General features: G+C 69.1%; 55 protein-coding genes and 1 riboswitch (1 of these 56 cut by a window edge). Of the genes, 26 read left to right on the top strand and 29 right to left on the bottom strand.

Annotation, left to right across the window (positions count from 1 at the left end):
* The 3 genes in view from leuS to holA are tightly spaced (at most 6 nt apart) and all read left to right on the top strand, a layout consistent with a single transcriptional unit that may run on beyond the window.
* Positions 1 to 2,425 carry the 3' portion of a leucine--tRNA ligase gene (gene leuS, locus ACW172_RS06500; protein WP_492034363.1) on the top strand. Its footprint begins 152 nt before the window's first position, so 2,425 of the gene's 2,577 nt are visible here — the last part of the coding sequence; its start codon lies beyond the left edge, outside the window; it ends in the stop codon at positions 2,423 to 2,425.
* Complete coding sequence (gene lptE, locus ACW172_RS06495; RefSeq protein ID WP_492034362.1) at positions 2,425 to 2,907, top strand: LPS assembly lipoprotein LptE; 483 nt, start codon at positions 2,425 to 2,427, stop codon at positions 2,905 to 2,907. The genes leuS and lptE overlap by 1 nt, the downstream gene beginning before the upstream one ends.
* A 6-nt stretch (positions 2,908 to 2,913) precedes the next feature.
* Positions 2,914 to 3,966 (top strand): DNA polymerase III subunit delta, encoded by a 1,053-nt coding sequence (holA, locus tag ACW172_RS06490; RefSeq protein WP_492034361.1) that lies wholly within the window; start codon positions 2,914 to 2,916, stop codon positions 3,964 to 3,966.
* A gap of 3 nt (positions 3,967 to 3,969) precedes the next feature.
* On the opposite strand, the gene ACW172_RS06485 is transcribed toward holA, so the two are convergent.
* Genes ACW172_RS06485 through trxA form a run of 5 tightly spaced genes read right to left on the bottom strand, consistent with a single transcriptional unit; the run spans position 3,970 to position 8,543 of the window.
* Positions 3,970 to 4,164, bottom strand: a complete 195-nt coding sequence (locus ACW172_RS06485; protein WP_492034360.1) for a Trm112 family protein — start codon at positions 4,162 to 4,164, stop codon at positions 3,970 to 3,972.
* Between the two features lie 39 nt (positions 4,165 to 4,203).
* Entirely contained in the window at positions 4,204 to 5,715 is a 1,512-nt protein-coding gene (locus tag ACW172_RS06480; RefSeq protein ID WP_492034359.1) for a S41 family peptidase, read from the bottom strand.
* A gap of 39 nt (positions 5,716 to 5,754) precedes the next feature.
* Positions 5,755 to 6,915 (bottom strand): helix-turn-helix domain-containing protein, encoded by a 1,161-nt coding sequence (locus ACW172_RS06475; RefSeq protein ID WP_492034358.1) that lies wholly within the window; start codon positions 6,913 to 6,915, stop codon positions 5,755 to 5,757.
* A 44-nt stretch (positions 6,916 to 6,959) separates the two neighbouring features.
* Positions 6,960 to 7,616, bottom strand: coding sequence for an LON peptidase substrate-binding domain-containing protein (locus ACW172_RS06470; RefSeq protein WP_492034357.1), 657 nt, complete (start codon positions 7,614 to 7,616; stop codon positions 6,960 to 6,962).
* Positions 7,617 to 7,631: 15 nt separating this feature from the next.
* Positions 7,632 to 8,543, bottom strand: a complete 912-nt coding sequence (trxA, locus tag ACW172_RS06465; RefSeq protein ID WP_492034356.1) for a thioredoxin — start codon at positions 8,541 to 8,543, stop codon at positions 7,632 to 7,634.
* Between the two features lie 207 nt (positions 8,544 to 8,750).
* Between trxA and ACW172_RS06460 the strand changes: the two genes are divergently transcribed.
* Positions 8,751 to 9,416, top strand: coding sequence for a hypothetical protein (locus ACW172_RS06460; RefSeq protein ID WP_492034355.1), 666 nt, complete (start codon positions 8,751 to 8,753; stop codon positions 9,414 to 9,416).
* Positions 9,417 to 9,601: 185 nt separating this feature from the next.
* Here the strand turns inward: ACW172_RS06460 and pyrF are convergent, their stop codons facing one another.
* Positions 9,602 to 10,324 (bottom strand): orotidine-5'-phosphate decarboxylase, encoded by a 723-nt coding sequence (gene pyrF, locus ACW172_RS06455; protein ID WP_492034948.1) that lies wholly within the window; start codon positions 10,322 to 10,324, stop codon positions 9,602 to 9,604.
* Positions 10,325 to 10,446: 122 nt separating this feature from the next.
* Here pyrF and ACW172_RS06450 point away from each other — a divergent pair, with 122 nt between their 5' ends.
* Positions 10,447 to 11,142, top strand: a complete 696-nt coding sequence (locus ACW172_RS06450) for a MarC family protein (protein ID WP_492034354.1) — start codon at positions 10,447 to 10,449, stop codon at positions 11,140 to 11,142.
* 308 nt (positions 11,143 to 11,450) lie between these two features.
* Here ACW172_RS06450 and ACW172_RS06445 read toward each other — a convergent pair whose 3' ends face one another.
* On the bottom strand, positions 11,451 to 12,248 hold the full coding sequence (locus tag ACW172_RS06445; protein WP_492034353.1) for an SDR family NAD(P)-dependent oxidoreductase: 798 nt from the start codon (positions 12,246 to 12,248) through the stop codon (positions 11,451 to 11,453).
* A gap of 23 nt (positions 12,249 to 12,271) precedes the next feature.
* Positions 12,272 to 12,742 carry an Rrf2 family transcriptional regulator gene (locus tag ACW172_RS06440; protein ID WP_492034352.1) on the bottom strand — a complete coding sequence of 157 codons (471 nt, stop codon included), beginning with the start codon at positions 12,740 to 12,742 and terminating at the stop codon, positions 12,272 to 12,274.
* Between the two features lie 179 nt (positions 12,743 to 12,921).
* On the opposite strand from ACW172_RS06440, the gene ACW172_RS06435 reads away from it, so the two are divergent.
* From ACW172_RS06435 to ACW172_RS06420, 4 genes are read left to right on the top strand one after another with little or no spacing between them, the layout of a single operon-like run.
* Entirely contained in the window at positions 12,922 to 14,916 is a 1,995-nt protein-coding gene (locus ACW172_RS06435; protein ID WP_492034351.1) for a potassium transporter Kup, read from the top strand.
* Positions 14,917 to 14,963: 47 nt separating this feature from the next.
* Complete coding sequence (locus ACW172_RS06430) at positions 14,964 to 16,313, top strand: RsmB/NOP family class I SAM-dependent RNA methyltransferase (protein ID WP_492034350.1); 1,350 nt, start codon at positions 14,964 to 14,966, stop codon at positions 16,311 to 16,313.
* A 53-nt stretch (positions 16,314 to 16,366) separates the two neighbouring features.
* Positions 16,367 to 17,038 carry a ribulose-phosphate 3-epimerase gene (gene rpe / locus ACW172_RS06425; RefSeq protein WP_492034349.1) on the top strand — a complete coding sequence of 224 codons (672 nt, stop codon included), beginning with the start codon at positions 16,367 to 16,369 and terminating at the stop codon, positions 17,036 to 17,038.
* The gene (locus ACW172_RS06420; RefSeq protein WP_492034348.1) at positions 17,035 to 18,876 is read left to right on the top strand and encodes a heparinase II/III family protein; all 1,842 of its coding nucleotides are present in this window, start codon (positions 17,035 to 17,037) and stop codon (positions 18,874 to 18,876) included. The genes rpe and ACW172_RS06420 overlap by 4 nt, the downstream gene beginning before the upstream one ends.
* A gap of 13 nt (positions 18,877 to 18,889) precedes the next feature.
* On the opposite strand, the gene ACW172_RS06415 is transcribed toward ACW172_RS06420, so the two are convergent.
* A complete protein-coding gene (locus ACW172_RS06415; RefSeq protein ID WP_492034347.1) occupies positions 18,890 to 19,735 on the bottom strand; it encodes a hypothetical protein in 846 nt (281 codons plus the stop codon).
* A 134-nt stretch (positions 19,736 to 19,869) separates the two neighbouring features.
* On the opposite strand from ACW172_RS06415, the gene purH reads away from it, so the two are divergent.
* Positions 19,870 to 21,474: a bifunctional phosphoribosylaminoimidazolecarboxamide formyltransferase/IMP cyclohydrolase gene (purH, locus tag ACW172_RS06410; RefSeq protein ID WP_492034346.1), complete on the top strand. Its 1,605-nt coding sequence runs from the start codon at positions 19,870 to 19,872 to the stop codon at positions 21,472 to 21,474.
* Positions 21,475 to 21,631: 157 nt separating this feature from the next.
* Here the strand turns inward: purH and ACW172_RS06405 are convergent, their stop codons facing one another.
* Positions 21,632 to 22,987, bottom strand: coding sequence for a peptidoglycan DD-metalloendopeptidase family protein (locus tag ACW172_RS06405; protein WP_492034345.1), 1,356 nt, complete (start codon positions 22,985 to 22,987; stop codon positions 21,632 to 21,634).
* 427 nt (positions 22,988 to 23,414) lie between these two features.
* Between ACW172_RS06405 and ACW172_RS06400 the strand changes: the two genes are divergently transcribed.
* Positions 23,415 to 23,705 carry a hypothetical protein gene (locus ACW172_RS06400; protein WP_492034344.1) on the top strand — a complete coding sequence of 97 codons (291 nt, stop codon included), beginning with the start codon at positions 23,415 to 23,417 and terminating at the stop codon, positions 23,703 to 23,705.
* Between the two features lie 7 nt (positions 23,706 to 23,712).
* Here the strand turns inward: ACW172_RS06400 and ACW172_RS06395 are convergent, their stop codons facing one another.
* A complete protein-coding gene (locus tag ACW172_RS06395; protein WP_492034343.1) occupies positions 23,713 to 24,867 on the bottom strand; it encodes a DNA cytosine methyltransferase in 1,155 nt (384 codons plus the stop codon).
* A gap of 106 nt (positions 24,868 to 24,973) precedes the next feature.
* On the opposite strand from ACW172_RS06395, the gene ACW172_RS06390 reads away from it, so the two are divergent.
* Positions 24,974 to 25,417: a COG3650 family protein gene (locus ACW172_RS06390; protein WP_492034342.1), complete on the top strand. Its 444-nt coding sequence runs from the start codon at positions 24,974 to 24,976 to the stop codon at positions 25,415 to 25,417.
* A 10-nt stretch (positions 25,418 to 25,427) separates the two neighbouring features.
* Here ACW172_RS06390 and ACW172_RS06385 read toward each other — a convergent pair whose 3' ends face one another.
* Positions 25,428 to 25,862: a hypothetical protein gene (locus ACW172_RS06385; protein WP_492034341.1), complete on the bottom strand. Its 435-nt coding sequence runs from the start codon at positions 25,860 to 25,862 to the stop codon at positions 25,428 to 25,430.
* Between the two features lie 163 nt (positions 25,863 to 26,025).
* Between ACW172_RS06385 and ACW172_RS06380 the strand changes: the two genes are divergently transcribed.
* The 3 genes from ACW172_RS06380 (at position 26,026) to ACW172_RS06370 (ending at position 28,668) form a co-directional block, all read left to right on the top strand.
* Complete coding sequence (locus tag ACW172_RS06380; RefSeq protein ID WP_492034947.1) at positions 26,026 to 27,081, top strand: acyltransferase family protein; 1,056 nt, start codon at positions 26,026 to 26,028, stop codon at positions 27,079 to 27,081.
* Positions 27,082 to 27,153: 72 nt separating this feature from the next.
* Positions 27,154 to 27,684: a CHAP domain-containing protein gene (locus ACW172_RS06375; RefSeq protein ID WP_492034340.1), complete on the top strand. Its 531-nt coding sequence runs from the start codon at positions 27,154 to 27,156 to the stop codon at positions 27,682 to 27,684.
* A gap of 21 nt (positions 27,685 to 27,705) precedes the next feature.
* Complete coding sequence (locus ACW172_RS06370; protein WP_492034339.1) at positions 27,706 to 28,668, top strand: magnesium transporter CorA family protein; 963 nt, start codon at positions 27,706 to 27,708, stop codon at positions 28,666 to 28,668.
* Positions 28,669 to 28,683: 15 nt separating this feature from the next.
* On the opposite strand, the gene ACW172_RS06365 is transcribed toward ACW172_RS06370, so the two are convergent.
* Together ACW172_RS06365 and ACW172_RS06360 are read right to left on the bottom strand one after the other, a co-directional pair.
* On the bottom strand, positions 28,684 to 29,691 hold the full coding sequence (locus ACW172_RS06365; RefSeq protein ID WP_492034338.1) for a lipid A-modifier LpxR family protein: 1,008 nt from the start codon (positions 29,689 to 29,691) through the stop codon (positions 28,684 to 28,686).
* 199 nt (positions 29,692 to 29,890) lie between these two features.
* A complete protein-coding gene (locus tag ACW172_RS06360) occupies positions 29,891 to 31,783 on the bottom strand; it encodes a ribonucleoside-diphosphate reductase subunit alpha (protein ID WP_492034337.1) in 1,893 nt (630 codons plus the stop codon).
* A 329-nt stretch (positions 31,784 to 32,112) separates the two neighbouring features.
* Between ACW172_RS06360 and ACW172_RS06355 the strand changes: the two genes are divergently transcribed.
* The gene (locus tag ACW172_RS06355; RefSeq protein WP_492034336.1) at positions 32,113 to 32,877 is read left to right on the top strand and encodes a phosphatase PAP2 family protein; all 765 of its coding nucleotides are present in this window, start codon (positions 32,113 to 32,115) and stop codon (positions 32,875 to 32,877) included.
* Here the strand turns inward: ACW172_RS06355 and ACW172_RS06350 are convergent.
* Complete coding sequence (locus ACW172_RS06350) at positions 32,861 to 33,208, bottom strand: hypothetical protein (RefSeq protein WP_492034335.1); 348 nt, start codon at positions 33,206 to 33,208, stop codon at positions 32,861 to 32,863. The genes ACW172_RS06355 and ACW172_RS06350 overlap by 17 nt on opposite strands.
* Positions 33,209 to 33,507: 299 nt before the next feature.
* Here ACW172_RS06350 and ACW172_RS06345 point away from each other — a divergent pair, with 299 nt between their 5' ends.
* The 3 genes from ACW172_RS06345 (at position 33,508) to ACW172_RS06335 (ending at position 35,703) form a co-directional block, all read left to right on the top strand.
* Complete coding sequence (locus ACW172_RS06345; protein WP_492034334.1) at positions 33,508 to 33,990, top strand: hypothetical protein; 483 nt, start codon at positions 33,508 to 33,510, stop codon at positions 33,988 to 33,990.
* Between the two features lie 84 nt (positions 33,991 to 34,074).
* A riboswitch (yybP-ykoY riboswitch) is annotated at positions 34,075 to 34,250 on the top strand.
* A 78-nt stretch (positions 34,251 to 34,328) separates the two neighbouring features.
* Complete coding sequence (locus tag ACW172_RS06340) at positions 34,329 to 34,898, top strand: TMEM165/GDT1 family protein (protein WP_492034333.1); 570 nt, start codon at positions 34,329 to 34,331, stop codon at positions 34,896 to 34,898.
* A gap of 1 nt (position 34,899) precedes the next feature.
* Positions 34,900 to 35,703, top strand: coding sequence for an ABC transporter ATP-binding protein (locus tag ACW172_RS06335; protein WP_492034332.1), 804 nt, complete (start codon positions 34,900 to 34,902; stop codon positions 35,701 to 35,703).
* Here ACW172_RS06335 and ACW172_RS06330 read toward each other — a convergent pair.
* Entirely contained in the window at positions 35,700 to 35,885 is a 186-nt protein-coding gene (locus ACW172_RS06330) for a hypothetical protein (protein ID WP_492034331.1), read from the bottom strand. The two genes, ACW172_RS06335 and ACW172_RS06330, sit on opposite strands and share 4 nt — an antisense overlap.
* Before the next feature lie 211 nt (positions 35,886 to 36,096).
* Here ACW172_RS06330 and ACW172_RS06325 point away from each other — a divergent pair, with 211 nt between their 5' ends.
* The 3 genes from ACW172_RS06325 (at position 36,097) to ACW172_RS06315 (ending at position 39,930) form a co-directional block, all read left to right on the top strand.
* Positions 36,097 to 37,065 carry a class 1 fructose-bisphosphatase gene (locus ACW172_RS06325; RefSeq protein WP_492034330.1) on the top strand — a complete coding sequence of 323 codons (969 nt, stop codon included), beginning with the start codon at positions 36,097 to 36,099 and terminating at the stop codon, positions 37,063 to 37,065.
* 109 nt (positions 37,066 to 37,174) lie between these two features.
* The gene (locus tag ACW172_RS06320) at positions 37,175 to 39,331 is read left to right on the top strand and encodes a response regulator (protein WP_492034329.1); all 2,157 of its coding nucleotides are present in this window, start codon (positions 37,175 to 37,177) and stop codon (positions 39,329 to 39,331) included.
* Positions 39,331 to 39,930, top strand: a complete 600-nt coding sequence (locus ACW172_RS06315) for a hypothetical protein (RefSeq protein ID WP_492034328.1) — start codon at positions 39,331 to 39,333, stop codon at positions 39,928 to 39,930. The genes ACW172_RS06320 and ACW172_RS06315 overlap by 1 nt, the downstream gene beginning before the upstream one ends.
* Here the strand turns inward: ACW172_RS06315 and ACW172_RS06310 are convergent.
* The gene (locus tag ACW172_RS06310; RefSeq protein ID WP_492034327.1) at positions 39,927 to 40,610 is read right to left on the bottom strand and encodes a glutathione S-transferase family protein; all 684 of its coding nucleotides are present in this window, start codon (positions 40,608 to 40,610) and stop codon (positions 39,927 to 39,929) included. The two genes, ACW172_RS06315 and ACW172_RS06310, sit on opposite strands and share 4 nt — an antisense overlap.
* 169 nt (positions 40,611 to 40,779) lie before the next feature.
* Here ACW172_RS06310 and ACW172_RS06305 point away from each other — a divergent pair, with 169 nt between their 5' ends.
* The 3 genes from ACW172_RS06305 to ACW172_RS06295 all read left to right on the top strand — a co-directional run bounded on the left by ACW172_RS06305 (position 40,780) and on the right by ACW172_RS06295 (position 43,806).
* The gene (locus ACW172_RS06305) at positions 40,780 to 41,319 is read left to right on the top strand and encodes a hypothetical protein (protein ID WP_492034326.1); all 540 of its coding nucleotides are present in this window, start codon (positions 40,780 to 40,782) and stop codon (positions 41,317 to 41,319) included.
* 241 nt (positions 41,320 to 41,560) lie between these two features.
* Entirely contained in the window at positions 41,561 to 42,607 is a 1,047-nt protein-coding gene (locus ACW172_RS06300; protein WP_492034325.1) for a ribonucleotide-diphosphate reductase subunit beta, read from the top strand.
* Positions 42,608 to 42,780: 173 nt separating this feature from the next.
* Positions 42,781 to 43,806: an oxidoreductase gene (locus ACW172_RS06295; RefSeq protein ID WP_492034324.1), complete on the top strand. Its 1,026-nt coding sequence runs from the start codon at positions 42,781 to 42,783 to the stop codon at positions 43,804 to 43,806.
* A gap of 6 nt (positions 43,807 to 43,812) precedes the next feature.
* Here the strand turns inward: ACW172_RS06295 and ACW172_RS06290 are convergent, their stop codons facing one another.
* The 7 genes from ACW172_RS06290 to chvI form a co-directional block, all read right to left on the bottom strand.
* Positions 43,813 to 44,577, bottom strand: a complete 765-nt coding sequence (locus tag ACW172_RS06290; RefSeq protein WP_492034323.1) for a molybdopterin-dependent oxidoreductase — start codon at positions 44,575 to 44,577, stop codon at positions 43,813 to 43,815.
* Positions 44,574 to 45,359, bottom strand: coding sequence for a cytochrome b/b6 domain-containing protein (locus ACW172_RS06285; protein WP_492034322.1), 786 nt, complete (start codon positions 45,357 to 45,359; stop codon positions 44,574 to 44,576). Before ACW172_RS06285 ends, ACW172_RS06290 begins: the two co-directional genes overlap by 4 nt.
* Before the next feature lie 60 nt (positions 45,360 to 45,419).
* Complete coding sequence (locus ACW172_RS06280) at positions 45,420 to 45,695, bottom strand: HPr family phosphocarrier protein (RefSeq protein WP_207870068.1); 276 nt, start codon at positions 45,693 to 45,695, stop codon at positions 45,420 to 45,422.
* Positions 45,696 to 45,705: 10 nt separating this feature from the next.
* On the bottom strand, positions 45,706 to 46,110 hold the full coding sequence (locus tag ACW172_RS06275; RefSeq protein ID WP_492034321.1) for a PTS sugar transporter subunit IIA: 405 nt from the start codon (positions 46,108 to 46,110) through the stop codon (positions 45,706 to 45,708).
* A 110-nt stretch (positions 46,111 to 46,220) separates the two neighbouring features.
* A complete protein-coding gene (locus tag ACW172_RS06270; protein WP_492034320.1) occupies positions 46,221 to 46,670 on the bottom strand; it encodes an HPr kinase/phosphorylase in 450 nt (149 codons plus the stop codon).
* Positions 46,671 to 46,674: 4 nt separating this feature from the next.
* Entirely contained in the window at positions 46,675 to 48,312 is a 1,638-nt protein-coding gene (gene chvG, locus ACW172_RS06265) for a two-component sensor histidine kinase ChvG (protein ID WP_492034319.1), read from the bottom strand.
* On the bottom strand, positions 48,281 to 48,985 hold the full coding sequence (gene chvI / locus ACW172_RS06260) for a two-component response regulator ChvI (RefSeq protein ID WP_492034318.1): 705 nt from the start codon (positions 48,983 to 48,985) through the stop codon (positions 48,281 to 48,283). Before chvI ends, chvG begins: the two co-directional genes overlap by 32 nt.
* 165 nt (positions 48,986 to 49,150) lie before the next feature.
* Here chvI and ACW172_RS06255 point away from each other — a divergent pair, with 165 nt between their 5' ends.
* Entirely contained in the window at positions 49,151 to 50,860 is a 1,710-nt protein-coding gene (locus ACW172_RS06255; protein WP_492034317.1) for a hypothetical protein, read from the top strand.
* Between the two features lie 9 nt (positions 50,861 to 50,869).
* Here ACW172_RS06255 and ACW172_RS06250 read toward each other — a convergent pair whose 3' ends face one another.
* From ACW172_RS06250 to ACW172_RS06230, 5 genes are all read right to left on the bottom strand, one after another.
* Positions 50,870 to 51,202 carry a TFIIB-type zinc ribbon-containing protein gene (locus ACW172_RS06250; protein WP_492034316.1) on the bottom strand — a complete coding sequence of 111 codons (333 nt, stop codon included), beginning with the start codon at positions 51,200 to 51,202 and terminating at the stop codon, positions 50,870 to 50,872.
* 274 nt (positions 51,203 to 51,476) lie between these two features.
* A complete protein-coding gene (locus ACW172_RS06245; protein WP_492034315.1) occupies positions 51,477 to 52,697 on the bottom strand; it encodes a BaiN/RdsA family NAD(P)/FAD-dependent oxidoreductase in 1,221 nt (406 codons plus the stop codon).
* Positions 52,690 to 53,361, bottom strand: a complete 672-nt coding sequence (locus tag ACW172_RS06240) for a nucleoside/nucleotide kinase family protein (RefSeq protein WP_492034314.1) — start codon at positions 53,359 to 53,361, stop codon at positions 52,690 to 52,692. Before ACW172_RS06240 ends, ACW172_RS06245 begins: the two co-directional genes overlap by 8 nt.
* A 131-nt stretch (positions 53,362 to 53,492) precedes the next feature.
* The gene (locus tag ACW172_RS06235; RefSeq protein ID WP_207870084.1) at positions 53,493 to 53,753 is read right to left on the bottom strand and encodes a DUF1150 family protein; all 261 of its coding nucleotides are present in this window, start codon (positions 53,751 to 53,753) and stop codon (positions 53,493 to 53,495) included.
* Between the two features lie 59 nt (positions 53,754 to 53,812).
* Positions 53,813 to 54,232 carry an Hsp20 family protein gene (locus ACW172_RS06230; RefSeq protein WP_492034313.1) on the bottom strand — a complete coding sequence of 140 codons (420 nt, stop codon included), beginning with the start codon at positions 54,230 to 54,232 and terminating at the stop codon, positions 53,813 to 53,815.
* Positions 54,233 to 54,255 lie beyond the last annotated feature (23 nt).

Genomic DNA, 54,255 nt, shown 5'->3' with positions numbered 1-54,255 from the left:
CCGGAACTACGTCATGGGCGACGTGGTCGCGCGTCACAAGCGGGCCCAAGGGTTCGATGTCCTGCATCCCATGGGCTGGGACGCCTTCGGCATGCCGGCCGAGAACGCGGCCATGGAGCGCGGCATCCACCCCAAGGGCTGGACCTATTCCAACATCGCCAACATGCGCGAGCAGCTGAAGCTGCTGGGCCTGTCGCTGGACTGGTCGCGCGAGTTCGCGACCTGCGACCCGGAATACTACGGCAAGCAGCAGGCCTGGTTCCTGGAACTGTTCAAGCGCGGCCTGGTCTATCGCAAGGATGCGGTGGTCAACTGGGACCCGGTCGACAACACCGTCCTGGCCAATGAGCAGGTCATCGACGGCCGCGGCTGGCGCTCGGGCGCCCTGGTCGAGAAGCGCAAGCTGAACCAGTGGTTCCTGCGCATCACCGACTATGCCGACGAACTGATCGAAGGCCTGAAGACGCTGGAAGGCCGCTGGCCCGACAAGGTCCGGCTGATGCAGGAGAACTGGATCGGCAAGTCCAAGGGCGCGACCCTGTGGTGGCCGATCGTCGAGGTGCCCGCCTTCCTGACGCCCCAGCCCGAGGGCCAGCCCAGCCACGACCGCGATCCGATCGAGGTCTACACCACCCGCCCCGACACCCTGTTCGGCGCCAGTTTCCTGGCCCTGTCGGCCGATCACCCGCTGACGAAGGCCATCGCCGAGCACCGTCCGGACGTCGTCGACTTCATCAAGGCCTGCGCCCAGACCGGCACCTCGGAAGCCGACATCGAAAAGGCCGAGAAGCTGGGCGTGGATCTGGGCGTGCGCGTGCGCCATCCCTTCGATCCGGAGCGGACCGTCCCGGTCTGGGCCGCCAACTTCGTCCTGTCGACCTATGGCTCGGGCGCCATCTTCGGCTGTCCCGCCCACGACCAGCGCGACCTGGACTTCGCCCGCAAATACGATCTGCCGGTGGTTCCGGTGGTCAAGCCGGACGACGTCGAGACCATGGAGATCGGGACCGAGGCCTATGTCGGCCCGGGCCGCATCTTCAACTCGGACTTCCTCAACGGTCTGGACGTCGAGGCCGCCAAGGCCGCCGCCATCGCGAAGGTCGAGGACCAGGGCCAGGGCCGGGCCGAGACCATCTATCGCCTGCGCGACTGGGGCGTTTCGCGCCAGCGCTACTGGGGCTGTCCGATCCCGGTCATCCACTGCCCGTCCTGCGGCGTCCAGCCGGTCCCCGCCGACCAGTTGCCGGTGGTTCTGCCCGACGACGTCACCTTCGACGTTCCCGGCAATCCGCTGGCCCGCCACCCGACCTGGAAACATGTGAAGTGCCCGTCCTGCGATCAGGACGCGACCCGCGAGACCGACACCCTGGACACCTTCGTGGACTCCAGCTGGTACTTCGCCCGCTTCACCGATCCGACCGCGTCCGAGCCGATCAACACCGCCGCCGCCGACCACTGGCTGGCCGTGGACCAGTACATCGGCGGGGTTGAGCATGCGGTCCTGCACCTGCTCTATGCCCGCTTCATCACCCGCGCCCTGTCCGACGCCGGCATGCTGGCGGTCAAGGAGCCGTTCGCGGGCCTGTTCACCCAGGGGATGGTGGTCCACGAGACCTACAAGTCCCAGAACGGCAACTGGCTGGCGCCCGATCAGGTCGAGAAGCGCGACGGCCGGTGGGTCGATCGCGAACTGGGCCAGCCGGTCATCGTCGGCGACGTCGAGAAGATGTCGAAGTCCAAGAAGAATGTCGTCGCCCCGGCCGAGATTCTGGAATCGCACGGCGTCGACGCCGGCCGCCTGTTCGTCCTGTCGGACAGTCCGCCCGAGCGCGACGTGCAATGGACCCCCGGCGGGGTTGAGGGCGCCAGCCGCTTCGTCCAGCGCGTCTGGGCCGAGTTCGACGGCCATGACGCCTCGGTCGCCGGTGACGAGGCCGCCAACACCGCCCTGATCCGCGAGACCCACAAGGCCATCAAGGCCGTGTCGGAAGGCGTCGAGGGCTTCCGCTTCAACTCGGCCATCGCCAAGCTCTACGCCTTCCTGGCCACCGTTCGGGACGCCAAGGCCGCGGGCGGCGAGGCCAAACGTCAGGCCCTGTCGGCCCTGGCCCGTCTGATCTCTCCCTTCACCCCCCATCTGGCCGAGGAGTGCTGGTCGCAGCTGGGCGAGCAGGGCATGGTGCTGGACGCCCCCTGGCCCGTCTACGACCCGGCCCTGGCCGCCGATGACGAGGTGGTTCTGCCGATCCAGATCTCGGGCAAGCGCCGCAGTGAGATCACGGCTCCTCGCGGCGCCGCCAACGCCGACGTCGAGGCCGCCGCCCTCGCCAATCCCGCCATTCAGGCCTATCTCTCGGCCAACGGGGTTTCGGTGAAGAAGGTGATCGTGGTCCAGGATCGCATCGTCAATCTGGTGGTCGGCTGATGCGAGCCGTTCTCCTCGCCGCCATCGCCTTGGCCGGCGCCGCCCTGTCGGCCTGCGGCTTCACGCCCATGTACGCCAGCGGCGGTTCGCCCGCGATCAGCCGCATCGCGGTCACGGCCGAGGATGACCGTCTGGGCTACCGGCTGCGCGAGCAGCTGGAGGACGCCCTGGCCTGGGATCACGGCGCCCAGCCGCCCCTCTATCGCCTGACGACGGTGACCCAGCAGGCGCGCCGCCCGCTCGGCCGCCGGATCGACGACACCGCCACCCGGTACGAGCTGACGGTCCGTGTCGTCTGGACCCTGACCCCGACCTCGGGCGCCACGCCCTTGACGGGGACCGAGACCTCGACCCTGACCTACGCCGCCGCCGACCAGCCCTATGCCGCCATCGCCGCCCAGCAGGACGGCGAGGACCGGGCCGCCGCCGAGCTGGCCAGGCTGATCCGCATCGACATTCTGCGGGCCCTGTCGGGGCAATAGTCGGCGATGATCCTCGCCAAACGTCCGGAGATCGACCGCTTCCTCGCCAAGCCCGAGCCGGGCATCCGCGCGGTGGTCATCCACGGCAAGGACCGTTCCGGCGTCGCCGAACGGGCCACGGTCCTGTGCAAGGCGATCACGCCCGACCTGAACGACCCTTTCAACGTCACCGTCCTGACCGACAGCGACATCGACGGCGACGAGGCGCGTCTGGAAGAGGCCCTGACCGCGCTCAGCATGATCGGCGGCCGCCGCCTGATCCGCGTGCGTCTGGGCGGCGACAAGGCTTCGGTCGACAAACTTCTGGCGGGCGTCCTCAAGACCCACGGCGACGGCGGCTATAATCCCGACGCCATGCTGGTGGTCGAGGCCGGGGCGCTGGGCCGCGACTCGGCCCTGCGCAAGGCCGCCGAGACCGGCAAGGGCTCGGTCGGCATCGTCTGCTACGAGGACGAGACGGGCGACGTGGCCCGGATGACGCGCGAGGCCCTGGCCGCCGACAAGGTGGGCCTGACCTCCGATGCGCTGGAACGCTTCGTCGGCCGTCTGCCGCGTGAGCGCGGCCTGATGCGTCAGGAGATCGAGCGGCTGGCCCTCTATATCGGCCCCGGCTCCGGCCGGTCGATCGATGTCGAGGAGCTGGACGCCCATCTCGGGGTCGAGCCCGACGCCTCGCTGCAGGACGCCGCGCTTCAGGCCTTCGGCGGCCGCCCCGCCCCGTCGCAGGCGGGTCTACGTCGCGCCCTGGCCGAGGGCGAAAGCGCCGTCATGGCCGTACGTCAGGCCTCGATCCATCTCGGAAAGCTGCGCCGCATCAATGTGCTTCAGGGCGCGGGGGCCGGGGCCAAGGAGGCCGCCAAGGCCGCTGGGGTCTTCTGGAAACAGGAGGCCGAAATGCTGCGTCAGGCCCGCTCCTGGCGGCTGGAGGAGCTGGATCTTGTGCAGGACAGCGTCAATGTCGCCGACGTCGCGACCAAGACCACGGGCCTGCCCGAGGCCCTGATCGCCGAACGCCTGCTGCTTGAGATCGCCGCCCGGGCCAAACGCCTCGGGCTCTGAACTCTAGTCCAGCTGACGCGCTTCTTCGGTCAGCATGATCGGCACGCCGTCGCGGATCGGAAACGCCAGCTTGGCCGACTTCGACACCAGCTCATTGGCCTCGCGATCATAGGTCAGCACGCCGCGCGTCACCGGACAGACCAGCACCTCCAGCAGGCGGGGATCGACCGAGGTCGGGGTGTTGAAGGCGTCGGACATGGGATCGGCTCGGTTTCGTTCGGGCGTATCGGTTGTGATTTAAGCCTTCGACGGCGTCCCGTCATCAGTCGATCCGGACAGTCGTGCGATGGCGGCGGCCATCTGGGGGTCGTGATCCCGGGCGATGTCCTCGGCCGTGGTCTGGACCAGGACATCCGGCACGATGGCCGCGTCGGGCTGGGGCGTCGACGGGAAGCTGGCGATCAGCGGCAGATCGACTTCCAGACCCGAGGCCGGGAGCTTCAGGAAAAAGAAGGCCCCGCCGTTGATGCCGCGCCGGTTGCCGCCCGTCGGCTGGCCGATCAGGGTCGCGACGCCGCTCTCCTGAACCGCCTGGGCGAAGCCGAAGGTCGCCGAACTGTTCGAGGCGTCGCACAGCACTACGACGGGCCCGGCGTAACGGCGTCCGGCCGGACGGATCAGCGTACTGTCGTCGCCGTCGTCGTAGCGGGTCAGCCGATAGTAGCCCGGCCGTTCCGCCGACGGCTGGGCCTGATCTCCCCAGTCGAGGAAACTGCGGTCCCAGGTGTGCAGATAGGGCCTGACCGCCTCGGGCGCGCTGCGATAACGGGTCCAGCGCTGGTTGCGCGACAGCGGCAGGTCCCGGTCGATCAGGCGGCCCAGAATTAGATTGCCGCAGTCGAGCCCGCCTTCATTGCTGCGCAGATCAATGACCAGTCCCCTGGCGCCGTCTCCGGTCAGATCGTCCATGGTCGCGCCCAGCCATGTCTCCCAGGCGAAGGTCGATTCATACAGGGCCCAGCCCGGCATCTTCAGGACCTGAATCCCGTCGGCGCGTTTCTCCAGCGTCCACGGATTGGCGTCCTTCGCCGGACCGGTCGAAGCCGGCAGGCTGCGGCGCCGGTCTTCGAGGGACTGCAGGGGCGCGCGGATGATCCGGCCATCCGCGAAGGTGAAGGCCGCCTCGTCCCGGAGCGGGAGGATCAGGGGCAGATGGATGTCGAAGGTTTCGAACCGGTCCTCGCCCCGGACTTCCATCAGATTGATGCGCTTGGCGTCGTTGTGACCGTCGGCCCGGGCCAGAGGGATCAGCCGGTCGAGCAGGTCGCGGGTCGAAACCCCGTCGATCGCCGTGACGACCGTGCCGCGCGGCAGGCTCTGGCCCTCGGTAAGGTCCTCCGTGACGACCATCCGGCCGTCGATCCATCGAAACTGGAACGGCACGAGCGACCGGTCCGGATAGAGGGCCGCGACCATGGCGTCGGAGCCGTTGTAGGGGCTGGGGTAGGTATGGCCGCAACGGATGGAGGCGGTGACGCGGGTCAGGGCCAGGAACCGGTCCCGGAAAGATCCCGGCGCGCGCCAGGCCTGCGCCAGACCGTCGAGCCGGGCGGTGATCTCTTCCGGCGTGCTGTAGCGATAGAGGCCCGGGTGCATGGTCTCCCAGGTCTGGCGCAGGATGGCGACATCGCTGCCCCAGTCCTCGGCGGCGGGCGCCGCCCATGCCGTTCCGGCCAGGGCGGGGGCTGCGGCGGTCAGCCCCAGACCTCCGGAAAGCTGAAGCAGGCGGCGGCGGTTCAGCGTCAGCATGGAGGGTCCTCGGCGAGTGATGGCCCAAGGTGATCGGCTTCAGGCCTTCGCGCGCCTCAGATTCTCGACCGCCGCCAGAGAATCGGGATTTGAGACCTGCCGCCGGTATTGTGAGGGGGCCATGCCGTAGCGCGCCCGGAACGCACGGTTGAAGCTGGCCTTGGAGGCGAACCCCATCTCGAAGGCCAGATCGAGCAGGTCGGCCTCGGCGCGGCTCCGCAAGGCCTCGGCGACGCCCTCGGCGCGCAGGTCATTGATGAAGGCGGAAAAGTTGACACCGAGACCGAGGTTGATGGCGCGCGACAGACGCCCGCTGTTGGTCCCCAGTCGCCGCGAAAGACGCGGCAGGGTCAGGTCCGGCTCGCGCCACCAGCCCTCCCCGCTGGTCTGGGCCGCGAACGCGATGGCGATAGCGGCCCAGTCGACCGGACGGGCCGCCTCGGGCGCCGCCGGGGGGTCTTCGGGCGCCGTCAGCGGAGCGGGCAGGCCGGCGTGACGCCATCCGGCGGCGCCCAGATAAAGGCCCAGCGCGCCCAGCAGGACGTAGAGCCCCGTCTCCTGAAAATAGTCGATGCCGCCGGTCAGGGTCGCCCAAAGCCAGAAGACGGCCTCGACCGCCAGGCCGAAAACGATCGCGGCCTGAACGCGCGAGAGCCAGTGCGCCGAGAACCGGTCGTCATCGCTGCGTTGGTTCGCCAGCCGTGTCCGGTAGCGGCGAAGGACGTTTCCGATCGCCCAGGCATAGCCGGCCAGGCTGACGATCGTCAGGATCTTGAACAGCGGCGCGACGAATGCCGCGTGCCCGCCGGTGTACCAGTCCCATTTGGCGTCGAGCGGAAGCAGGAAACAGACCGTGAAATAGGCGAGCTGCGCCAGGGGAGGCGCGAGGTGCCACGCGAAATGGGCCGGCAGGCGATCCTCTTCCAAGGCGCAGGCATAGCCATACAACAGCGGACCCAGGGTCAGGGGGATGGCGAAAGGGGCGAACGTCAGACCGCGCCAGTTGTCATAGGCGCCGGCGAATCCGATGGCGTAGGGCACGAGAAGACCCGCGATCGCCACGAGCGCGGCGCCGAGCAGCCGGTTGGCGGTGCGGTTCGTGTCCGTGGTCGCGAGCGCCGCCGCGAAGGCGAGGATCTGAAGGACCAGAAGGCCCAGTATGGCCGTTCGCCATCCCAGATAGAGGTGCGTCTCGCCCATGCCGCGAGGCTAGGTCTTTAAGGCGGTCACGGGAAGGCGCCGCCCTACTGCATCGCCGTCGGCGTTTCTCCATCCCCCGGTTCGGCGGCGTCGATCTGCATCAGGGCGGTCAGGGTCAGGCAGCGGTCGTCCAGGGTCGGTGATTCCAGCAGGGCCTGTTTCTCGGCGGCCTCGAAGGGCAGGGCCATGGACAGGCTGTTGATCAGGGCTTCCTGGGGCGCGGCCTCGGCCGTGTCCCAGTCGATCTCCAGCTGGCGGCGCTCCAGATAGGCCTTGAGGGCGGTCAGGAAGAGGTCGCGGTCGAAGGGTTCGCCGGACGGGACGGTCAGGTCGCTTTCGAACGGGCCGAAGGCGGCGCGGACCTGCCGATAGGGGGTCTGGCTGGGCATTTCCGTCGTCACCCGGAAGCGGCAGACGCCGGTCAGGGTGATCAGATAGCGGCCGTCCGAGGTCTCGGCGAAGCTGGTGATCCGCCCGGCGCAGCCCACGGCGGTCAGGCCGGGCAGGCTGGCGGGCCCGCCGGAGGGCTGGATCAGGCCGATGATCCGGTCGCCCGCCATGGCGTCGTCGATCATGTTCAGATAGCGCGGCTCGAAGATATTGAGCGGCAGCTGCCCGCGCGGCAGCAGGATGACCCCGGCCAGGGGGAACACCGGAATGACCTGGGGCAGGTCGGCGGCCTTCACATAGCCCTGGGGCATCCGGGTGCTTTCGGTTTACGCGAACAGGATGGAGGACAGGCGGCGGCGGCCGTCGCGGGCGATCTCGCTGGTCGCTCCGGCGGCCTCGAACACGGTCAGCAGCTGCTTGCGGGCGGCCTGTTCGTTCCACTCGCGGTCGGCGGCGACGATGGCCAGAAGACTGTCGACCGACCCCTTCAGGTCGCCTGACGCCGCCTGGGCCAGGGCCAGGTCGAAGCGGGCCTGATGATCGGCCGGGTCGGCGGCGACGGCGGCCTTGAGCGCGTCGGTCTCGCCCGCCGGGGCGCTGGAGGCCAGGGCCAGCTGGGCCCGCACCCCGACGACGGCCGGTTCGGTCGAGCCGGCCGGGGCCATGGCGATGGTCTGGGCCGCCTGTTCGGCGTCACCACCGGCCAGATAGACGCGCGCCATGCCGGCGATGGCCTTCTGGTTCTCGGGTTCGAGCGTCAGGACGTGGGCGAAGGCCTGGGCCGCGCCGCCGAAGTCCGCCAGCTCCAGCGATTCCTCGCCCAGCGACAACAGCTGTTCGACGTCTGAGTTGATCCCGGCGCCGCCGGTCAGCTTTTCGATGAAGGCCTTGATCTGGCTTTCAGGCACCGCGCCCTGGAAGCCGTCGACGGGCTGGCCGTTGACGAAGGCGTAGACGGTCGGGATCGACTGGACGCGCAGCTGGCCCGCATAGGCCGGGTTCTTGTCGACATCGATCTTGACCAGTTTCACGGCGCCGCCGGCGGCGCGCACCGCCTTTTCCAGCGCCGGGGTCAGCTGGCGGCACGGGCCGCACCAGGTCGCCCAGAAGTCGACGATCACCGGCCGCGACCGCGACGCCTCGATGACGTCGGTCATGAAGCCGGCGTCGGAGCCCTCGACGATCACATCGCCGTGATCATTGTTCTCTGAAGTCGATTTCGGGTCGGCGAAGGTCATCAAAAGCCTGCTGTTTCTGGAATTCGGATCAACGCGGGGAGCCGTCAAATGGTCCCGGGAGGCGACAAACTCAAGGTTTTCTCCCCGGGCGAGGTGTCACTCTCCTGCAACGCGAAAAATATCCGTGGTTTTCCTCTCATTGGGTGCAAGCCAAACCGCTCTGCTTCATGCTTCATTAAGGTCTGGGTGACTGGGGAGACATCAATCGTGAAATCAGTTCTGATCCTGGCGCTGGGCGCCACCACTCTCGCGGCGGCCGGTTCGGCCTTCGCGGGTGACAAGGAAGCCGCCGGTTATGCCACGGCTTCGCTCAACACGTCCACGATCATCGAGGGCGAACGTTGGGGCGGCGGCGCGATGACCGCCGTCAATCCTAACTGCGAATGCTCGGTCCCGACCGTCAGCGTTCCCTTCTACACCGTGCGTCCGCCCGCACCGCCGGTTCGCGTTCGCGCTCCGGGCATGCGGATCTCGTCGGCTCCGGTCTTCGCGCCGTCGCCGGCCATCTACATCCAGGGCCCGCCGATCTACGTCGACGCCCCGCCGGTTCAGGTCGCTCCGGCCCAGGTCTACCTGGAAGCGCCCGACGTCCACGTCCGTCCGTCGGAAGTGTCCGTGGCTCCGCCGGAAATCCACTTCACGCCCGCTGGCCCGGATCATCCGGACGAGCATTGCTGCGACGTCGCTTCGCCGCCGTCGGCTTCGAACAACCTGCCGCCGCCCGCCATGGGCCCGGTGGACGGTGGCCCGGCCACCTATCCGGCCGCTCCGGCCCCGACCTCGGGCGGCTATGCCGCTCCGGCCGGCGGCTACCCCGCTCCTGCCGTCGGCAGCAGCTCGGGCTACTCGCAAGAGCCCGGCGAGCGCGGCTGATAAGACCTCGACCTTCGGGTCAGGTTACGAAAACTGGAGCGGTCCGTCGAAAGGCGGGCCGCTCTTTTCGTTTGGGGCCAGGCGGCACGCTTCGCGCCACGGCAGCCAATGCCGAATGCGTCCTCAAGCGGGGGCGACTTTCTGTAGGCGAGCCTCTGGTGTCACGCCCGGCGGGGCTTCCCGCCTCAGATCAGCGCGATGCTTTCCGCGATCGCCAGCGCGGCCGCGCGCGGGTCGGCGGCGGCGCTGATCGGGCGACCGACCACCAGATGGGTGGCGCCGTCCCTCAGGGCCCGGTCAGGCGTGGCGGCGCGGGCCTGATCGTCCATCGACGCCCCGACGGGACGCACCCCCGGGGTGACGATCAGGAAGTCGGGCCGGCCGGCGGCGACGGCGATCTCGCGCACCCGTGCGGCCTCGTGCGGACTGGCCACGACGCCGTCGATGCCGCTGTCCAGCGCCTGACGCACCCGGTGCTCGACCAGCAGGGCCGGCGACAGGCTGTGGTCGTCGGCGATCAGATCCTCGGCGTCCAGACTGGTCAGGACGGTGACGCCCAGCACCTTCAGATCCGACCCGGCGACCCCGCGCGCGGCGGCGGCCATCACCTGGGGCCGGGCATGGACGGTCAGAAGGTCGCAACCGGCGCCGGCCAGTGCGGCGGCGGCCTTCTCCACGGTCGCCCCGATGTCGTGCAGCTTCCAGTCCAGGAAGACCTTGCGGCCCTCGGCCTTGAGCTCACGCGCCAGCCCCATCCCGTCCGAGGCGAACAGCTGCAGCCCGACCTTGTAGAAGCCGACCGCATCCTCGATCCGCTCGACCAGGGCCCGGGCCTCGGCCGCCGTCGGCGTGTCCAGGGCGCAGATCAGGCGGGGGTCGGGCGCGCGGTTGGGATTCATCTGCGTCATCGGGGCCGTTTCCGGGACGTTCGGGTCAAGCAGGGTCATCGACGGACTCGCGTTTCGCGGCTAGACCGGACGCAGAGGTGCGTCGGGCGGGGCCGGCGGCGGATTTGGGCTGAGAAACAGGCATGGACGCGCTTGATCTGGGGGTCAACCTGTTCGTGGCCCTGTTCGCCCTGGTCGATCCCATCGGCAACATCCCGATTTTCGCGGCGGCGACCGCCGGGGCCAACACGCGTCAGCGCCTCTCGGTCTCGGCCCTGATCTGCGTCTTCATCGCCCTCTTCCTCGCCTTCTTCTTCTTCACGGGTCTGGGCCTGCTGCAGTTCTTCGGCATTTCGCTGGCGGCCTTCCGTATCGCGGGCGGCATCCTTCTGCTGCTGCTGGGTCTGGACATGACCCGCGAAGACTTCCTGACCATGTTCGCCGACAAGGACGCCCTGGCCGACGCCAAGGACGTGCGCGGCTATGCACGGCGGCGCTTCCAGCGACTGATCGTGCCCTTCGCCATGCCCCTGCTGATCGGCCCGGGCGCGATCTCGACCATCATCATCCAGGCGGGGGAGGCCCAGAAGCTCGGGCCGACGGGAACGGTCGCCGGTCTCGTGGCCATCGGCGCCGCCGCACTGGCCACCTTCGTGACCTTCGCCCTGACCGGGCCGCTGAGCCGGATTCTGGGTGAGATCGGGATGGCGATCATCGTCCGGGTGCTGGGTCTGATCCTCTGCGCCCTGGCCATCCAGTTCATCCTGGCGGGTCTTGGAGAGGCCATTCCGGGGATGTTCGCGGGGTCGGTGACCTCTCCCTATCCCAGCGGCCACTGACAGCCGCGCGGACACAGGTCCGGGCAAAAACGCCGATTTCGTCCGCTACCGGACCGTATAACCAAGGTGGGGCTGGATTGTGCGCCGCACACAGGACTAGCGTGAGCACAACACGCAACAAGGTTCCTGGTTCCCGAAATGCTCGGCGAGGTCGTTACTTTTCTTCACCGCAACGCACGGTTCGTCATACTGGCGATTCCGACGGCGATGATTGTCGCGGGCGCCGCCCTGATCGAGAATCTGCACCGGGTTCACTGACGCCGTCCTCTGACGGCTCTGTCCTTTGACAGTCTGGTCGCGGCCTCGGCCTAGATCCGCTTCAGCCGCCTCGCGTGGCCGCCGATGATCTTCAGCGCCAGACCGTCGGGCAGGATCTTCGGGATCGCCGCCAGAAGATTATTCCGCCAGCCCGGAACCACTCGCGGCCGATTGGCCTCCACCGCCGCATAGCCGACCCGGGCCACATGGTCCGCCGTCTGCCACATCCAGGCCGGATAGGCCGAGGACACCTCCTCGCGGCTGCCGTTGACGTCGTGGAACTCGGTCAGGGTATAGCCTGGGCACAGGGCGGTGACGTGGACTCCTGTCCCCTCCAGTTCCAGATGCAGCCCGGCCGAGGCCTTGATCAGGAAACTCTTGATCGGCCCGTACAGGGTGTCGCCGCCGGTCGCCGGCATCAGTCCCGCCAGTGACGCCACGTTCAGCACCCGGCCGAAGCCGCGCTCGACCATGCCCGGGATCAGCAGCCGGCTGAGCGCGATCGGCGCGGTCAGCATGACGTCGATCATGGCCGCGTGGTCATCCGGGTCGGTGGCCAGGAAGCCCGTCGTGCGGCTGAACCCCGCATTGTTGATCAGGGCGTCGACCGTCAGGCCGCGCTGCTCAAGCGTCTTCGCCAGCCGGTGGGGCGCATCCGGGTCGGCCAGGTCGGCGGTCAGGACAACGGCGGTCGCGCCGTAGTCGACGGTCAGTTCGCGGGCCAGATCTTCCAGCGGCGTGGCCCGGCGCGCGACCAGGATCAGGTCCCAGCCCTTCTCCGCATAGACCCGGGCCAGGGCCGCGCCGATGCCGGCCGAGGCGCCGGTAATCAGGGCGGTGCGTCTCACCGGGAACTCGGGCCGCGCCAATCCTAGGCGGCCACGGGGCAGGAGGCGTGGGGCGCGAAGGCCGCCAGCGACTCAGGCGCCTCGGCCAGCAGATCGGCGATGGTGATCCGGCTCAGAGCGTCGTGGGCGGCGCTGTCGGCGGCGGTCAGGGCGCGGGCGACCTGACGCGGAATGTGCTCGCTGACCGGGCAGCCCTTGGCCCCTTGCGGCGTGGAGCCCAGATGGGCGCAGCCGTTGACGGCGCGCAACACCTGATCCAGCCGGATCTCCTCGGGCCGGCGCAGCAGCCAGCTGCCGCCCGACGCGCCCGGACGGGTCGCGATCAATCCAGCCTTGGCCAGCAGGGCGGTCACACGCCGGATCACCACCGGATTGGTCGGGATGGAGGCGGCCAGAATGGCGCTCGGCATGGCGCGCGCCGCATCATACGCGTCCTTGTGGGCCAGATAGGCCAGGGCGTGGGCGGCGACGGGAAAGCGTTGGCTGTCTGACATCTGTGCTCGGTTCCAAGCCTGTAAGGTAAGCGTTTCGGGGCGGATTCACAAATCGGCGGGCGGATCGGGAGAACACGGTGCAACTGAAACCGGCGCCGCACGATTGAACCGGGCGCGGAATGAGCCTACAGGCGCTCCGCTTTGATGGGCGCGCCGATTGCGCAGCCCGGAGGATATTCATGGCTGGGGATGCTCCCCGAGGCGACGGCGCTCCCCCCGCTCCGCCCACCTCGAACACTGAAATGACCGGCGCCGCCGGCGTCACCGGCGCGACCGCCGCCCATCAGTCCGCGCCCGCCGCCCACGGGCATGGCCACGCCGGCTTCTGGGGCCTGACCATCGGCGCCATCGGGGTCGTCTTCGGCGACATCGGCACCAGCCCGCTCTACGCCCTGCGCGAGGCCATCGCCCATGCCCAGTCGGGCGTCGGCGGCGACCTGGCCATCGTCGGCGTGGTGTCTCTGGCCTTCTGGGCCCTGATGATCGTGGTGACGTTCAAATACGTCATCTTCCTGATGCGCGCCGACAACAAGGGCGAGGGCGGAACCCTGGCCCTGATGGCCCTGGCCCAGCACGCCGTCGGACGGCGCAGCGCCTGGATCTTCATTCTCGGCGTCTGCGGCGCGGCCCTGTTCTACGGCGACGGCATCATTACGCCCGCCATCTCCGTCCTTTCTGCGATCGAGGGCGTCAAGGACGCGCCGGGCGTGGGGACCTCGCTCGATCCCTTCATCGTTCCGATCGCCGCCGCCATCCTCGTCGGCCTGTTCCTCGTGCAGTCGCGCGGCACCGCCGGTCTGGCCAAATTCTACGGCCCGATCACCGCCATCTGGTTCCTCAGCCTCGGCGTCATCGGCCTGATCCACATCTTCGACGATCCCAGCATCCTGCGCGCCCTGTCGCCCCACTACGGCGTCATGTTGCTGCTGGACGACGGCTTCCTCGGCTTCATCATCCTGGGCTCGGTCTTCCTCGCCGTGACCGGGGCCGAGGCCCTCTATGCCGACATGGGTCACTTCGGTAAGGCGCCGATCCGCGCCGGCTGGCTCTGCTTCGTCCTGCCCTGCCTGACGCTCAACTATCTGGGTCAGGGCGCGATGATCCTGTCGCACCCGGGCGCCGCCGATAATCCCTTCTGGGCCATGGTGCCCGAGCTGGCCTACTGGCCGATGCTGGGCCTGGCCACCGTCGCCACCGTCATCGCCTCCCAGGCCGTGATCACCGGCGCCTTCTCGGTGACCCAGCAGGCCGTCCAGCTGGGCCTGCTGCCGCGCATCGACATCCGCTTCACTTCCGAGACCCAGGCCGGCCAGATCTTCGTGCCCGCCGTGAACACCTTCCTGATGGTCGGGGTCCTGACCCTTCTGGTCGTGTTCCAGAGCTCGCATAACCTGACCGCCGCCTATGGCGTGGCGGTCACCGGGGTCATGCTGATCAACACCCTGATGAGCTTCCCGGTCATCACCCGGAAGTGGGGCTGGACCGTCTGGGCGACGCTGGCCTGCCTGATCCCGTTCGGCTTCATCGACACCGTCTTCCTGACCTCGAACCTGCTCAAGATCCCCGACGGCGCCTGGCTGCCGCTGGTGCTGGGCGCGGTCCTGATCCTGATCATGTGGACCTGGACGCGCGGGTCGCAGATCCTGACCGCCAAGGCCAAGAAGGACAGCCTGCCGCTGACCGACCTGATCGAGATGCTGCGCGCCCGCCCGCCGCACCGCGCCCCGGGCACGGCCATCTTCCTGACCTCGGACCCCGACGTCGCCCCCGTCGCCCTGATGCACAATCTCAAGCACAACAAGGTGCTGCACGAGAAGAACGTGATCCTGACGGTGCGCACCACCGACCGCCCCCGCGTGCCGGACACCGAGCGGGTGCTGATGGAGCCCATCAACGAGGACTTCAAGAAGATCACCCTCAGCTACGGTTTCATGGAAAGCCCGGTCGTCCCGCGCGCTCTCGGCCTGTGCCGCAAGCAGGGGCTGAAGTTCGACATCATGTCGACCAGCTTCTTCCTCGGCCGCCGCTCGGTCATTCCTTCGGCCAGCCAGGGCATGCCCCTGTGGCAGGACAAGCTGTACATCTTCCTGATGCGTAACGCCGCCAACCCGACCGACTTCTTCCACATCCCGCCCGGACGCGTGGTTGAGCTCGGTACGCAGGTCTCGGTGTGAGCGGCGGGACGCCGAAAGGCAAAGACTCCGGCGCGCGCGGCCGCCGCATGGCCGACAAGGCGCGCGGTGCGCGCCGTGAGCCGAAACCGCAGGTCCAGAACCCCAACGACGATTCCGTCGACATCGGTGTCGAGGCCCGGGTCGCCGCCGGCGTCCTGCTCAACGCCGCCCTGGTGCGGCGCGGCGGGCTGGACGAGGCCCTGGCCCTGCCCGCCGTCACAGCCCTGCCCGGGCCCGATCGCGCCTTCGCCCGCGCCGTGGCCATGGCGGCGCTACGCCGTCTGGGCGAGATCGACCAGATCCTCGACCGCAAGCTCCAGAAGCGTCCGCCCGAGGCGGTCCGCACCCTGATGCGCATTTCGCTGGCCCAGACGCTCGTTCTGGAGACCCCGGCCTTCGCGGCGGTCTCAACGGCGGTCAAGCTGGCCGAGCGCGACCCCAAGACCCGGCCCTACAAGAACCTCGTCAACGCCGTCCTGCGCGGCATCGACCGCGAAGGCCCCGGCCTGACCACGGCGGAATCCAACCTGCCGGAATGGATCGCGGCGCGCTGGAAACAGACCTATGGCGATCAGGCCCTGATCGGCCTGGCGCTGGCCGCCCGCGAGGAGCCGCCGACCGACCTCAGCCTCAAGCCCGGTCAGGACGCCGCCGCCCTGGCCGAAGCCGTGGAGGGTGAAGTTCTGCCCGGCGGTTCGGTCCGCACCGGCAAGCGCGGCGACGTCGCCGCCTGGCCCGGCTTCGAGGACGGAAACTGGTGGGTCCAGGACGCCGCCGCCGCCGTCCCCGTCCGCCTGCTGGCCCCCAGGGCCGGCGAGACCGCGCTCGACATGTGCGCCGCCCCCGGCGGCAAGACGCTGCAGATCGCCGCGGCCGGCGCGACCGTTCAGGCCCTCGACCGCTCCGACGCCCGCCTGAACCGCCTGCGCCAGAATCTGGCCCGCACCGGGCTCGAGGCCGCCATCGCCGTCATGCCGGCCGAGGACTGGCTGGACAGCCGCACCTTCGACGCCGTCCTGCTGGATGCGCCCTGCACCGCCACCGGCACCTTCCGCCGCAATCCGGAAGTCCTGCGCGCCACCAAGCCGGCGGATGTGGGCAAGCTGGCCGACGTCCAGCACCGGCTGCTCGACGCCGCCGCCGAACGCGTCGCTCCCGGCGGCCGGATGGTCTACTGCGTCTGCTCGCTGGAGCGGGAGGAGGGCGAGACCCAGATCATCGCCTTCCTGCGCCGCAACCCGGCCTTCCGCACGGTGAAGGCCGACCCGGCCGCCGTCGGCGCCCCCGCCGAGGCCCTGACCCCCGAAGGCTGGCTGCGCATCCTGCCCTCCATGTGGGCCGAAAACGGCGGCCTCGACGGCTTCTTCGCCGCGCGGCTGGAGCGGGTTCAGGGCTAGATCAGAGTCGGGGGAGCCTTGCCCCCCGGCGCGACCCGCCTTATCCCGTGCGCATGACCGCGCCCCTGATCTGTCCGTCGATCCTCGCCAGCGATTTCGCCAGGCTGGGGTCTGAAGTCGCCGCCATCGAGGCCGCGGGCGCCGACTGGGTCCACGTCGACGTCATGGACGGCCATTTCGTGCCCAACATCACCATCGGTCCGGACGTGGTGAAGGCCCTGCGGCCGCATACGAAACTGCCCTTCGACGTCCACCTGATGGTCGCGCCGGTCGATCCCTGGCTCGAGGCCTATCGCAACGCCGGCGCCGACATCCTGACCGTCCATCCCGAGAGCGGGCCGCACCTGCACCGGACGCTGGGCCGCATCCGCCAGCTGGGCGCCAAGGCGGGCGTCGTGCTCAATCCCGGCACCTCGCTGAGCGTGCTCGAGGACGTCATCGACCTCGTCGATCTGGTGCTCATCATGTCGGTCAACCCGGGCTTCGGCGGCCAGTCCTTCATCGACAGCTCCCTGCGCAAGATCGAGCGCGCCCGGGCCCTCCTCGACGCCGCCGGATCAAAGGCCCATCTGCAGGTCGACGGCGGGGTCACCGCCGCCAACGCCGGCGCCTGTGTCTCCGCCGGGGCCGACGCCCTCGTCGCCGGCACGGCGGTGTTCAAGGGAGGCCCCGAGGCCTACGCCGCCAATATCGCGGCGCTGAAGGCCGCCCCGGTCAAGGCATGAATCCGTTGGGCCCCTTCGCGCCCCGGCCGACCGAGGCCGACGGCCTCGCTCCCGGCGTCATCCCGGGGCTGAAGGGCGCGCCCGTGCGCACCCCGGTCCGTTCCGGCGGCCCCCACACCGGCCCGACCCTCTGGCCCGCCATCCTCGGCCGTCTGCTGACGCGCCAGATGTGGATCGAGCTCTACGGCCTGCCCGGTTACGGCCTGAGCCTCGCCGGCCTCCTGTCCGGCGGCAAGGCCACGGCCCTGGCCGCCACCCCGCGCGACTTCCGCCCCGCCGATGCGGCGCTCGGCAAGGCTATCCTCGACGGCCGTTTCACCCTCGCCGGGGTCAGCCTCGACGCCGCCGCGCCCGAGGATCCCTGGGACCGGCCCAGCCCCTCGCGCGGCTTCGCGGTCGATCTGCACGCCTTTGCCTGGTTGCCGCCCCTGATGCTTCAGGGCGACCGGGGCGCGCGCGAGGCCCTGCGCCTGACGCTGGCCTGGGCCGATCACTTCACCCGCTGGTCCCCCTTCGCCTGGGACCCGGCCGTCCTCGCCCGCCGCGTCTTCAACCTCGCCTGCGCCGCCCGTCGTATGGGCGGGGTGGCCACCGAGGCCGAGCGCTTGAGGCTGTGCGACATCCTCGCCCGTCAGGGGCGCCAGCTGCTGCGTCCGCCCGGCGGTCTGGCGGGCAAGGCCGAGCGGATGATCGCCGCCGCCCTGGCCGGCTGCGTCCTCGCCGGCCCGCCCGGGGTCTCGATCCGCAAGGCGGCGCTGCACCGCCTGCCCGGCGCCCTGCGCGTCACCGTCCAGGGCGACGGCGGCCACGCCTCGCGCAATCCCGAGGCCGGCCTTTTCCTGCTGCTCGACCTCCTGACGCTGGACGACGCCCTGTCCCAGCTGTCCGAGACCCTGCCCGAGGCCGCCGCTGGCGCCATCCAGCGCCTGACCTCGGCCCTGCGCCTCCAGACCCTGCCCGACGGCCGCCTGACCAGCTTCCAGGGTGGCGGCCCGTCGAAGGCCGACCTCGTCGCCGCCGCCCGCGCCCATGACGACTGGTCCCAGACCCCCGCCGCCCAGGCCCCGCTCGGCGGCCTCGTCGGCGGCCTGCGCCGCATCCACGGCTCCCTGCTGACCGTCGTCGCCGACACCGGCGCCCTGTCCCACGGCGCCTGGGGCGAGACCGCCTGCGCCCAGCCGCTGGCGCTCGAAATCTGCTGCGGCAAGGACCGGCTGATCACCGGCTGCGGCTGGACGCCCCGCGCCGGCGACCGTCAGGGTCTGCGCCTGACCCCGGCCCACACCACCCTGACGCTCGGCGAACAGTCGCTGGGCGACCCGCTCGGCGGCTGGAAGGGCGACCTGCTGGGCCCGCGCATGATCGGCCGCCCGATCCACGTCACCAATGAGCACCGCGAGGCCGACGGCGCCGTCTGGCTGGAGCTGGAGCATGACGGCTGGGCCGTGCCCTTCGGCCTGCTGCACCAGCGCCGCCTCTATCTCGACCAGCGTCTGGACGAGGTCCGCGCCGAGGAACGCCTTCACCCGGCCCCGGGGCATGAGGAGGACGTGCGCGCCATCGCCGCCCCCTACGCCGTCCGCTTCCATCTGGAGCCCGGGGTTCAGGCCTCCCTTGCCCGCGACCGCCGCTCCATCCTGCTGCGCGGCCATTCCGGACGCGGCTGGTGGTTCCGCACCGACGGCCCCGACGTCGCCATCGAGCCCAGCGTCCACATCGACGACGGCCTGACCCGGCGCAGCCTCCAGATCGTCGTCCGCGGCTCGGCCCGCACCGACGCCGAAACCAAGATCCGCTGGAAGCTCAGCCCCGCCGGCGCCGCGGGCGATCCGGTCTAGGCGAGCCGTCCGGTCACCACACGCCGCGCGGGGCCAGACCGTTGCGGTAGAGGTCCTCGTCGCGGATCGCCAGCAGCTGACGGGTGGACCGGAACCCGGCCTCGTCCTGCGCCGCCTTCAGGCTTTGCAGGCATCCGGGTCGGATGCGCGGATATCCGTCTTCATCGACCATGATGTGGCGGGGCACGCCGCGCGCGGTCAGGCTCCGGTCCAGCCCGCTGACGATCCGCAGCCAGTCGCCCACCGCTGTCGCGGACCGGGCGCGGACGCCCTGGCCCAGATCGACGGCGCCCTGATCCCCGAAGCTCACCCAATAGTCGACCGTCGGGATGTGCTTCTCACCTCGGCCGCGACGCAGCCAGCCGCAGCCGGCCTCGATACCGGACGCCTGGTTGAACGGCAGGGTGACGGGCGGACCACCATCCTCGCCGGAGGTCACGATCCGGTCGGCATAGACGAAGGTATAGACCTGGGGCGTCAGCGGGATGGCGGGCAGCCAGGCGACCAGCAGGGCGGCCAGGGGCCAACGCGGCAAGGGCGCCTTTCCGCCCCAGGCGATCAGCCCCAGGATCAGGGCCAGCAGCAGGCCGCCGCCCAGCATCAGATCGGCATAGGGGCCGGGCGCGACCCACCACAGCAGCACCCCCGGATCGCGCGGCCTCCACCAGTGCTGCACGGCCTTGTCCAGCAGCCAGTAGGGGAGGACCGCCACAATGGCCGCAAGGAAGCCGACGATCAGGAACCGGTCCCTCGACGGCGCGCGCGAATAGGTCTGGACGAAATGACGCCGGTAATGCGCCCTCCACTCCCGCGCTTTGCGGGCCTTCTCGCTGACCGGGGCGGAACGGGGCGTCTTCATGGCCGTCACGATGGTCGGGTGGGGTTTAAGAGCGATTGAACGGCCGGTTTTCCCGATCACCGGGTGACGCCCCGGTTCATGAGTGTTAAGGGCGCGCGCATCGCTCCCCCCGATTCCGAGAACGGACGAATCCCATGCCCGCAGCTCCCGATTTCCCGCCCGCTCCTGACCGGGTGAAGCCCGTCCGCGCCCTGATCTCGCTGTCCGACAAGGCGGGTCTGGAAGAGGCGGCGCGCGCGATGCATGCGGTGGGCGTCGAGCTGGTCTCCACCGGCGGCACCCGGGCGGCGATCGCGGGCTTCGGCCTGCCGGTCAAGGACGTCGCCGACCTGACGGGCTTCCCCGAGATGATGGACGGCCGGGTCAAGACCCTGCACCCCGTGGTCCACGGCGGCCTGCTGGGCGTGCGCGACGCGGCCGAGCACAAGGCGGCCATGGATGAGCACGATATCGGCCCGATCGATATCGTCTGGATCGACCTCTACCCGTTTGAATCGACCGTCGCCTCGGGCGCCGGCTTCGACGCCGTGATCGAGAACATCGACATCGGCGGCCCGGCCATGATCCGTTCGGGCTCCAAGAACCACGGCTATGTCGCCGTCGCCGTCGACGCCGAATCCATCGCGATGATCGTCGAGGCCCTGAAGGCCGACGGCTCGACCGACCTCGCCCTGCGCAAGCGCCTCGCCGCCCGCGCCTTCGCCCGCACCGCCGCCTATGACGCCGCCGTCTCGGGCTGGTTCGCCGGCCAGCTGGACGACGCCGCCCCGGCCCGCAAGTCGATCGCCGGATCGCTGGCCCAGACCCTGCGCTACGGCGAGAACCCGCACCAGACGGGCGCCTTCTACCGCACCGGAGAAGCCCGCCCCGGCGTCGCCCACGCCACCCAGATCCAGGGCAAGGAGCTGGGCTACAACAACATCGCCGACGCCGACGCCGCCTATGAGCTGGTCGCCGAGTTCGAACAGCCCGCCGTGGTCATCGTCAAACACGCCAACCCCTGCGGCGTCGCCGTCGGCAAGGACCTGTCGGAAGCCTATGCCCGCGCCCTGGAATGCGACGCCGTCTCGGCCTTCGGCGGCGTCATCGCCGTCAACCGCCCGCTGAACGGCGCCGACGCCCGCGCCATCACCGACATCTTCACCGAGGTCGTCATCGCCCCCGGCGCGGACGAGGAGGCCAAGGAAATCTTCGCGGCCAAGAAGAACCTGCGCCTGCTGATCACCGACGGCCTGCCCGACCCGCATGGCCCGGGCGAGGTCTTCCGCTCCGTCGCCGGCGGCTTCCTGGTCCAGTCGCGCGATCGCAGCCTGATCAAGCCCTCGGACCTGAAGATCGTGACGAAGCGCCAGCCGACCCCGACCGAGATCCAGGACATGCTGTTCGCCTTCACCGTGGCCAAGCACGTCAAGTCCAACGCCATCGTCTACGCCAGGGACGGCCAGACGGCGGGCATCGGCGCCGGTCAGATGAACCGCCGCGACTCGGCCCGCATCGCCGCCATCCGGGCGCGCGAGGCCGGTGAAGCCAAGGGGCTGGCCCATTCTCTGGCGGAAGGGTCCGCCTGTGCGTCCGAAGCCTTCTTCCCCTTCGCCGACGGCCTTCTGGAAGCGGTCGCGGCCGGCGCCACGGCGGTCATCCAGCCCGGCGGCTCCATGCGCGACGCCGAGGTCATCGCCGCGGCCGACGAAAAGGGCATCGCCATGGCCTTCACCGGCGTGCGGGTCTTCCGGCATTAAGCGCTAGGGCGCTACCGCTCGCCGCGCGGCGGCTCGCTGCTTGAGCGCGAGCCGCACTCGCCTTCAACGAAGCGGGCGACGAAGATGTCCGCCCGCACACAGCAAAACGGCGGCCCGATCGGGCCGCCGTTTTTCGTTCTGACAGGAAGTCCGGAGCCTAGCCCTGCGCCGGCCTCAGACCCGCGACCTGGGCCTGCATGGCTTCCGGCTTGCGCTCGCCGCCTTGGGCGATGATGCGGTCGATGCGGGCCTTTTCGGCGCGGAAGGCGGTCAGGTCGGCGCCGGCGAGGACGGTGCCCTCGGAGGTGCGGACCGAGGCCGGGTTGATCCGCTGGCCGCCGCGCCAGATCTCATAGTGCAGGTGCGGGCCGGTCGAGGCGCCGGTCGTGCCCACATAGGCGACGATCTGGCCCTGGGAGACACGCTGGCCGGCGCGGATGCCCGAGCCATAGCGCGACAGGTGGCCATAGCCGGTCTCCAGACCGTTCGAATGGCGGATGCGCAGCCAGTTGCCGTAGCCGCCCCAGCGGCGGGCCTCGACGACCACGCCGTCGGCGGGCGCCACGACCGGGGTGCCGGTCACGGCCGCATAGTCCATGCCCTGGTGCATCTTGCGGAAGCCCGACAGCGGGTGGACCCGCACGCCGAAGCCCGAGGAGATGCGGCGGAAGGTGGCGAGCGGGGCGCGCATGGCGCTGGTCCGCAGGTTCTTGCCGCCGGCGTCGAAATAGGCCGCCTCGCGGGCGCCGGCCGGCTTGAAGCGGTAGAAGGCCTGGCCCTTGATCTCGGCGTACATCAGGTCGCCGGTGTCGACGGTGCGGCCCTGTTCGGTGACCGCCCGGTCGAAGACCAGGGTGAACTCGTCGGCGCCGCGCACGTCATTGCGCATGTCGATCTTGCCCGAGAAGACCTGGGTGGCGCGGCGGATGATCGCGGCGGTGGCCCCGAAGGCGCCGGCCGAGGAGGCCAGCGAGGAGTTCACCTTGCCGTGGGCGACGACGATCTCGCGCGTCACCTTCTCGTCCAGGGCCCGCAGGCGCAGGGCGCCGTCGAAGCTGCGCGAAACGGTCAGCTGGCTGGCCGGACCGGTGCGCATGGTCAGGCCGATCAGACGGGCCTCGCCCATGCCGCCGCGCGGCTTGGAGATGGCGGTCTCGAACTTCAGGCCGGCGCGCAGGTCGGCCAGGTCGAAGGCGTTGGAAATGGTTTCGGCGACGGCGTGGGCGTCGGCCTCGGCGATGCCGGTGCGGCGCACGGCCTGTTCGAAGGTCTCGCCCTTGCGGATCTGGACGTTGACGGCCTCGGGGGCGGTCAGGCCTTCCGGCGCATTGGCCGAGGCGAAGGCGCGCGCCTCGAGGTTGGCGACCTGTTGCGAGGTCAGTTCGGGAACTTCCGCCGCCTGGGCGGGTTGGTACACTCGACCGGCCAGCATGGCCACCGTCAGCGCAGCGGCGGCGGTCAGCAGGTGCGGCGCGAAACGTGTCGGTTGGCGGCGTGGATCGAACTGAGCCATCGGTCCCCAGGAAATGACGACGCCACACGGCGCCACGCAACGAGGTATGCAAGGATCGCGCCCGGTGTTCCCCCGGCTGCCGCGAGACAAGGCGTATAGCCTGACGATGTCACAATGGGAAGCAGTCCGTTACATTCGGTTAACGCAATGGCAGAGCCGCTGTATTCCCGGCGTGGCGGGCGTTTTCGCCGAACAGGCGATGAGACTATAACCAAAGACATTCAGCTGAGCCGTTTCGCGCAACTGACAGTAGTTCAGTTAGACTGAAGGTGTTTTCAAGGTCACAGCCCGTGGCCTCAAGGCAACTCAAACGTCTGCGAACGGTTCGCGGAAACGACACAAAAAATTTTACGTTCAGAGGGGATTGCGGTCCGGGAATGCCCCTTCCGCTCCTGTGACCCGGCTCGGGACTGTGCGAGACTGGATCATGCCCCGCCTTGCCCGCCTCCTGTGGTCCGTCGGTCTGGCCTGCGCGATCGCGGGGGGCGCGACCCTTGGCCTCGCGGCCCTGTGGCGCGCGATCGGCGGCGGCGCCCTGACGATCCACGGCTGGATCGCCATGGGCCTGGGCATCCTCGGCACGGTGGGGCTCAGCTGGGTCCTGATGAGCCTGGCCTTCCGCTCGGACCGCGAGGGCTGGGACGACCGCGTCGACAACAGTCTCGATCCCGGCCGGGAGGAGAACCGGTCGAAGGACGACGACGACCTGATCTACTAGGACGCGATCAGGCCGCGATCCGGGCTCTCAGGCCCAGCGCGGGCGCCAGCAGTCCCTCGGCCAGGGCGCGCACGACCGGCACGGCCACCGCGTCGCCCATCAGTTTCAGCGCCGCGCTTTCGCTTCCCGGCAGGCGCCAGGTTTCAGCCAGCCCCATCAGTCGGGCGCATTCCCGTCCGGTCAGGCGCCGCGCCCGCACGACGCCGGCGTCGCAAACCAGCACATACTGCCGCGACGACCCGCCCGAGGGGGTGCGCAGACAGCCGGCCAGTCCGTCCAGCCTCAGCTCCAGCCTCTGGACCTTGATCCCGTTCTCGGTCCGCACCCGGCGGAAGGCCGCCGCCACCCGCCGCTCGCCCGAGGCCATCGCCGCCTCCAGCCGCGCCCGGTGCAGGGGCGCCGTCAGGGCCAGCAACCGGTCGGTCTGGGCCGCGTCGAACCAGTCGACTGTCGCGTCGGGCTCCAGCACGGCGGCGAGGTGCAGGTTGCGGCGCGGCGGCGCGGGCAGGGCCCACCAGGCCCAGTTGGTCTTCACCGCCTCGGGTAGCCGGTCATGGGCGGCGATCAGGCGCGGCGAGTGGAAGGTCCCGGGCCCGACCGTTTCCGGAGCCTCCGCCTTCAGCCCGACGATGAACAGCCGCGGCCGCGACTGGGGCAGCCACAGTCCCGCATCCATCTCCAGCGCCCCGACCCGGTAGCCGCCTTCGGTCAGGGCGGCGCAGACGGCGGCGAAGTCCCGCCCCCCGGCCGAGGTCAGCAGGCCGACCACATTCTCGATCACGACGGCCCGGGGCGCCCGGCCCTCGGCCTCAAGGCCCTGCATCAGCCGCCAGAAACCCCAGAAGGCCCCCGACCGCCGCGCCTCGAGCCCGCCGCGCGCTCCGGCCAGGCTGACGTCCTGACAGGGCGACGAGGCCCAGGCCAGATCCGGCGTCCCCGGCAGGTCGGCGGACGTCAGATCCCAGATATCCCCCTCATGCAGGGGCGTGTCCGGGTGGTTGGCGCGAAAGGCGCGGGCCTTGGCCGCGTCGATGTCATTGGCGAACAGGGTGCGGAAGCCGGCCCCGGCCAGGCCGATCCCCGCCAGCCCGCCGCCGGCGAAGAACTCGAGCACGCCGCCGGGCGCGCGTCCTGCCGCCGAATTGTCCCCGCGAATCGCCATGCCGCGATCCTAGGCGCCCCCGCGATCCTTGGCGACGGGCTTGGGCGACGGGCTTGACCCCGGCCGACGCTCTGGGGACCATAGCGGCGTCTTGGAAGGACCCCCGATGCGCCCCATCCTGTTCGCCGCCCCGCTCACCCTTCTGGCCGCCGCCTGTTCCCAGGGGACGACGGAGCAGGCGCCGCCTCCGGCCGACGCCCCGGCGCCGACGACGCTCGGCGGGGTGGACCTGTCCCAGCCGTTGCGGGCGCTGGGGACCGAGCCCTTCTGGAGCGTCGAGATCACGAAGGACGCCATGGTCTACACCGGCGTCGATCGGGACGAGCAGCGCGCGGGCAATCCCCAGCCCGTCGTCCAGGGCACCACGGCGGTCTACACCGCCGCCACCGATGACGGCACGGCCATGGTCGTGACCCTGATCGCCACCGAATGTTCGGACGGGATGAGCGACCGCCTCTATCCCCTGACCGCCAAGGTCGAGCTGGGCGAGGTCAGCCTGACCGGCTGCGCCGCCTCCCAGGCCTTCCTCAACAGCCAGCCGGCCCCCTGATCGGTCTGGTCTAGCCGTCGCCCAGCAGGGCGCCGACGCCCGGCACGGTCCGGACCGCCTCGCCCATCCAGTCGCGGCCGGTGGCTTGCGTCACCGCGTTCCGGGCGGCGGGCAGCAGCCGCTTCAGCTCCTCCTTGCCGACCCCGATCCGCTTCAGCCGGTCCAGCAGACCCATGGCGTCGCCGATGGCCGCGCCCGAGACCCCGCCCGCGCTCTTCATCAGCCCGCCCATCAGCCCGCCGCCGCGCGGCTTCGCCTCGGGCGACCGGGCCAGGGCCTCGGCGCCGGGCACGGCGGCGTAGAAGGCGTCGCGCGCCTCGGTCCCCGCATGCTTCTCCAGCAGACCCAGGGCCCCGGTCAGGGCGGCCCGCGTCTGATCGGCGTCCAGACCGGCCTTCGCCGCGGCCTGCGACATCACGTCTTCGATCGGTATCGTACGGTTCATGGCGCCCTTAACGGTTCTCAAAGCCCGATGATCCTAGGGTATGGGCATGACCCAGACGCAGAACGCCGCTCAGGACACCGCCCCCGCCGCCCATCTGGTGCCCCACCTGGTGCAGGCCAACGGGGCCCCGACCGATCTTCGCTCGCTCACGACCCTGCGCTTCATGGCCGCCATGTGGGTCGCCGTCTACGCCCTGTGGGACAATCTGGCCGTCGGCTTCAAGCCTGCCGTGATCGCCAAGGGCTATCTGGGCGTCGAGCTCTTCTTCGTCCTGTCGGGCTTCATCCTCTGCCACGTCTATCTGGCGTCCGCAGGCGAGAAGCGCTTCAACTACCGTGAATTCCTCTGGGCCCGGATCGCCCGGGTCTATCCGCTGCACATCGCCACCCTTCTGGCCGTCATGGCGCTCGGCTTCGCCGCCCTCTTCGCCGGGATGAGCATCGACGGCAGCGTGATGAGCTGGGCGTCTCTGCCCGCCAATCTCTTCATGGTCCACGCCTGGGGCCTGGCGCCCGAGGCGGGCTGGAACCACCGCTCCTGGTCGATCTCGGCCGAATGGTTCGCCTATCTCAGCTTCCCGGTCTTCGCCTTCGTGGCCTGGAGCTTGCGCCGCCGCCCGGTTCTGGCCATCGCCGGGGCCCTGGCCCTGCTGGGCGCTCTCTATTTCGTCTTCCCGCGTCTGGCGGGCTTCCCCCTGACCGAGGCGACCATCGCCTGGGGCGCCCTGCGTATCGTCCCCTGCTTCGCCTATGGCTGCGCCCTCTACCTGGCCTTCCGCCGCGCGCCCCTGGCCATGCCCGGTCTGATCGCCGCCACCGCCGCCGCCCTGATGATCGCCGCCGCCGCGCTTCAGCTGTGGGACGGGATCATCGTCGCCCTCGCCGGCGCCCTGATCCTGGGTCTGGCCAGCCTGCCCAACGCTCGCGCCGGCTGGCTGTCGTCGCGCCTGGGCGTCTACCTCGGGGAGATCAGCTATTCGGTCTATATGGTCGTGGTGCCCTGGCAGCTGCTGGCCGTGAACCTTGCGGCCAGGCTGACCAACGCCCCGGACAAGCATCTTCACGTTTTCGTGTGGTTGGCGATCGTTCTCGCCCTGCCGCTGGTCGCCGCGGCCTCCTACCATCTCGTGGAATTCCCCGCCCGGCGGGCCTTGAAGGGGTTGGCCGCGCGTCGCCGCACTGCGGCAAAGCTATCCCGCAACGCACAATCGCTCGCCTGAAAGTCAGGGTTTCCCCTGACAGGCTAATCGTCTAGGCAAGGTCCGGGCGTAACAATCGGACACATAGACGGCATGAAGAAACGGCTCGCCGCCGCTGTGGTTGCAGCGTCCCTTGGGTTCTTCGCGGTCGGCGCCACGCCTTCCGCGGCCCGTGCTGACGATCCCTACTGGCAGTGCGTGACGTTCGCCCGGATGTTCTCGGGCATTCAGCTGTTCGGCGACGCCTGGACCTGGTGGTCGCAGGCCGTGGATCATTTCCGCACCGGCCGCGCCCCCGAAACCGGCTCGGTCCTCGTGTTCCGCCCCGAGGGCCGGATGACCAAGGGTCACGTCGCCGTCGTCTCCGACATCCTGACCGACCGCGTTATCCGCGTGACCCACGCCAACTGGGGCGGCAGCCGCGGCAAGGTCGAGGAAAACGTAACCGTCGTCGACGTTTCGAGCCAGAACGACTGGTCCCAGGTCAAGGTGTGGTACAGCCCTCTGCATGACCTCGGCACGACCGTCTATCCGACCTACGGATTCATCTACAACGGCGCGCGCGACGCCTTCAACAACGCGCGCCAGATGGCCTCGGCCGGCGCTTCCGGCGGCCAGAACTAGGTCTTCTGCGGGAGGCGCGGCGTGATCCGCGTCCTGCGCGCCGGCTCCGGAACCTGCGAGATCGTCCAGGGCTCCCTGCTCGACTGGACCCTGCCCCGTGACGCCCTCTGGATCGACATGATCGCCCCGACCCCGGACGAGGACAGGGCGGTCGAGAAGGCGCTCAACCTGTCGGTCCCCACCCGTGACGAGATGGCCGAGCTGGAGGCCTCCAGCCGCCTCTACCGCGAGAACGGCGCCACCTACGTCACCTCCGACATCATCCATAACGGCGACGCCGAAACCCCGACGATCGATCCGGTCACCTTCGTCCTGACCAAGGGGCCGCTGGTCACCATCCGCTATTTCGACCCCCGGCCCTTCACCATGCTGGTCGAACGGATGGAGCGGGAGCCGAACCTGTGCTCGACCGGGGCCGACCTGTTCCTGAACCTGATGGAGGCCATCATCGACCGCGCTTCCGACATTCTGTCGGTCAACGCCAACAAGGTCGACCGGGTCGCCACCGCCGTCTTCGCCGAAGGCAAGCAGGTCGGGTTCGAACACCTGCTTACCAAGCTGGGCCGGGCCCACATCGCCAATGCCCGCATCGAACAGTCCCTGGCCGGCCTGGCGCGGATCTTCGTCTATGTCGCCTCGGACGAGCGTATCGACCATGTGCCCGACTCGCGCGAACACCTGCGCTCGCTCAGCGGCGACGCCGCCAGCCTGATCGCCCACAACCAGGCGGTCGCGGCGGGGATCAATTTCCAGCTCTCGGCGGCGCTCGGGATGATCAACATCCAGCAGTCGTCGATCTTCAAGGTCTTCTCGGTCTTCACCGTGGCCTTCCTGCCCCCGACCCTGATCGGCGCCATCTACGGCATGAATTTCGAGCATATGCCCGAACTGCACGAGACCTGGGGCTATCCGGCGGCCCTCCTGGCCATGATCGCCGCCGCCGCCCTGCCGCTGATCTGGTTCAAGCGGAAGGGCTGGCTCTAGGCCTGCTCGGCCGGTTCAGCGTTCCGGCCGGATCGTGAACTGGAAGGCCACCAGGCCTTCGGAGACGTCGCGGTCGATGCCGGTGCCGCTGTGGATCCCGTCGGCCTTCAGCTCGCGATAGACGACGCCGAGCGAGGTCTGCATGTCGCCGCGGCGCATGGCCACCCCGATGGAGGCGTCGCCGAGGAAGGAGGCGCTGCGTTCCTGGCTCATGCCCGAGCGCAGATAGTCGCCGTCGCGGTTGCGGGCGAAGTTGTACCCCACGGCCCGGCCCGAGCCGGCCGCATAGACGTACCAGCGCGACCGCTGGCCGAAAGCGCTTGTGCCGCGCGGCACCAGACGTTCGATGTCCGAACCGATCTTGAGCGTCGCGCCGGCCTCGGCCGAGCCGCCCTCGTCACCGACGCCGATCCCGGCGTGGGGCGTCAGGCTGACTTCCAGACCCGAGGCCGTATAGCCCCGCGCCACGGGCCAGCCGCGCGTATAGGTGACGTCATAGCCGTCCACGGCGAAGTCGCTGTCATCATGCAGGGTGGCGGGCAGGGGCGAGCCGTCGGCGCGGCGCAGCGTCCCGTGCGTGGTCACCCGCAGCCGGTCCGTATAGCCCTCGCCCTCGCGCCACAGATCCGAACGGCTGGTCGCCGCGAAGGGCGAGGCCCGCTCAGAGGCCGGGGCGTAGCGGTTGGTGGGATAGTCGCTCTGGAAATCGATCGCGGGGCCGAAGCCGGCCGCCGGGGCGTTGGGCGCCGCATAGGACTGCTGGTTCAGCCGCGCCGTCTGCGACGGGGTTCCGGCGCGTCCGACCGGGGCGCCGCTGACCGGGGCCGTAGCCGCGACCAGAGTGGCGGGAGCGGCCGGATTGGCGGAGAGGGGAAGGGCGGCCGGGGCGTGCTGTTGCTGCTGAAGCGCCTGGATTTCCTGCGCCCGGGCCCATTCAGGCGTCAGAGTCGACTGCGCGAAGGCGGTGGTCGCGGAGACCCCGAGCAACGCCACGCCGACAAAAACACACCCGATACGCTTCAACGGTCCCCTCGCAGTCCGTTAACGTCCACTCACCCTGACTCGAATCCGGGCGGACGCCAAACGACTTTTTCGCGACACAATCCTGACACCCGACCAACGCGGGTGTGGAGAGGTCGGTTCCCGGAGAGGAGATCCGGTGGATTGCCCAAAGGCCGGGGGGTTCAGTACCCCACCCCCGGCTCAGGGTCTCATGGTCGCCTTACTGGCAGGCCAGGCACTCGTCATAGTCGGTGCGGGCGGCCGAGAAGAGGTCCGGCTGGTTCGGATCGACCTCGGTCCCTTCGGCCTCGGCCTTGTCGTCGGCGCCGGCGAAGGCGGCCCGCTGAACCGACTTGGACCGCAGGTAATACAGCGACTTCACGCCGGTCTCCCAGGCGCGCCAGTGCAGCATGTGCAGGTCCCACTTGTTGACGTCGCCCGGGATGAACAGGTTGATCGACTGGGCCTGGCAGATTTCCGGCGAGCGGTCGGCCGACAGTTCCACGACCCAGCGCTGGTCCAGTTCGAAGGCGGTCTTGTAGACGCCCTTCTCGTCGTCGCTCAGCATGTCCAGGTGCTGGACCGAGCCTTCATGCTCTAGGATCGAGGACCAGACATTGGCCGTGTTCTCGCCCTTGGTTTCCAGCAGGGCTTCCAGATAGGGGTTCTTGACCGCGAACGAGCCCGACAGGGTCTTGTGGGTATAGATATTGGCCGGGATCGGCTCGATGCCGGCGCTCGTGCCGCCGCAGATGATCGAGATCGAGGCGGTCGGCGCGATGGCCAGCTTGTGCGAGAACCGCTCCATGACGCCACGCTCGGCGGCGTCCTCGCAGGGCCCCTTCTCCTCGGCCAGCAGGCGGCTGGCCTTGTCGGCCTCGCGGCGCAGGTGCTTGAACAGGCGCATGTTCCACGACTTGGCCATGGCGCTTTCGAAGGCCACGCCCTGCGACTGCAGGAAGGAGTGGAAGCCCATCAGGCCCAGACCCACCGAACGCTCGCGCTTGGCCGAATAGACGGCGGCCTTCATTTCCGGCGGGGCGCGGCGGATGAAGTCCTCCAGGACATTGTCCAGGAAGCGCATGATGTCCTCGATGAAGCGGGGCTCCTCGCGCCACTCCAGGAATTTCTCGGCATTGACCGACGACAGGCAGCAGACGGCTGTGCGGTCGATGCCCAGGTGGTCGCGGCCCGTGTGCAGCATGATTTCCGAGCACAGGTTGGACTGTTTGACCTTCAGGCCCAGGTCCTTCTGGTGCTGCGGCATCTGCCGGTTCACCGTGTCGGAGAAGATCAGATAGGGCTCGCCGGTCTGCAGGCGGATCTCGAGGATCTTCTGCCACAGGGAGCGGGCGTCCACGACCTTGAGCACTTCGTCGTTCTTGGGCGAGCGCAGGCCGAACGAGCCGCCGGCCTTCACGGCCTCCATGAACTCGTCGGTGATGTTGATGCCGTGGTGCAGGTTCAGGGACTTGCGGTTGAAGTCGCCCGAGGGTTTGCGGATTTCGAGGAACTCCTCGATCTCGGGGTGGTGCACGTCCAGATAGACGGCGGCAGAACCGCGGCGCAGCGAGCCCTGCGAAATCGCCAGGGTCAGCGAATCCATCACGCGGATGAAGGGGATGATGCCCGAGGTCTGGCCCGCGCCCTTGACCTTCTCGCCGATGGAGCGGACGCCGCCCCAATAGGTGCCGATGCCGCCGCCGTTCGAGGCCAGGGACACGTTTTCGTTCCAGACGTTCTGGATGCCGTCCAGCGAATCGCTGACCGCGTTCAGGAAGCAGGAGATGGGCAGGCCGCGGTCCGCGCCGCCGTTCGACAGCACCGGCGTCGAGGGCATGAACCACAGTTTGGACATATAGTCATAGACGCGCTGGGCGTGGTCGGCGTCGTCCGAGAAGGCGGTCGAGACCCGGGCGAACATGTCCTGATAGGACTCGCCCTTGAGCAGGTAGCGGTCTTCCAGCGTCTTCTTGCCGAAATCGGTCAGCAGATCGTCGCGCGACCGGTCCAGTTCCAGCGACCGGACCACGGACAGCTGCGGACGCGTGGTGTCCGTTTCGCCGGAAAGCGTAGCGAATTCCGTGGTCTTGTAAGCCTCTAGGCCAGCCATGATCGTCAACGTCCTGAACAAATGCGCAAGTGAAGCCGCTCAGCGCCGGGACACATCATATAGTGGCCAAAGCGCTCCCCGAGCCCACATATAGGGCGCAGATGCCTAACGAGCCGTCAACGTCTTGACGCTCACTTCTCAGGCGAATCAGACGAAAGGCAGGGGGCGACTCTGTGGAAAGCCTGCGGGAAGGCCGTGACGCCGGGATGACGGGGCGGGCGATGCCGGAATCACGAACACGTGAATCGAATCACCTCTGAAATCTTCCGCCCAAGCTTGAGGGAACGACGCCCCAGCTTGACCGTTCACGGACCATGCCGACACCCAATGTGATCCCGTTCGCACGCCGCGCCCTCGCCCTGGCGCGAACCGAGATCGCGGCCCTCGCCGCCCTGTTCATACTGGCCCTCGGATCGCTGACCTTCGCCGATCTGGCCGAGGACATGCGCGAGCCCGGCGCACAGGCGTTCGATCTTCGCGTCCTGCACGCACTCCACCCCTATGCGGACCCGGCCCGGCCGCTCGGGCCGCCCTGGGCGGGGATCGTCGCCGCCGACATCACCTCGCTCGGTTCGACGGCGCTTCTGTTGTTGTTCGCCCTGATCGCAGTCGGCCTGCTGCTGATGCTCCGGAAGCGGCTCTCGGCCCTCCTTCTGGTCGTCGGCCTGGCCGGCGGTCTCGCGCTTTCAGAGGGGCTGAAGGCGGTGTTCGAGCGCGAACGCCCGCCGCTCGTCTATCAAAGCGTCCATACCCTGAACGCCAGCTTCCCCTCGGGACACGCCCTGCTGTCGGCGGTCTTCTATCTGACGCTCGGCGTCATGCTGACCCGCGCCTTCCCGAAACGGCGGCTCAAGGCCTATGTCCTCGGCGTCGCCATCCTTCTGACCCTGCTGGTGGGCTGCAGCCGCATCTATCTGGGCGCCCACTGGGCCTCGGACGTCTTTGCCGGCTGGAGCGTCGGCGCCGCCTGGGCCATGGTCCTGTGGCTGGTTTCCTACGCCATTGCCCGCCGCCAGCAACGTCACCACGCCGCACTGCAGGATCAGGCCGCGCCGCAGGCGGAAGCCGAAACGGAAATCAGCGCGCCGGCGTGACCGGGTCCGTGATCGGGCGCATGATCTGGCACTGGGCCTCGACCAGACGCATCGACCGGCCGTCCTGACCCCGCGTGGCCAGGGCGCGGGCTTCCTCGCAACGGTCGTCGGCCACCAGCTGGCGCACCTGACGACGCAACACCCAGGTCGCCTGGATGCGGTCCTGACGGTTCACGCACTGGTCGTCGCAGTTGGCGACCGCCGAGGCGAAGGCGTTCGGGGCATAGCCGGTCTGACCGGCCAGGGTCTGGCCGGTCCCGCTCGTGACCTGCTGCGGCAGGGCCATGGGAGGCGTCAGGGCGAGAGCCATCGAAAATACCATCGGGATCATCGGGTCGCTCCGGTTGAATGACGGTCTCAACCCCAAGGTTGGATCTCGGGGTTCGGCAAGTCAGGCGAAGGCGTTTCCATGGACGCCATGGCGGCGCCGAAGGAAAGAGGGGCTCCGCGCGGGCCTGACATCCTCGCGCGGAGCCCATTCCGCTCGGGGTGGGGCCTCCGGTCGGTGAAACGAAGCTCCGCCATTCCGCGCCGCCCGCCAATGGGGTCAGACGTACCACTCCGAATGGAGGGGGGCGAAAGGGGTGATCAAGGATGGAAGGCCGGTCCTCCATGCCCTAGCGTCGGCTGATGAGCGATGACGCACCGAACATCGATGACGGCGGCGCGGCGCACGCCAAAAAGGTCGGACTCGTTCTTCTCGGCGTCATCGTCTTCGTGATCGTGGCGCTCGTCCTCGACGCCGGCGGAATTCCCTTCGACCTGACTTACCGGGTGGCCTGCGCGGGGGCCTGCCTGTGGTTCATCCACACCCTCAGGATCGACCCGCCGGAGGCGGGCTGGCGCAGGATCGGCCTGGGGCTGGCCGCCCTGGTCAATGTCGCGCTCTTCTTCACCCCCGTGGTGGATCGGCCCAGCTCGCGCGGAGAGCTGATGATATTCGCCATTCCGGATCTGGTCGTCGTCCTGGCCGTCCGGATCGCTGCCCTGCGGCCCGTTGATGTGGATCAGCGCGCCAGGCGGGTGCAGCTGATTGCCTGTCTGGTCATAGCGAGCGCGGTTTGCGCGGGGCTCCTGTGGGCGGCGGTCGCGGAGTCGCGCGGTTCGCACTGACACGCCGTCTTTCGCGGCCGCCTCCCGCCCCCCAAACTTGCGAGTCGCTCTCGCTTGCCTCGGCGCCGCGCCGCGCCGTAAAGGCCGGGCTGTCATTGGGGAGTAGCCGCCCGCATCTCCAGCGGGGCTCGCGTCAACAGACTTCGGCTCGCCGCCCGGCGGGACGATGGCGCGAACAGACCCTCCTGACCCTCAAGTAGCGAGGCGCCGCGCGCCGAGCGATAGGGTCAAGGAATGTCCTGGCAAGACCTTTGGCTTTCGCATCGGCGAACCCTGGCGGGGTCGTGGGTGCGCGAGCCTTTGTTCTTGTCCGCGACGACCCCGCCCGAGTGACGACCATGGAAGCCCTCCTCATTTCGACCGGCCTGGTCGCGATCGCCGAGATCGGCGACAAGACCATGCTGTTGGCCATTGCGCTCGCCGCCACCTGGCGACGGCCGGTCCCCATCATCCTCGGCATCTTCGCCGCGACCATCGCCAACCATGCGCTGGCCGCGCTCGCCGGAACCCTCGCCGCCCACTACCTGTCCGGCCCGTGGATGAAGTGGATCATCGGCTTCGCCTTCCTGGCCTTCGCCGGCTGGGCCCTGATCCCCGACAAACTCGACGAGGACGAGGGGACGGTGAAGCCGCACCGGACCTCCCTGGCCATCTTCTGGGCCACGACCGTCGCCTTCTTCCTCGTGGAGATGGGCGACAAGACCCAGATCGCCACGGCGGGTCTGGCGGCGCGCTTCGAGAACCTGCCTCTGGTGGTCGCCGGCTCGACGCTGGGCATGATGCTGGTCAACGGCCCGGCGGTCTTCATGGGCGAGGCGGCTGCAAAGCGTCTCCCGCTCAAATATATCCGTATGGCGGCCGCGGTCGGTTTCGCCCTGACGGGCCTGTGGATCCTGATCGCGGGGTAAGGTGAGCGAACCGCTTCTCTCGATAGACGACGTTTCGGTCACGCGCGGCGATGCGGTCCTGCTGGACCGCGTCAGCCTCTCGGTCGCGACCGGGGCCCATACCGCCATCCTCGGCCGCAACGGCTCGGGCAAGTCGACCCTCGTCCGCCTGATCGCCCGCGACCTCTATCCGGCCGGGGGCGGGGAGGGCGTCCGCATCTTCGGCGAGAGCCGTTGGGACGTCTTCGAGCTGCGCAAGCGCCTCGGCATCGTCTCCCCGGCGCTGCACGCCGATCTGGCCGGAGAAGAGTCGCTCGAGGTCATGGACGCCGTCCTCTCCGGCTTCTTCGCCGCCCGCGGCCTGTGGCGGCATCACCGGGTGACGGATGAGATGCGCGCCGCCGCCGTCGAGGCGCTGGAGCGGATGGGCGCTTCCGGTCTGGTCGGCCGGCGGATGGCCGCCCTGTCGACGGGGGAGGCGCGCCGCGTCCTGATCGCCCGCGCCCTGGTCCACCGGCCGGAAGCCCTGTTGCTCGACGAGCCCTGCGCCGGCCTCGACCCGGCGACCCGCCGTCGCTTCCTCGACGCCCTGCGCGGGGTGGCGGCGCCGACATCAACAGGGAAGGGGACCACCCTCATCATGGTCACCCACCATGTGGAGGAGATCCTGCCCGAGATCGGCCGCCTGATCCTGCTGCGCGACGGGAAGGTGTTTGCTCAGGGCGCCAAGGCCGATCTTCTGACCGGCCCCGTCCTCACCGACCTGTTCGGCATGGCGACGACGGTCGAGCGGCGCGGCGACTGGTATCGGGCCGATCTGGACTAGGCCGACCCGCTGACCCCGCGCGGCCCGTCCTCCGCCCCCCAGGTCCGCCAGCGCAACATCCAGTTCTCGCCCTGCCGCAGCAGGGTCTCGCGCGCCGTCAGGCTCTCCTCGCGGATGGCCTGTTCGAAACAGCGGCGGGCGCGTTCGCGGCATTGGGCGGCGGTGAGAGGCGGCTCGTTCATGGCGGTCGAGGGGGTGGGAGACCCGTCCTGCACGGTCCGCGGAACGCACGGATCGCTTCCTGAACCCGACCCGGGCGCCGGGGGTTCCACCTGAGCCCGAGCCCAGGGTGGTAAACAGCTGTCATCACCGGCCCCTATGGAAACGGCGACGGTTCCCCTCCCGGCCGTTTCCGGGCTAGGAACGGCCCGCACGCAAACCCGGACTCTCTCGATGACGACCTTCGCCCCCTTCTCCGACTGGCTGGCCGGCCAGGATGCGCCCGAGGCCCTGAAGACGGTGGTCGCCGCGGTGGCGGAGGAGTGCGTGGCCATCTCCCGCGTGGTGTCGCTGGGCGCCCTGGCCGGAGCCCTGGGCGTCGCCGGTAGCGTCAATGTCCAGGACGAGGAGCAGAAGAAGCTCGACGTCATGACCAACGACATGCTGACCGACCGGCTGAAGGGCTGCGACCCGGTCGCCGCCGTCGGCTCCGAGGAGATGGACCTGATCGAGCCCACCGGGCGTCAGGGCGGCTATCTGGTCACCTTCGATCCGCTGGACGGCTCGTCCAACATCGACATCAACGCCCCGGTCGGCACCATCTTCTCCATCCTGCCGGCTCCGGAAGGCCGCGCCCCCGCCGAGGCCGACTTCCTGATCGGCGGCCGTCATCAGGCGGCGGCGGGCTATGCCGTCTACGGCGCCCAGACCATGCTGGTCCTGACGATCAACGAAGGCGTCACCGGCTTCACCCTCGACGATCAGGGCCAATGGCGCCTGACCCATCCCGACATCCGCGTCCCGGCGGATACGAAGGAGTTCGCGATCAATATGTCGAACCGCCGCCACTGGGCCGAGCCGGTGCGCCGCTACATCGACGCCGCTCTGGCCGGCAAGACGGGTCCGCGCGGCAAGGATTTCAACATGCGCTGGGTCGCGGCCATGGTCGCCGACGTCCACCGCATCCTGATGCGCGGCGGCGTCTTCCTCTATCCGTGGGACCAGCGCGAGCCCGACCGCCCCGGCAAGCTGCGCCTCCTCTATGAAGGCGCCCCCATGGCCCTGCTGATCGAGCGGGCGGGCGGCAAGGCCACCACCGACGGGACCCAACCCATCCTCGACGTCGTCCCGACGAAGCTCCACGACCGCGTCGCCGTGGCCCTCGGCTCGGCCAATGAGGTGGACCAGATCGCCGCCGCCTGATCCGGCCTTTCGGCGTCATGTTTCACAATTGGAACGAATGACACCGTTGGCATCTGAAATTTAACCTCTGCGTGCGATCAGGGTTAAGGTTCGCAGTCGGAGGGGCCGAATGCACGGTCGCTGGCGACTGTTCAGACATGAAGCGGGGCAGGCCTCGGGGCCGCCGCCCTGGGCCTATGTGGCGATGTTCGCCGCCTGTCTGCTGGTCGGTATCTGGAGCGCCCGCACCTATAATGCGGTGGTCATCTGGCCCGCCAACGGCGTCATGCTGGCCGCCGCCCTGCAGCTGCACAAACGTCAGGCCATCCGCGTCCTGGCCGCCTGTTTCGCGCTCAACATCATCGGCAATCTGATCCGTCAGGATCCCATGCCCTTCTGGTGGCTGAACGCCGTCCTCAATCTGGGCGAGGCCTGCCTGGCCGCCCTGATCGCCCGCCGGGTCTGCGGCGCGGCGCTCGACCTGCGCCGGCCCAAGCGCCTGGCCAATTTCGCCTTGATGGCGGTGGTCCCGGCGGTGTTGATGTCCGCCTTCGCCATCCTCAGCGTCGTCGCCCCGATGCGCGGCTATACCGTGCCGGTCTTCCTCTTCACCCTGCACCGCTATGTCCAGATGGAGACCCTGGGGCTGCTGGCGATCGCCCCGGCTTTGCTGCTGATCGCCAAGTCGCATCGCTTCCGCTCGACCGCCCCGGCGGGCCGCGTCGAGACCGCGGGCATCGTGACCCTCCTGATGGCGGTCACCGCCGTTTGCTTCTTCCAGAACACGGCGCCCAGCCTGTTCGTGATCTTCCCCTTCCTGCTGCTGGTCTCCTTCCGCACCGCCCCGACCTGGGTCGCGGTCTCGATCGTCGGGGTCGCCGTCATCGGGGCGGCCGCCACCGTCACCGGCCATGGCCCGGTCCTGATGACCCGCCTGCCGCACATCGCCGGGCTGGAGCACATTCCGCCCCTGATGCGCCAGCTCAGCGTCTACTACACCTTCCTGCTGGGGGTGATCGTCACGGCCCTGCCGGTCTCGACTGCCATGTCCGAGCGCCGCCGTCTGATGCAACGTCTGGAGCGCCGCACCGAGATCGCCCAGGAGGCCCGCCGCCGCGCCGAGGAGGCCGACGCCGCCAAGTCCCGCTTCCTGGCCCTGATGAGCCACGAGATGCGCACCCCCCTGAACAGCGTCACCGGCTATGCCGAGGTCCTGATCCGCCGGCCGGACCTCGACCCCGTCGCCGTCGACCAGCTGGGCCATATCCAGCGCTCGGGCGACGCCCTGCTGATGCTGGTCGAGGACGTGCTGGAGATTTCGCGCGGCGACGACGCCCTGGCCCTGGCCCCCCTGTGCCTGTCCGACGTCATCGCCGCCGCCGCCGCCCCCAGCCGCATCCTGGCCGAGGACAAGGGCCTCAGCCTGACCGTCGACATCCGCCCCGACGCCGCCCTGATGTTCACCGGCGACCGCCGCCGCCTGCGTCAGGCCCTGCACCACCTGATCTCCAACGCCGTCAAATTCACCGAGACCGGAACCGTCTCGGTCCTCGCCGATCGCATCGACGGCGAGGTCCTGATCGCCGTCACCGACAGCGGCTGCGGCCTCGACACGGCCGGCGCCGACCGCCTGTTCGAAGCCTTCGTCCAGGGCGACGACTCCATCAGCCGCACCCATATCGGCGCCGGTATCGGCCTGAGTCTGGTCCAGCGTCACGCGGCCCTGATGGGCGGGTCGGTGGTCATCGACAGCCGCCCCGGCGACGGCGCCACCTTCACCCTGCGCCTGCCGCTGGCTCTGGCCGAGGGCGCCGCCGCCCGTCCGGTCACCGCCCCCGCTTCCGTCGCGACGGTCGAGATCGAGGCGGAAGCTGACGACGCCGCCGCCCCGCGCATCCTGGTCGTCGACGACCATCCGGCCAACCGCGAGGTCGCCCGTCTGATGCTGGCCGCCGTCGGCTGCGAAACGGCCGAGGCCTGCGACGGCGACGAGGCCATCGCCATGGCCGCCGCCCAGGATTTCGACCTGATCCTGATGGATGTGCGCATGCCGCGCGTCGACGGTCTGGCCGCCACCCGCGCCATCCGCGCCGCCGGCAACACCGTGCCGATCCTCGCCGTCACCGCCGACGCCATGCCCGAGGACGCCGCCCGCTGCCTCGCCGCCGGCATGGACGACCACCTGCCCAAGCCCATCTCCCACCACGCCCTCTATGCGGCGATGGAGCGGCTCCTGTCCGCCGACCGCGCCGAGCCGGCGGCGGCTGAGGAAGCCGAAGCGGCCTGATGGCCATGCTTGCCGCCCGAGGCCTCAGTTTCGGGATGGTGATGTCGCTTCTCGTCGCTTGCGGACAGCCGGAGGCCGTCGACCCGGTCGTCGAACCGCGTCTCGTTGATCTTGTCGTGACCTCGCAATTGACCGGGGACGTCCCGGCGATATTCCGGTCTCACAGCAAGAGCTATGTGGTGAACGCCATCGCCGCCCCGATCGGACAGGCCGCCTGGTCCGCGGAGAATCCGGTGGACTTCCGCGTCTTCAGTGATCGCGGCTATCACGCAGGCCGTTCTCTGCCGCCTGATGCTCCGGGCGTCGTTGTCCAGATCGCGTTTCGGCCCAACGGTGGATATCGTTTGCGCTACCACACGGAAGGACAGCTCAAGCCGCTCGACGGCGAGGTCGTTCGTGACTCCGCCTCCCTGAGGACGTTCGGTGCCACTCTTCGCAATCCCGCGCCGGACGACATGTATCTCAGCGACGCCTTGGGGCATGACCTTATCGCCATCGGCCGCGAGATTTGTCCTGAACTCGGCTTCACGACCTGCCCTCCCGAAGGCTGGGCGCCGCGCGCAGCGCCGGCGATGGTTCCGGAGCGCGGGTCTCCCTAGCGCTCCTCCCCCTCCGCGAACGGCCACCGTCCGGTCCAGAACTCCCGCAACTCCGGCAAATCATCCACCCGCCGCACCACCTCCGCCATCCTCGGCGCGACCTCGGCGAAGCGCTTGCGGCGCGGCGTCCATCGGCTGGCGACGGTGACATAGAGGTCGAGCACGCTGACCCTCGGTCCGGTCAGGAAGCCGCCCGGTTCGATCGCCGGCCCGACCTGGCTCTCCATCACCGCCCAGCAGTCGGCGATCCGCTCGGCCGTCCGCTCCAGCACCACGCCCTGCGCCGCCTCATCGTCCCCGACCAGCCGCGAGGGGACATCGCGCACCCAGTACATCGAATAGATCGCCGCCGGGATGAAGCTCATCCAGCGCAGGAACTGTCCGCGCCGCGGATCGCCGGGCGGGGGCGCCAGCCCCGCCTCCGGATGGCGTTCGGTCAGGAACAGCAGGATGGCCGCGCTCTCGGTGATCGTCTCGCCCCCTCCCGTGGAACTGGCCGGGGTGATCAGCGCCGGAATCTGCCGCATCGGATTGACCGCCGCGACCTTGTCCCGCTCGGCGTCCCCCTCCCAGGTCACCGCCTCCACGACCCGGAACGGCTGACCCATCAGCGTCAGCGCCGCCTCGACCGGCATGGAGCCCGATCCGGCCGCCCCATAGACCACATACTCTCCGGCCATCTCCGCCTCCCCGTCTGCGCCCATCCTAACGCCGTTTCGGCCATTCGGGCGTCGAACCGATGTCTCCGGCGTTCACAATTCGCCGCGCCAATGCCGGTGAATTCCCGGGTTTGCGGGCTTGGGGCGCCCGCCTGTGCGGCCGGGTTGAGGACGGGGCGATGATCGGGTCATGACCCAGAACCCCACACCCCTTCGTCACGGCCCCGATGTCTGGACCGCCGTCCGCGCCGACTATCTCGCCGGCGTCTCCGCGCCGGTCCTCGCCGAGCGCTACACCGTCTCCGAACGCTCCGTCCGTCGCCGGGCGGCGGCCGAGGGCTGGCGGCGAGAGGACGCGGGGGCCGGGGCGCTCGACCCGTCGTGGAGCGCTCATCTCCGGGAGAAGGCCGATATCCTGGAGCAGAATCCCGAGCTCCATGAAGTCACGGCGGCGCGGGAGGCCGACGAGTTCTTCCTGCTGTTCAATCCCGAACCCATGCATCTGCGCCGCTTCGCTTTTTGTCGGGCGGCCGAGGCGGCGGCTGCGGATGCGCCGCAGCAGGCGGTGGTCTGGATGCGGCTGGCCCGGCTCGTCGATCATTGCGGTGACCGGATTTCCGAGGAGGCCCGGCATTTCAGCGATCTGGAGATGCTGCGCGCGGCCTATCTGCGCCGGCTGGACCGTAATGACGCGCGCGACCGGGCGGCCGGCTCCGGGGATGCGTTCTGAAGATTCTGGCACGGTTTGGCACGGTTTGGCGCCCCGTTTTCAGGTTTCCGGCCAAGCTTGCTGCGGCACCGCCAGACAGAAACCATCCCCAGCTCATCGCCTTAACCTTTGGATAAACACGCTAGATATAGCGTCTAGGACGAAAGTGATCGCAACATAGCCGCTTTTGGTCTTGGCGCCGTTTCGATCAGACCGCATGGTGAATCCCAGTCCACGGAATCGTTCGAGAGTCTCCTCCCCGATGAACGCCCACGCCATCATCAAACCGGGTACGCCCGGCCTGCTGACCCCCTCGGCCGCCTACAAGCCGTTCCGCTATCCGTGGGCGTTCGACATGTGGAAGAAGCAGCAGCAGGTCCACTGGATGCCCGAGGAAGTGCCCCTCGGCGAGGACATGAAGGACTGGGCCGTCAACCTGAACGACAAGGAGCGCAATCTGCTGACGCAGATCTTCCGCTTCTTCACCCAGTCGGACATCGAGGTCGCGGACAACTACATGGAAAAATACGGTCGGGTGTTCAAACCGACCGAGGTCAAGATGATGCTCTCCTCGTTCGCGAACATGGAGACCATTCACATCGCGGCCTACGCCCTGCTGCTCGAAACCATCGGCATGCCCGAGAGCGAGTTCGGCGCCTTCATGGAATATGAGGCCATGCGGGACAAGCACGACTACATGGGCCGTTTCGGGGTGGACACCGACGCGGACATCGCCCGCACCCTGGCCATGTTCGGCGGCTTCACCGAGGGACTTCAGCTGTTCGCGTCCTTCGCGATGCTGATGAACTTCCCGCGCCAGAACAAGATGAAGGGCATGGGCCAGATCGTGTCCTGGTCGGTGCGCGACGAAAGCCTGCACTGCGACGGCATCATCAAGCTCTACCACGCCTTCAACAAGGAAACGGGCTGCGTCACCCCGGCCGTCGCCGACGACATCGTCCAGTGCTGCGAGACCGTGGTCGGTCTGGAAGACAAGTTCATCGACCTGGCCTTCGAGGCCGGCGACGTGAACGGCATGACGCCGGACGACATCAAGCAGTACATCCGCTTCATCGCCGACTGGCGCCTGCGTCAGCTGAAGCTGCCCGAGCTCTACGGCATCAAGGAAAACCCCCTGCCCTGGCTGCAGTCCCTGCTGTCGGGCGTCGAGCACGCCAACTTCTTCGAAGCCCGCGCCACCGAATACTCCAAGGCCGCCACGCAAGGCTCCTGGCACGGCGCCGACGGCGTCTGGGGCGAGTTCGACAAGATGATGGCCCGCCGCGACATGAGCCACGTCCCCGGGTAGTTCGCTCTCCCTCTCCCACAGGGAGAGGGCTTGAGCCTCCGGGAGCGCAGCGATCGGCAAGGCGAAAGGGTGAGGGGTTTCGCCGCCTACCGGTGAGGGCATAACCCCTCACCCTCCCGCCGCTCCGCGTCGGGCCCCTCCCTCTCCCTCCGGGAGAGGGGAAAGGACAGCAGATGACCCCTTTGAATGTCGCCCTCATCGGCTACGGCTTCGCCGGCAAGACCTTCCACGGCCCGCTGATCTCGGCCTGCCCGGACCTGCGCCTCCACACCGTCGTCTCGACCCGGCCCGAGGCCGTCCATGCCGATTGGCCCGAGGCGCGCGTGGTTCCCGACCTCGCCGCGGCCCTCGCCGACCCCGACATCGACCTCGTGGTCGTCGCCACTCCCGACGCCCTCCATGCCGAACAGGCTGAGGCCGCGCTCAACGCCGGCAAGGCGGTGGTGGTCGACAAGCCCTTCGCCCTCAGCCTCGCCGACGCCCGCCGCGTCGTGGACCTGGCGGACCGGAGGGGCCTGTTCCTCTCCGTCTTCCAGAACCGCCGCTGGGACGCCGACTTTCTCGCCCTCAAGGCCGAGATCGCCTCGGGCCGCCTCGGCCGGATCGTGACCTGTCAGAGCCATTTCGACCGCTATCGCCCGGTGGTCCGCGACCGCTGGCGAGAAGCCCCCGGCGCCGGGGTCTGGCAGGATCTCGGCCCCCACCTGATCGATCAGGCCCTCAATCTGTTCGGCCGCCCGCTGGGCATCACCTGCGACCTCGCCATCCAGCGCGACGGCGGCCTGTCGCCGGACCGGGCCCATGCGACGCTGCGCTATGACGGCGGCCTGAGGGTCGTGCTCAACGCCGCCATGCTGATCGCCGCCCCCGACGTCCGCTTCGCCGTCCACGGGACCAGGGCCAGCTTCCTGACCTCGGGCCTCGACCCGCAGGAGGACCAGCTGAAAGCCGGCATGGCCCCCGGCGCCCCCGGCTGGGGCGTCGATCCCTCGCCCCCGACCCTCGTCGAGGGCGAGACCGGCGAACGTTCGGTCATCCCCGGCCCTGCCGGCGACTATCCCGCCTACTACGCGGCCGTCGAGAAGGCCGTGCGCGGCGAAGGCCCCAACCCGGTCTCGCCGTCGGAAGCCCTGATGGTGATGGAGGTGCTGGAGGCCGGGATGATCAGCAGCCGCGAAGGCCGGGAGGTCGCCCTCTGATCGGGGTCAGATCCCGGCGTACCATTCATAGCCGCGGTCGGGCCAGTAGCCGCCCTTGCCGCCCTCGATATGGTCGAAGCTTTCGACCGCCTCGATCCGCTTGATGTACTTGGCGTGCTTGTAGCCCAGCTGCCGCTCGACCCTCAGCCTCAGGGGCGCGCCGTGCGGGACGCCCAGGACCTCGCCGTTCATGTCGTAGGCGAGGATGGTCTGGGGGTGGCGGGCGTCGATCAGGTCGATGCTCTCATAGTACCGCGGCCCGTCCTCGGTCTGGGTCAGGGCGTCGAAACAGTGGAAGACGATGTACTTCGCCTCGGGCTTCAGGCCCGCCTCCTCCAGCAGGGCCGACAGCTTCGCCCCCGACCACTGGCCGATCGCCGTCCAGCCCTCGACGCAGTCGTGTTTGGTGATCTGGGTGCGGGACGGGCGGGTGCGGAGCTCGGCCAACGACAGGCTCAGGGGCCGCTCGACCAGGCCGCCGATCTCCAGCCGGTAGTCGGCGAAGTCGTTGGCCCGGAGCGCCAGATAGTCGGCCGCCGCCGGATCGATGGAGCCGTTGGGCTTGAAGTCGCGGGAGATCTGGCTGGCCTCGTATTCGGGGGCCAGGGCGTCGCGGGGCAGGATCAGCCGCTGGGCGGCCTTGGTCAGGCTTTCGGCCGAGACCAGCAGCCGGGTCCCCAGCTGCGACCCGCGCTCGCAGGCCGACAGGGCCATGACCCCGGCGGTCGCCAGGGCCCGGGCCAGCCAGCTGCGGCGGCTGAGACCACTCACGACGGGTCCTCCTCTTTGGAAGGCTCGATGACGAACCAGCCGGTGATCATGGCCCGCATGTTGTTGAACAGGCCCGTCCAGATCACCAGCCCCACATGGACCAGAAGGAAGAGGAGGATCAGGCTCGCCGACAGGAAATGCAGGGTCCGCGCCGACTGCCGCCCGCCCATGATCTCCAGCAGGATCCCGCCGATGGCGTTGAACCCCGGCGACATCGACAGCCCCGTGATCAGCATCATCGGCAGGACCACCAGCACCATCGCCGCATAGGTCAGCTTCTGGATGACGTTATAGGCCCGGGCCTCGTCGTCCTTGGGGAAGTGGAGGCGGGCGTGTTCCTTCACTGAGGGCCAGAAGCCTTTCAGGTCCTGACCCGTCGGCCAGAGCCGCCGCTGGAACCGCCGGGTGATGAAGCTGAAGGCCAGCCAGACCAGGCCGTTGATGACGAACAGCCAGGCGAAGAAGAAATGCCAGCGCCGGGCCTCGGCCAGGTTCCGCCCCTGCGGGATCAGCAGCCAGTCGGGGAAGGTCGGGATGTCGAGCCAGGGCTCGGCGAAGGTCGACTTCAGCCCCCAGTAGAGATGGGGATGGGCCAGAAGGATGTTGGCCCCGCTCATCAGCAGGATGATCACTGCCGTGGCGTTGACCCAGTGCCCGACGCGGACCCAGACCGGATGCCGGAAGGTGTCGGTGCGGCCGCCGGGAAGGGGGCGGTCTTCATGGGAGGTCGGAGCGGGGACCGGCGCCTCGGCCGGAACGTCGTCGACAGTCTGATCCGTCATCGAGGCCTCCCTGCCCGTGCGTCTTCGAAGACTACGCCGGGTCGCGCCAGGAGGTTACCCCTATTCGTCCTCGCCGAAGCGGGTGGCGACCAGTTCGTTCAGGGCCTCGATAGCCTCGGCGGCGTCGGATCCCTCGGCCGAGATGTCGATGGTGCAGCCGTTGCCGGCGCCCAGCATCAGCAGGCCCATGATCGAGCGGGCGTCTACGGTCGTGCCGTCGCGCGTGACCTGGATTTCGGATTCGAAGCTGGAGGCCAGTTTGACGAACTTGGCCGAGGCCCGGGCGTGCAGGCCCCGGGTGTTGCAGATGTTCGCGGTGGCCGAGGATGTGGGCATGCGGGGATCCCTATTTCTCGCCGGCCAGCACCCAGGAGGCGACCGAGATGTATTTGCGCCCGGCGTCCTGGGCGTGGGCGACGCAGGCTTCCAGCGTCTCGCGCCCGCGCACGCTGGCCAGCTTGATCAGCATCGGCAGGTTCAGCCCGGCGATGACCTCGGCGTGGGTCTGTTCCATCACCGAGATGGCCAGGTTGGACGGGGTGCCGCCGAACATGTCCGTGAGCAGGATGACGCCCGAGCCGTCGTCGACGGCGGCGGCGGCGTCCATGATGTCGCGCCGACGGCGCTCCATGTCGTCCTCGGGGCCGATGCAGATGGCCGCGACACCCCGTTGGGGGCCGACCACATGCTCCATGGCCGCCAGGAATTCGGAGGCCAGACCTCCGTGAGTGACGATCACCAGCCCGATCATGAAGGCTTCACCAAACTACGCCCCCCGGCCGCAAGTCTCGCGTCTGTCCGCCGGGAAGGGAGCCCCGACCGGACCGCAAGCGGGCCTAGATAGAGGAAACCGGCGCCGGTTTAAAGCGGTGCGACATCAAGCCCTGCCAGGGTCGCCGTCAATGCAACCTCCACGAGGTTCGACGCAGAGGCGGGGCGGGTGTCGAGGGCGAGCACGGGAAGGCTGATCCCGTACAGGGTCTCCGTCTCCGGCAGGGGCAGGCGCTCGACCGTCTCCTGCCCGCAGCGGACGATCAGGGCGACCCGGGCGAGGGGCGCCTGCGGCTGGGGAAGGATGCCGACGCCCCGGACCTCGATCCGGCCAGCGATGCGATCGGGCGCCCGGGCCCAGAGGGCGCCGCCCGAGGCCCAGACGTCGCAGTAGTCGTCGGCGACCAGCCGCCAACCCTGCCCGATCAGCCGCAGGGCCAGGTCGCTCTTGCCCGCGCCCGAGGGGCCGGTGAGCAGGACGGCGCGCCAGCCTTCCGGCCGGTAGCGGGTGACACAGGTGGCGTGGATCCGGCCGGTCACGGGCTCAGCCGCGCCGGATGACGGCCAGATGGGTCGTCGGCAGGTCGACGCGGAATCGGGCCCCGGCGACCGAGCCGTCGGCGTTCACCCGGTTTTCGGCCGAGACCCGGCCGCCGTGGGCCTCGACGATCTGGCGCACGATCGACAGGCCCAGACCCGAGTTGGCGCCGAAGGCCGTTCCCTTGGGGCGGGAGGTGTAGAAGCGCTCGAACACCGTCTCCAGATTGTCGGGCGGGATCCCCGGACCGTCGTCGTCGACGGTGACGCTGAGCGCCCGGGTCGGGTCGAGCTCGTTCCTGATCAGACCGATGCGGACCTCGCCGTCTTCGGGACTGAAGGAGCGGGCGTTGTCGATCAGGTTGCGGAACACCTGGCCCAGAGGCCCGTCGCGGCCCAGCACCCGGGTGTCGCCGGCCCCGGGCGTCAGGACGACGCGCGCCTCGCCCGGCTTGGCCGTGGTCTCATAGATGCCGGCGATGTCGCCGATCAGGACGTTGAGGTCGATCGGCCGGGGCCGGTCGCGCGACAGCTCGGCGTCCAGACGCGAGGCGTTGGAGATGTCGGTGATCAGCCGGTCCAGCCGTTTGACGTCGGCCTGGAGCAGGGCCGTCAGCCGGTCGCGCTGGCTCTGGTCCTTGACGAGGTCCAGCGTCTCCAGAGCCGAGCGGATCGAGGTCAGGGGGTTCTTGATCTCGTGCGAGACGTCGGCGGCGAAGGCCTCGATGGCGTCCATCCGGTCCGACAGGGTTTCGGTCATGCTCTCCAGAGAGCGGGCGAGGTCGCCGATCTCGTCCTTGCGGCCCTCGAGGTCGGGCAGGGAGATGGCGCGGGCCCGGCCCTGCTTGACCTCGTCGGCGGCGGCCGACAGCCGCATCACCGGCCGGGCCACGAACAGGTGCAGCAGAAGCGAGGCCAGCAGGTTCACCGCCAGGGCCACCAGGGCGAAGGGCGTCAGGGCACGGCGCTGGGCGCCCAGGATTTCGTCCACGTCTCCGGCCTCCAGCGTCAGGACGCCGAGAATCTTCTGCACATGGCGCACGGGGATGGAGACCGAGATCACCCGCTTGCCGTCTTCCGACAGACGCACCGTCGCCTGGGGTTCGCCGGCCAGGGCGTGTTCGGTCTCGGCGACCAGTTCCTGGGTGGCGCGGCGCAGGGTGGCGCTCTCGGCCTCCTCCTTCTTCGCCGTATCGGGGACGGGCGTGCCCGCGGGCTGGGCCGCAGGCAGGGCCTGGCCCGGGATGGTGTCGGAGACTTCGTAGCTGTCGGCGATCAGGACGCCGTCGCCGTCGAACAGCCGGGCGCGCTGGCCTTCGGGGATGAATGTGTCGACCATCCAGCGATAGGCCTGGAACTTGTCGAGCACCGGCAGGGGTTCGCCCTGGGTGATGCCCAGTTCGCCCAGCACATTGGCCAGAAGCTCGGCCTGGGAGGTGAGGGATTCCTGACGCGCCTCGACCAGGCCGCGGCGCAGCTCGTTCAGGGCCAGGGCCCCGCCGAACAGGATGAGCAGGCTGAGCAGATTCAGGGCGAGAATCAGCCCGCCCAGCCGTGACCCGCCGAAGCGTTTCAGGCGGCGGGGCGCGGCCTCGTCCGACTCCGCAGGGGAATCAGCTCTCGCGATAACGGTATCCGACGCCATACAGGGTCTCGATGGCGTCGAACTCATTGTCGACCACGCGGAACTTCTTGCGCATCCGCTTGACGTGGCTGTCGATGGTGCGGTCGTCGACATAGACCTGATCGTCGTAGGCGGCGTCCATCAGGTTGTCGCGGCTCTTCACGAAGCCGGGGCGCTGGGCCAGGGCCTGAAGCAGCAGGAACTCGGTGACGGTCAGCTTGACCGGCTTACCGTCCCAGGTCGATTCGTGACGGGCCGGGTCCATGACCAGCTTGCCGCGGCGGATAGCCTTGCCGGAAGCCTCGGCCGAGGGCTCGGGCTCGCCGCCGTCGGCGCCCGTGCGGCGCAGCAGGGCCTTGACCCGCTCGATCAGCAGACGCTGGCTGAAGGGTTTGTGGATGTAGTCGTCGGCGCCGAGGTTGAAGCCGAGGATCTCGTCGATCTCCTCGTCCTTCGAGGTCAGCATGATGACCGGGATCTGCGAGGTCTGGCGCAGGCGACGCAGCACCTCCATCCCGTCCATGCGTGGCATCTTCACATCGAGGATGGCGAGGTCGGGGGGCGTGTTCTCCAGCGCCTCCAGCCCGGTGGCGCCGTCGTGATAGGCCGTGATCTTGTGGCCATGGCTTTCAAGCGCCAGGGACACGGAGGCGACGATGTTCTCATCGTCGTCGACCAGGGTGATGTTGGCCAAGCGGGGCCTCCTCAAAATCGTGGGCAGTCAATCGGTTCGGACGATCAACGCGCTTCAAGCGTAACCGTTCGACCCTAATCGCGGTGACATTACGGCCACAGGCCCGCGTGGCCAAGCGAATAGGGGCTCAACCTCGCCTTAAAGCCTCTGTGCGAGGCTGGTGGAATGGCCGGACCTGTCCACTACGAGATCTATATCCGCAAGACGGCGCCCTCGCCCTGGACCCTGTCCATGGCGACCGAGGACCGCAAGACGGCGATCGACACGGCCGAGGACCTGATGCGCGACCGCCAGGCCGTGGCGGTGCGGGTGACCAAGGAGACCCTCGACCCCGACACGATGGAGTTCAACAGCGTCGTTCTGATGACCCGGGGCGCGCCCGAGGCGCCGAAGAAACAGGTCGCCGAGATCGATGTCGGCCCGGCGTGCCAACAGCCGGGCGACCTCTATGCGCCGCATGCGCGCGACCTGATCGGCCGGGTTCTGGAGGACTGGCTGTTCCGCAACGGGGCCACGGCCTATGAGCTGCTGCACCGGCCGGATCTGGTCGAGAAGCTGGAGGCCTCGGGCGTCGAGCTGCAGCACGCGCTGCAGAAGATCGCCATTCCCGAGGCCCAGGCCAACGGCATGGCCACCCACGACCTGATCCGCCACTACCAGAAGCTCACTGGCCAGGCGATGGAGCGGGTCATCACCGCCGGGCGGCGCAAGGTCTTCGCCAATCTGGCCGACCATTCCCTGGCCGACATCGCGCATCGGATTTCCGGAGCCCCGGACCGGGCCTTCATCATCGGCGGGGTGATCTGCGGCGCCCTGGTGGGGGTCAAGGGGGCGCGGGCGCGGCTGGGCGCCCTGATGGACCTCGCCGACCGGGCGCCGCCGGCGGGACCGCCGCGCGCCCTGATCCTGGTCTGCCTCGAACAGATCCTGTGCGAACTCTTCGCCCCGCGTCCGAACCAGGCCGAGATTCTGGGGCCGTCGCTCGACCTCGGCGGCAGCATGGCCGCCATCGTGCGCATGGTCGCCCCGCGCGAGATCGACCGCCTGGTGCGGGCCGACCCGCGCCTGACCCTGCTGATGCCCGTCGTCGACGGACCCGCCGCCCGGCTGGGCGAGCATCTGGCCGCCGGGGAGTTCCCAATCCTGGCCGCCTCGCTCGCCCGCAATGTCCTGCGCGAACTGATGGGGCCGCGCCGGCTGCGGCCGTCCGATCCGGTGGGCGAGATCGACATCCTGCGGACGCTCGCCATGTCGCTGACCGCGACCGCCGGTCGGCTGCTGACGATGGAGGAGGTTCAGAACGCCTTCGTCGAACGTTCCAAGAGCCTGGTCACCGCCGACTTCGTCGCCAACTACGTCAGCCTTTGCGAGACGGTGCTGTGCGAGGCCGAGACCCTGACCAAGCTGTGCGAGAACGTCACCGGCTCGGCCAACAAGCGCTCGGCCGCCCGCTGGCTGGCGGCCTGTGTGACCTCGCTGCGCTTCGAGACCGAGATGCGCAACTCGCCGGTGCGGCCGACGCAGAAGCTGCACATCCTGGCGGGGCTGCAGCGTTCGGTGCGGGCCAGCGCCCTGGCGGAACATGACGAGACCCAGATCTGCACCGCCATCGGCGAGGTCGGCGGGGTGATCGAGGGCGAGGCCAAGCTGTCGATCCAGCTCGGCAAGGCCGCGGCGCCCGCACCGCAGAAGCTGGCCGCCCTGCTGCGGCTGGCCGCCGGTGAGACCGCGCCGCTTGGGCCGGCGGCGGACCGGGCCAAGGCCGAGGCCATCCGCCTGTTCCGCGCCCCGGAAACCCGCACGGCCCTGGGCGCCGCGCCCGAGGCCCTGGGCGAGCTCAAGGGGCTGATGAAGTCGGCGGGCCTCGCGGCCTAGACTTTCGGCTCAGTCGAAGATGTCGAAGATGCTGTCGCGCTTCTTCTTCTTGTAGTGGTCCCGATCGTCGTGGCGATAGCGGTCGTCAGGACGATGATCGTCACGATACGCCGATCCTCCGCCACCCCAGGGCTGGGACGGCTGTTGCGGCGGCGGGGCATAGGTCTGCTGCGGGGCGGGCGCCGAGGCGCGGCCGTCGGCGGTCGCGGCCTCCATCAGCTTCTCCAGCTCGCCCCGGTCCAGCCAGACGCCCCGGCAGCTGGGGCACATGTCGAACTGGACGCCGGAGCGCTCCATGGTCTGCATGGCGGAAGAATCATTGGGGCACATCAGAAGCGGCATGGTCGGTCCTCATTCGGGAAGCGGGGTTCGAGGCGCCCGACGACTGGCCGTTAAGAGGGGACAAGCCGTTCGCCGGGCGCACCCGATGCGGTCCGACATCGCGCCGACCTCCGGCCTCTCGCGACGCACTGGGGGGACAGCCGTGGCGGATTGACCGGAAGACGGTGCCAGAGGGGCCCGTCCCGCCTCGGAAACCTAGGAAGCCCGTGTCTGCGCGCCAATCCGGCGAGAGGTCGCGCGGCGGGAGGTCGCAGGGCTCGTCGCGTAAGAGGGGTCAGCAGTCCTGACCGGCGGCCCAGCCGGAGGACCAGGCCCACTGGAAATTATAGCCGCCCAGCCAGCCGGTGACGTCCACCGCCTCGCCGATGAAATACAGGCCAGGGACGGTGGTCGCGGCCATGGTCTTCTGGTCCAGGGCGGCCGTGTCGACCCCGCCCAGGGTGACCTCGGCGGTGCGATAGCCTTCCGATCCGACCGGTTTGACGGTCCAGCCGTTCACGGCGGCGGCCAGGGCCTGAAGCTTCGCATTGCCCATCTCGGCCAGCTTGCCTTCGCGGCCGGGCGTCGAAAGGCCTTCGCGCTCGAGGATGGAATCGGCCAACCGACGCGGGATGATATGGCCGAGCGCCGTCGCCAGCGCCTGTTTGCCGTTGGCCTCCTTGGCCGCCTTCAGGGCTTCGAACACCTTGACGCCCGGCGCCATGTCGACCCGGATCGCCTCGCCTTCGCGCCACCAGGAGCTGATCTGCAGGATGGCCGGGCCGCTGAGGCCGCGGTGGGTGAAGAGCATGGCTTCCGCGAAGTCGGGCGCCGGCCCGCGGGGGGGCGCCGGATCGGCGGAGACCACGGCGTCGACGGCCACCCCGGCCAGGGGCTGAAGCCGTTCCAGCAGGCCCGTCTCGAAGGTCAGGGGCACGAGGGCGGGCCGGGTGTCGGTGACGCGCAGGCCGAACTGGCGGGCAACATCATAGGCCCAGCCGGTCGCGCCCATCTTCGGGATCGACTTGCCGCCCGTCGCCACGATCAGTGAGGCCGCGCGCACCACCCCGCCGTCCGACAGCCGCGCCTCGAAGCCCTCGCCTCGCCGTTCGACCGCGTCGACCGCCGTGTTGAGCTTCAGCGTCGCCCCGGCCGCGCGCAGGTCGTCGACCAGCATGCGGATGATCAGTTTGGCGCTGTCGTCGCAGAACAGCTGTCCGAGGGTCTTTTCATGCCAGGCGATGCCGGCCTGATCGACGCGCTTGATGAAGTCGCGCGGGCCATAGCGCTTCAGGGCCGAGGCGGCGAAGCGCGGGTTCTCGCCGAGAAAGTTGGCGACCGTCGTGCCCGTATTGGTGAAGTTGCAGCGCCCGCCGCCCGAGATGCGGATCTTCTCACCCGGCGCCCGGGCGTGATCGACGACCAGGACCCGGCGGCCGCGCCGCCCGGCCTCGATGGCGCACATCATCCCGGCCGCCCCCGCCCCGACGATCAGGACGTCGACGGTCTCAGCCATTCGCGGACCTGGCCGCGATCGCCGCCTGGATCAGGGCCAGACATTCGGCGGCGATGGCCTCGGGCGTCTTCATGCCGTCGGCGTCGGCGACCTCGACGATGGCCCACGGACCGTTCACCTGACGGGTGGCGATGCCGGAATAGGCGTCCGAGACCCGCTGCTGATAGGTGTCGTCGGCCTCAAAGGCGTCGCGCGTCGCCGAGGTGTAGGAGCGGGCCGCCTTCTTCGCCACCCACTGTGCCGCGATCTCGGGGTCGATCCGCATCAGGATGTTGAGATCCGGCTTCGGCACGCCGAGGCGGTTGTACTCATAGTCGAACAGCCAGGTCAGGAAGGCGTCGCGCTCGGCCTCGGGCAGGCGCACCATCTGGAAGGCGGCGTTGGACAGGACATAGCGGTCGAACACCACCACATCGACCTCGGGCATGGCGGAGGTCAGGAAGGTCTCGGCCCGGTCCAGCGAGAACAGGCTGGCGAGATAATAGGCCGAATCGACCTTCACCTCGCCGTTCAACACCGCTTGCACCGCATGGGCGGCGGCGGTCTTGCCGTAGTTGGGGAAGCTCTGGGTGGCGACGGTCAGGCCCGCCTCTTCCAGAAGCGCGCAGACAGCCCGCGTCGCGGTCCCCTTGCCGGAACCGTCAATGCCTTCGATCGCAACCATAATCATGCCCGGACGGTTAGCCGCCGGGGCGCGGAACAGCAACCGCCGGAAGCGTCAGCCGCACAGACACCATGGGGATATCGCGTCGCTCAGGCAGGGAGCGCCCGCGGCGCGAGCGCTAGCGACGACGCTTAATGCACCGACACCGGCGCCAGCTCATGCGCCACAGCGGCGGCGAAGGCGGTCTCGCGGTCCAGCATCACGGCCAGACGTTCGCCATTGGCGCTATGCACGGCATAGAGGGTCTGTTCCGGATCGATCTCCAGCCCGCGTGCGTCCTCGATCTTCGCATCGCCCATAACGTCCGCAGCGCTGATCTCGCGCACATAGACGAGGTCCGGAGCGCCCAGACCGGCGAAAGCTTCCTTGGTCATAATCATCGTCGGCGTCATCTGACCGCCTCCTTCAAAACTGTAACGCCCGGGGGAGCGGACGGTTCGCGCGTCTGGACTCAGCCCGCGCGGATGGGAATTCTCTGAACGATCTTCGCGTCGTCGGGACGGACCAGATCGACGTGCAGCAGGCCGTGCTCCAGCGAGGCGTCCGCGACCTCCAGCCCGTCGGCCAGGACGAAGCTGCGCACGAAGCCGCGCGCCGCGATGCCGCGATGCAGGAAGGCCTGGTCGACCTTGCCGGCGTCGTCGCGCTTGCCGGCGATGGTCAGTTGGCGGCCTTCGAGGGTGATGGCCAGGTCGTCGGGGGTGAAGCCGGCCACCGCCAGGGTGATCCGCACCTCGCTGTCGCCGCGCTGCTCCACATTATAGGGCGGATAGCTTTCGGCCGCGGCCTTGGCGGCGCGGTCGATCAGGGCGCGGGTCTGGTCGAAGCCCAGAAGAAAGGGGCTGTCGAACAGGATGGTACGCGTCGTCATCGGTCAGTCCTCGAGCAAGCGAC

This window comes from Brevundimonas sp. ALps5 (assembly GCF_058681645.1).
Note: the sequence above shows the minus strand (reverse complement) of the source record. Positions and strands in the feature narration are given on the sequence as shown.

Excerpts from the sequence above, each read along its gene's own strand:
- lptE (WP_492034362.1), top strand. The coding sequence starts at position 2,425 with ATGCGAGCCGTTCTCCTCGCCGCCATCGCCTTGGCCGGCGCCGCCCTG.
- holA (WP_492034361.1), top strand. The coding sequence starts at position 2,914 with ATGATCCTCGCCAAACGTCCGGAGATCGACCGCTTCCTCGCCAAGCCC.
- ACW172_RS06485 (WP_492034360.1), bottom strand. The coding sequence starts at position 4,164 with ATGTCCGACGCCTTCAACACCCCGACCTCGGTCGATCCCCGCCTGCTG.
- ACW172_RS06480 (WP_492034359.1), bottom strand. The coding sequence starts at position 5,715 with ATGCTGACGCTGAACCGCCGCCGCCTGCTTCAGCTTTCCGGAGGTCTG.
- ACW172_RS06475 (WP_492034358.1), bottom strand. The coding sequence starts at position 6,915 with ATGGGCGAGACGCACCTCTATCTGGGATGGCGAACGGCCATACTGGGC.
- ACW172_RS06470 (WP_492034357.1), bottom strand. The coding sequence starts at position 7,616 with ATGCCCCAGGGCTATGTGAAGGCCGCCGACCTGCCCCAGGTCATTCCG.
- trxA (WP_492034356.1), bottom strand. The coding sequence starts at position 8,543 with ATGACCTTCGCCGACCCGAAATCGACTTCAGAGAACAATGATCACGGC.
- pyrF (WP_492034948.1), bottom strand. The coding sequence starts at position 10,324 with ATGACGCAGATGAATCCCAACCGCGCGCCCGACCCCCGCCTGATCTGC.
- ACW172_RS06450 (WP_492034354.1), top strand. The coding sequence starts at position 10,447 with ATGGACGCGCTTGATCTGGGGGTCAACCTGTTCGTGGCCCTGTTCGCC.
- ACW172_RS06440 (WP_492034352.1), bottom strand. The coding sequence starts at position 12,742 with ATGTCAGACAGCCAACGCTTTCCCGTCGCCGCCCACGCCCTGGCCTAT.
- ACW172_RS06435 (WP_492034351.1), top strand. The coding sequence starts at position 12,922 with ATGGCTGGGGATGCTCCCCGAGGCGACGGCGCTCCCCCCGCTCCGCCC.
- ACW172_RS06430 (WP_492034350.1), top strand. The coding sequence starts at position 14,964 with ATGGCCGACAAGGCGCGCGGTGCGCGCCGTGAGCCGAAACCGCAGGTC.
- rpe (WP_492034349.1), top strand. The coding sequence starts at position 16,367 with ATGACCGCGCCCCTGATCTGTCCGTCGATCCTCGCCAGCGATTTCGCC.
- ACW172_RS06420 (WP_492034348.1), top strand. The coding sequence starts at position 17,035 with ATGAATCCGTTGGGCCCCTTCGCGCCCCGGCCGACCGAGGCCGACGGC.
- ACW172_RS06415 (WP_492034347.1), bottom strand. The coding sequence starts at position 19,735 with ATGAAGACGCCCCGTTCCGCCCCGGTCAGCGAGAAGGCCCGCAAAGCG.
- purH (WP_492034346.1), top strand. The coding sequence starts at position 19,870 with ATGCCCGCAGCTCCCGATTTCCCGCCCGCTCCTGACCGGGTGAAGCCC.
- ACW172_RS06405 (WP_492034345.1), bottom strand. The coding sequence starts at position 22,987 with ATGGCTCAGTTCGATCCACGCCGCCAACCGACACGTTTCGCGCCGCAC.
- ACW172_RS06400 (WP_492034344.1), top strand. The coding sequence starts at position 23,415 with ATGCCCCGCCTTGCCCGCCTCCTGTGGTCCGTCGGTCTGGCCTGCGCG.
- ACW172_RS06395 (WP_492034343.1), bottom strand. The coding sequence starts at position 24,867 with ATGGCGATTCGCGGGGACAATTCGGCGGCAGGACGCGCGCCCGGCGGC.
- ACW172_RS06390 (WP_492034342.1), top strand. The coding sequence starts at position 24,974 with ATGCGCCCCATCCTGTTCGCCGCCCCGCTCACCCTTCTGGCCGCCGCC.
- ACW172_RS06385 (WP_492034341.1), bottom strand. The coding sequence starts at position 25,862 with ATGAACCGTACGATACCGATCGAAGACGTGATGTCGCAGGCCGCGGCG.
- ACW172_RS06380 (WP_492034947.1), top strand. The coding sequence starts at position 26,026 with ATGGCCGCCATGTGGGTCGCCGTCTACGCCCTGTGGGACAATCTGGCC.
- ACW172_RS06375 (WP_492034340.1), top strand. The coding sequence starts at position 27,154 with ATGAAGAAACGGCTCGCCGCCGCTGTGGTTGCAGCGTCCCTTGGGTTC.
- ACW172_RS06360 (WP_492034337.1), bottom strand. The coding sequence starts at position 31,783 with ATGGCTGGCCTAGAGGCTTACAAGACCACGGAATTCGCTACGCTTTCC.
- ACW172_RS06350 (WP_492034335.1), bottom strand. The coding sequence starts at position 33,208 with ATGATCCCGATGGTATTTTCGATGGCTCTCGCCCTGACGCCTCCCATG.
- ACW172_RS06345 (WP_492034334.1), top strand. The coding sequence starts at position 33,508 with ATGAGCGATGACGCACCGAACATCGATGACGGCGGCGCGGCGCACGCC.
- ACW172_RS06340 (WP_492034333.1), top strand. The coding sequence starts at position 34,329 with ATGGAAGCCCTCCTCATTTCGACCGGCCTGGTCGCGATCGCCGAGATC.
- ACW172_RS06330 (WP_492034331.1), bottom strand. The coding sequence starts at position 35,885 with ATGAACGAGCCGCCTCTCACCGCCGCCCAATGCCGCGAACGCGCCCGC.
- ACW172_RS06325 (WP_492034330.1), top strand. The coding sequence starts at position 36,097 with ATGACGACCTTCGCCCCCTTCTCCGACTGGCTGGCCGGCCAGGATGCG.
- ACW172_RS06320 (WP_492034329.1), top strand. The coding sequence starts at position 37,175 with ATGCACGGTCGCTGGCGACTGTTCAGACATGAAGCGGGGCAGGCCTCG.
- ACW172_RS06315 (WP_492034328.1), top strand. The coding sequence starts at position 39,331 with ATGGCCATGCTTGCCGCCCGAGGCCTCAGTTTCGGGATGGTGATGTCG.
- ACW172_RS06310 (WP_492034327.1), bottom strand. The coding sequence starts at position 40,610 with ATGGCCGGAGAGTATGTGGTCTATGGGGCGGCCGGATCGGGCTCCATG.
- ACW172_RS06305 (WP_492034326.1), top strand. The coding sequence starts at position 40,780 with ATGACCCAGAACCCCACACCCCTTCGTCACGGCCCCGATGTCTGGACC.
- ACW172_RS06300 (WP_492034325.1), top strand. The coding sequence starts at position 41,561 with ATGAACGCCCACGCCATCATCAAACCGGGTACGCCCGGCCTGCTGACC.
- ACW172_RS06295 (WP_492034324.1), top strand. The coding sequence starts at position 42,781 with ATGACCCCTTTGAATGTCGCCCTCATCGGCTACGGCTTCGCCGGCAAG.
- ACW172_RS06285 (WP_492034322.1), bottom strand. The coding sequence starts at position 45,359 with ATGACGGATCAGACTGTCGACGACGTTCCGGCCGAGGCGCCGGTCCCC.
- ACW172_RS06280 (WP_207870068.1), bottom strand. The coding sequence starts at position 45,695 with ATGCCCACATCCTCGGCCACCGCGAACATCTGCAACACCCGGGGCCTG.
- ACW172_RS06275 (WP_492034321.1), bottom strand. The coding sequence starts at position 46,110 with ATGATCGGGCTGGTGATCGTCACTCACGGAGGTCTGGCCTCCGAATTC.
- chvG (WP_492034319.1), bottom strand. The coding sequence starts at position 48,312 with ATGGCGTCGGATACCGTTATCGCGAGAGCTGATTCCCCTGCGGAGTCG.
- ACW172_RS06255 (WP_492034317.1), top strand. The coding sequence starts at position 49,151 with ATGGCCGGACCTGTCCACTACGAGATCTATATCCGCAAGACGGCGCCC.
- ACW172_RS06250 (WP_492034316.1), bottom strand. The coding sequence starts at position 51,202 with ATGCCGCTTCTGATGTGCCCCAATGATTCTTCCGCCATGCAGACCATG.
- ACW172_RS06245 (WP_492034315.1), bottom strand. The coding sequence starts at position 52,697 with ATGGCTGAGACCGTCGACGTCCTGATCGTCGGGGCGGGGGCGGCCGGG.
- ACW172_RS06240 (WP_492034314.1), bottom strand. The coding sequence starts at position 53,361 with ATGGTTGCGATCGAAGGCATTGACGGTTCCGGCAAGGGGACCGCGACG.
- ACW172_RS06235 (WP_207870084.1), bottom strand. The coding sequence starts at position 53,753 with ATGACGCCGACGATGATTATGACCAAGGAAGCTTTCGCCGGTCTGGGC.
- ACW172_RS06230 (WP_492034313.1), bottom strand. The coding sequence starts at position 54,232 with ATGACGACGCGTACCATCCTGTTCGACAGCCCCTTTCTTCTGGGCTTC.